The organism is Hyphomicrobium sp. CS1BSMeth3, assembly GCF_900117415.1.
Lineage (GTDB): Bacteria > Pseudomonadota > Alphaproteobacteria > Rhizobiales > Hyphomicrobiaceae.
In genome coordinates, this window is record NZ_FPEI01000006.1 from 1 (window position 1) to 56,787 (window position 56,787).

Annotated in this window: 49 protein-coding genes and 1 tRNA gene (1 of these 50 only partly in view); 30 read left to right on the forward strand and 20 right to left on the reverse strand. The window is 63.3% G+C overall.

Annotated features, from left to right (window positions below):
• Window positions 1–319 precede the first annotated feature (319 nt).
• Together acnA and rnd are read right to left on the reverse strand one after the other, a co-directional pair.
• Window positions 320–3,010, reverse strand: a complete 2,691-nt coding sequence (gene acnA, locus CS1BSM3_RS15165; protein ID WP_072388288.1) for an aconitate hydratase AcnA — start codon at window positions 3,008–3,010, stop codon at window positions 320–322.
• A gap of 232 nt (window positions 3,011–3,242) precedes the next feature.
• Complete coding sequence (gene rnd / locus CS1BSM3_RS15170; protein ID WP_348532902.1) at window positions 3,243–4,448, reverse strand: ribonuclease D; 1,206 nt, start codon at window positions 4,446–4,448, stop codon at window positions 3,243–3,245.
• Window positions 4,449–4,603: 155 nt separating this feature from the next.
• On the opposite strand from rnd, the gene CS1BSM3_RS15175 reads away from it, so the two are divergent.
• Entirely contained in the window at window positions 4,604–5,053 is a 450-nt protein-coding gene (locus tag CS1BSM3_RS15175; protein WP_072388292.1) for an antitoxin Xre/MbcA/ParS toxin-binding domain-containing protein, read from the forward strand.
• Window positions 5,040–5,525, forward strand: a complete 486-nt coding sequence (locus tag CS1BSM3_RS15180; protein ID WP_244540523.1) for an RES family NAD+ phosphorylase — start codon at window positions 5,040–5,042, stop codon at window positions 5,523–5,525. The genes CS1BSM3_RS15175 and CS1BSM3_RS15180 overlap by 14 nt, the downstream gene beginning before the upstream one ends.
• Window position 5,526: 1 nt before the next feature.
• On the opposite strand, the gene CS1BSM3_RS15185 is transcribed toward CS1BSM3_RS15180, so the two are convergent.
• Window positions 5,527–6,717, reverse strand: a complete 1,191-nt coding sequence (locus CS1BSM3_RS15185) for a DUF2066 domain-containing protein (RefSeq protein ID WP_083528628.1) — start codon at window positions 6,715–6,717, stop codon at window positions 5,527–5,529.
• Window positions 6,718–6,973: 256 nt separating this feature from the next.
• On the opposite strand from CS1BSM3_RS15185, the gene purM reads away from it, so the two are divergent.
• The 3 genes from purM (at window position 6,974) to CS1BSM3_RS15200 (ending at window position 10,431) form a co-directional block, all read left to right on the forward strand.
• Window positions 6,974–8,122, forward strand: coding sequence for a phosphoribosylformylglycinamidine cyclo-ligase (gene purM, locus CS1BSM3_RS15190; protein WP_072393774.1), 1,149 nt, complete (start codon window positions 6,974–6,976; stop codon window positions 8,120–8,122).
• Window positions 8,119–8,772 (forward strand): phosphoribosylglycinamide formyltransferase, encoded by a 654-nt coding sequence (gene purN / locus CS1BSM3_RS15195; protein WP_210188787.1) that lies wholly within the window; start codon window positions 8,119–8,121, stop codon window positions 8,770–8,772. Before purM ends, purN begins: the two co-directional genes overlap by 4 nt.
• A 228-nt stretch (window positions 8,773–9,000) precedes the next feature.
• The gene (locus CS1BSM3_RS15200) at window positions 9,001–10,431 is read left to right on the forward strand and encodes a cytochrome P450 (protein WP_244540524.1); all 1,431 of its coding nucleotides are present in this window, start codon (window positions 9,001–9,003) and stop codon (window positions 10,429–10,431) included.
• Window positions 10,432–10,627: 196 nt separating this feature from the next.
• Here CS1BSM3_RS15200 and CS1BSM3_RS15205 read toward each other — a convergent pair whose 3' ends face one another.
• Genes CS1BSM3_RS15205 through CS1BSM3_RS15215 form a run of 3 tightly spaced genes read right to left on the reverse strand, consistent with a single transcriptional unit; the run spans window position 10,628 to window position 12,623 of the window.
• Entirely contained in the window at window positions 10,628–11,269 is a 642-nt protein-coding gene (locus CS1BSM3_RS15205; protein ID WP_072388296.1) for a uracil-DNA glycosylase family protein, read from the reverse strand.
• A complete protein-coding gene (locus CS1BSM3_RS15210; protein ID WP_072388298.1) occupies window positions 11,266–12,015 on the reverse strand; it encodes an MBL fold metallo-hydrolase in 750 nt (249 codons plus the stop codon). Before CS1BSM3_RS15210 ends, CS1BSM3_RS15205 begins: the two co-directional genes overlap by 4 nt.
• Window positions 12,012–12,623: a glutathione S-transferase family protein gene (locus CS1BSM3_RS15215; protein WP_072388300.1), complete on the reverse strand. Its 612-nt coding sequence runs from the start codon at window positions 12,621–12,623 to the stop codon at window positions 12,012–12,014. The genes CS1BSM3_RS15210 and CS1BSM3_RS15215 overlap by 4 nt, the downstream gene beginning before the upstream one ends.
• Before the next feature lie 325 nt (window positions 12,624–12,948).
• On the opposite strand from CS1BSM3_RS15215, the gene CS1BSM3_RS28810 reads away from it, so the two are divergent.
• The 5 genes from CS1BSM3_RS28810 (at window position 12,949) to CS1BSM3_RS15240 (ending at window position 16,946) form a co-directional block, all read left to right on the forward strand.
• Window positions 12,949–14,541, forward strand: coding sequence for a sensor histidine kinase (locus CS1BSM3_RS28810; protein ID WP_280174753.1), 1,593 nt, complete (start codon window positions 12,949–12,951; stop codon window positions 14,539–14,541).
• Between the two features lie 167 nt (window positions 14,542–14,708).
• On the forward strand, window positions 14,709–14,900 hold the full coding sequence (locus tag CS1BSM3_RS15225) for a DUF1289 domain-containing protein (protein WP_072388302.1): 192 nt from the start codon (window positions 14,709–14,711) through the stop codon (window positions 14,898–14,900).
• Window positions 14,901–14,904: 4 nt separating this feature from the next.
• Window positions 14,905–15,606 (forward strand): retropepsin-like aspartic protease family protein, encoded by a 702-nt coding sequence (locus CS1BSM3_RS15230; RefSeq protein WP_072388304.1) that lies wholly within the window; start codon window positions 14,905–14,907, stop codon window positions 15,604–15,606.
• A 58-nt stretch (window positions 15,607–15,664) separates the two neighbouring features.
• A complete protein-coding gene (locus tag CS1BSM3_RS15235; protein WP_072388305.1) occupies window positions 15,665–16,264 on the forward strand; it encodes a retropepsin-like aspartic protease family protein in 600 nt (199 codons plus the stop codon).
• Between the two features lie 103 nt (window positions 16,265–16,367).
• Window positions 16,368–16,946, forward strand: coding sequence for a tyrosine phosphatase family protein (locus tag CS1BSM3_RS15240; RefSeq protein ID WP_072388307.1), 579 nt, complete (start codon window positions 16,368–16,370; stop codon window positions 16,944–16,946).
• A 31-nt stretch (window positions 16,947–16,977) separates the two neighbouring features.
• On the opposite strand, the gene CS1BSM3_RS15245 is transcribed toward CS1BSM3_RS15240, so the two are convergent.
• The gene (locus tag CS1BSM3_RS15245) at window positions 16,978–18,129 is read right to left on the reverse strand and encodes a DJ-1/PfpI family protein (RefSeq protein WP_072388309.1); all 1,152 of its coding nucleotides are present in this window, start codon (window positions 18,127–18,129) and stop codon (window positions 16,978–16,980) included.
• Window positions 18,130–18,506: 377 nt separating this feature from the next.
• Here CS1BSM3_RS15245 and CS1BSM3_RS15250 point away from each other — a divergent pair, with 377 nt between their 5' ends.
• Window positions 18,507–20,375 (forward strand): dihydroxy-acid dehydratase domain-containing protein, encoded by a 1,869-nt coding sequence (locus tag CS1BSM3_RS15250; protein WP_072388311.1) that lies wholly within the window; start codon window positions 18,507–18,509, stop codon window positions 20,373–20,375.
• A gap of 92 nt (window positions 20,376–20,467) precedes the next feature.
• Here the strand turns inward: CS1BSM3_RS15250 and CS1BSM3_RS15255 are convergent, their stop codons facing one another.
• Together CS1BSM3_RS15255 and CS1BSM3_RS15260 are read right to left on the reverse strand one after the other, a co-directional pair.
• Entirely contained in the window at window positions 20,468–21,553 is a 1,086-nt protein-coding gene (locus tag CS1BSM3_RS15255) for a hypothetical protein (protein WP_143149230.1), read from the reverse strand.
• Window positions 21,554–21,728: 175 nt separating this feature from the next.
• The gene (locus tag CS1BSM3_RS15260; protein WP_072388315.1) at window positions 21,729–22,118 is read right to left on the reverse strand and encodes a DUF488 domain-containing protein; all 390 of its coding nucleotides are present in this window, start codon (window positions 22,116–22,118) and stop codon (window positions 21,729–21,731) included.
• Between the two features lie 209 nt (window positions 22,119–22,327).
• On the opposite strand from CS1BSM3_RS15260, the gene CS1BSM3_RS15265 reads away from it, so the two are divergent.
• Window positions 22,328–23,341, forward strand: a complete 1,014-nt coding sequence (locus CS1BSM3_RS15265; protein WP_072388317.1) for a TRAP transporter substrate-binding protein — start codon at window positions 22,328–22,330, stop codon at window positions 23,339–23,341.
• A 66-nt stretch (window positions 23,342–23,407) separates the two neighbouring features.
• Window positions 23,408–25,276, forward strand: a complete 1,869-nt coding sequence (locus CS1BSM3_RS15270) for a TRAP transporter large permease (RefSeq protein WP_072388319.1) — start codon at window positions 23,408–23,410, stop codon at window positions 25,274–25,276.
• A 9-nt stretch (window positions 25,277–25,285) separates the two neighbouring features.
• Here the strand turns inward: CS1BSM3_RS15270 and CS1BSM3_RS15275 are convergent, their stop codons facing one another.
• The gene (locus CS1BSM3_RS15275) at window positions 25,286–25,852 is read right to left on the reverse strand and encodes a DUF4865 family protein (RefSeq protein WP_072388321.1); all 567 of its coding nucleotides are present in this window, start codon (window positions 25,850–25,852) and stop codon (window positions 25,286–25,288) included.
• A gap of 93 nt (window positions 25,853–25,945) precedes the next feature.
• Here CS1BSM3_RS15275 and CS1BSM3_RS15280 point away from each other — a divergent pair, with 93 nt between their 5' ends.
• On the forward strand, window positions 25,946–26,803 hold the full coding sequence (locus CS1BSM3_RS15280; protein WP_072388323.1) for a LysR family transcriptional regulator: 858 nt from the start codon (window positions 25,946–25,948) through the stop codon (window positions 26,801–26,803).
• Between the two features lie 294 nt (window positions 26,804–27,097).
• Window positions 27,098–27,174 (forward strand) — tRNA-Asp (locus CS1BSM3_RS15285).
• 281 nt (window positions 27,175–27,455) lie between these two features.
• On the opposite strand, the gene CS1BSM3_RS15290 is transcribed toward CS1BSM3_RS15285, so the two are convergent.
• Together CS1BSM3_RS15290 and CS1BSM3_RS15295 are read right to left on the reverse strand one after the other, a co-directional pair.
• The gene (locus tag CS1BSM3_RS15290) at window positions 27,456–28,304 is read right to left on the reverse strand and encodes a hypothetical protein (protein ID WP_143149231.1); all 849 of its coding nucleotides are present in this window, start codon (window positions 28,302–28,304) and stop codon (window positions 27,456–27,458) included.
• 129 nt (window positions 28,305–28,433) lie between these two features.
• Window positions 28,434–30,524 (reverse strand): putative bifunctional diguanylate cyclase/phosphodiesterase, encoded by a 2,091-nt coding sequence (locus CS1BSM3_RS15295; RefSeq protein WP_072388327.1) that lies wholly within the window; start codon window positions 30,522–30,524, stop codon window positions 28,434–28,436.
• Window positions 30,525–31,028: 504 nt separating this feature from the next.
• Here CS1BSM3_RS15295 and CS1BSM3_RS15300 point away from each other — a divergent pair.
• The 7 genes from CS1BSM3_RS15300 to CS1BSM3_RS15330 all read left to right on the forward strand — a co-directional run bounded on the left by CS1BSM3_RS15300 (window position 31,029) and on the right by CS1BSM3_RS15330 (window position 40,582).
• Entirely contained in the window at window positions 31,029–33,347 is a 2,319-nt protein-coding gene (locus CS1BSM3_RS15300) for a putative bifunctional diguanylate cyclase/phosphodiesterase (RefSeq protein ID WP_072388328.1), read from the forward strand.
• Between the two features lie 343 nt (window positions 33,348–33,690).
• Complete coding sequence (locus tag CS1BSM3_RS15305; protein ID WP_210188788.1) at window positions 33,691–34,698, forward strand: putative 2-aminoethylphosphonate ABC transporter substrate-binding protein; 1,008 nt, start codon at window positions 33,691–33,693, stop codon at window positions 34,696–34,698.
• Window positions 34,699–34,815: 117 nt separating this feature from the next.
• Window positions 34,816–35,916 carry a putative 2-aminoethylphosphonate ABC transporter ATP-binding protein gene (locus CS1BSM3_RS15310; protein ID WP_072388332.1) on the forward strand — a complete coding sequence of 367 codons (1,101 nt, stop codon included), beginning with the start codon at window positions 34,816–34,818 and terminating at the stop codon, window positions 35,914–35,916.
• A 59-nt stretch (window positions 35,917–35,975) separates the two neighbouring features.
• Window positions 35,976–37,706 carry a putative 2-aminoethylphosphonate ABC transporter permease subunit gene (locus CS1BSM3_RS15315; protein WP_072388334.1) on the forward strand — a complete coding sequence of 577 codons (1,731 nt, stop codon included), beginning with the start codon at window positions 35,976–35,978 and terminating at the stop codon, window positions 37,704–37,706.
• A 20-nt stretch (window positions 37,707–37,726) separates the two neighbouring features.
• The gene (locus CS1BSM3_RS15320) at window positions 37,727–38,881 is read left to right on the forward strand and encodes a TIGR03364 family FAD-dependent oxidoreductase (protein ID WP_072388336.1); all 1,155 of its coding nucleotides are present in this window, start codon (window positions 37,727–37,729) and stop codon (window positions 38,879–38,881) included.
• Window positions 38,878–39,678, forward strand: a complete 801-nt coding sequence (gene phnX, locus CS1BSM3_RS15325) for a phosphonoacetaldehyde hydrolase (protein ID WP_072388338.1) — start codon at window positions 38,878–38,880, stop codon at window positions 39,676–39,678. Before CS1BSM3_RS15320 ends, phnX begins: the two co-directional genes overlap by 4 nt.
• A 16-nt stretch (window positions 39,679–39,694) precedes the next feature.
• Entirely contained in the window at window positions 39,695–40,582 is an 888-nt protein-coding gene (locus CS1BSM3_RS15330) for a LysR substrate-binding domain-containing protein (protein WP_072388340.1), read from the forward strand.
• Between the two features lie 137 nt (window positions 40,583–40,719).
• Here CS1BSM3_RS15330 and CS1BSM3_RS15335 read toward each other — a convergent pair whose 3' ends face one another.
• The 4 genes from CS1BSM3_RS15335 to CS1BSM3_RS28630 form a co-directional block, all read right to left on the reverse strand.
• Window positions 40,720–42,213, reverse strand: coding sequence for a hypothetical protein (locus tag CS1BSM3_RS15335; protein ID WP_072388341.1), 1,494 nt, complete (start codon window positions 42,211–42,213; stop codon window positions 40,720–40,722).
• Window positions 42,210–42,590 (reverse strand): hypothetical protein, encoded by a 381-nt coding sequence (locus tag CS1BSM3_RS15340; protein ID WP_072388343.1) that lies wholly within the window; start codon window positions 42,588–42,590, stop codon window positions 42,210–42,212. The genes CS1BSM3_RS15335 and CS1BSM3_RS15340 overlap by 4 nt, the downstream gene beginning before the upstream one ends.
• Window positions 42,591–42,665: 75 nt before the next feature.
• Entirely contained in the window at window positions 42,666–43,700 is a 1,035-nt protein-coding gene (locus CS1BSM3_RS15345; protein WP_143149233.1) for a hypothetical protein, read from the reverse strand.
• Window positions 43,701–44,210: 510 nt separating this feature from the next.
• The gene (locus CS1BSM3_RS28630) at window positions 44,211–44,462 is read right to left on the reverse strand and encodes a hypothetical protein (protein ID WP_244540525.1); all 252 of its coding nucleotides are present in this window, start codon (window positions 44,460–44,462) and stop codon (window positions 44,211–44,213) included.
• Here CS1BSM3_RS28630 and CS1BSM3_RS15350 point away from each other — a divergent pair.
• Entirely contained in the window at window positions 44,418–45,005 is a 588-nt protein-coding gene (locus CS1BSM3_RS15350; RefSeq protein ID WP_280174778.1) for a DeoR/GlpR family DNA-binding transcription regulator, read from the forward strand. The two genes, CS1BSM3_RS28630 and CS1BSM3_RS15350, sit on opposite strands and share 45 nt — an antisense overlap.
• 34 nt (window positions 45,006–45,039) lie before the next feature.
• On the opposite strand, the gene CS1BSM3_RS15355 is transcribed toward CS1BSM3_RS15350, so the two are convergent.
• The 4 genes from CS1BSM3_RS15355 to CS1BSM3_RS15370 all read right to left on the reverse strand — a co-directional run bounded on the left by CS1BSM3_RS15355 (window position 45,040) and on the right by CS1BSM3_RS15370 (window position 49,788).
• Window positions 45,040–46,122, reverse strand: a complete 1,083-nt coding sequence (locus CS1BSM3_RS15355) for a LacI family DNA-binding transcriptional regulator (protein ID WP_244540527.1) — start codon at window positions 46,120–46,122, stop codon at window positions 45,040–45,042.
• A gap of 47 nt (window positions 46,123–46,169) precedes the next feature.
• Window positions 46,170–47,606: a sulfatase family protein gene (locus CS1BSM3_RS15360; RefSeq protein ID WP_072388351.1), complete on the reverse strand. Its 1,437-nt coding sequence runs from the start codon at window positions 47,604–47,606 to the stop codon at window positions 46,170–46,172.
• Between the two features lie 70 nt (window positions 47,607–47,676).
• On the reverse strand, window positions 47,677–48,408 hold the full coding sequence (locus tag CS1BSM3_RS15365; RefSeq protein ID WP_244540528.1) for an SDR family NAD(P)-dependent oxidoreductase: 732 nt from the start codon (window positions 48,406–48,408) through the stop codon (window positions 47,677–47,679).
• Between the two features lie 81 nt (window positions 48,409–48,489).
• Entirely contained in the window at window positions 48,490–49,788 is a 1,299-nt protein-coding gene (locus tag CS1BSM3_RS15370) for an ABC transporter substrate-binding protein (RefSeq protein WP_072393787.1), read from the reverse strand.
• Between the two features lie 479 nt (window positions 49,789–50,267).
• Between CS1BSM3_RS15370 and CS1BSM3_RS15375 the strand changes: the two genes are divergently transcribed.
• The 7 genes from CS1BSM3_RS15375 to CS1BSM3_RS15405 form a co-directional block, all read left to right on the forward strand.
• Window positions 50,268–51,185, forward strand: coding sequence for a carbohydrate ABC transporter permease (locus CS1BSM3_RS15375; protein WP_083528630.1), 918 nt, complete (start codon window positions 50,268–50,270; stop codon window positions 51,183–51,185).
• Between the two features lie 11 nt (window positions 51,186–51,196).
• Complete coding sequence (locus CS1BSM3_RS15380; RefSeq protein WP_072388356.1) at window positions 51,197–52,021, forward strand: carbohydrate ABC transporter permease; 825 nt, start codon at window positions 51,197–51,199, stop codon at window positions 52,019–52,021.
• 13 nt (window positions 52,022–52,034) lie between these two features.
• On the forward strand, window positions 52,035–53,039 hold the full coding sequence (locus CS1BSM3_RS15385) for an alcohol dehydrogenase catalytic domain-containing protein (protein WP_072388358.1): 1,005 nt from the start codon (window positions 52,035–52,037) through the stop codon (window positions 53,037–53,039).
• A gap of 4 nt (window positions 53,040–53,043) precedes the next feature.
• Window positions 53,044–54,117, forward strand: a complete 1,074-nt coding sequence (ugpC, locus tag CS1BSM3_RS15390; protein WP_072388360.1) for an ABC transporter ATP-binding protein — start codon at window positions 53,044–53,046, stop codon at window positions 54,115–54,117.
• Complete coding sequence (locus CS1BSM3_RS15395; protein WP_244540529.1) at window positions 54,114–55,070, forward strand: sugar kinase; 957 nt, start codon at window positions 54,114–54,116, stop codon at window positions 55,068–55,070. Before ugpC ends, CS1BSM3_RS15395 begins: the two co-directional genes overlap by 4 nt.
• 4 nt (window positions 55,071–55,074) lie before the next feature.
• A complete protein-coding gene (locus CS1BSM3_RS15400; protein WP_072388362.1) occupies window positions 55,075–56,163 on the forward strand; it encodes a tagatose 1,6-diphosphate aldolase in 1,089 nt (362 codons plus the stop codon).
• 344 nt (window positions 56,164–56,507) lie between these two features.
• On the forward strand, window positions 56,508–56,787 hold the 5' end (the start) of the coding sequence (locus CS1BSM3_RS15405; RefSeq protein WP_280174779.1) for an NAD(P)/FAD-dependent oxidoreductase. The gene runs 533 nt beyond the window's last position; only the first 280 of its 813 coding nucleotides appear in the window; its start codon is at window positions 56,508–56,510; the stop codon falls past the right edge of the window.

Below are 56,787 nucleotides of genomic sequence, written 5' to 3' on the forward strand. Positions count from 1 at the left end.
CTGGCTGGCCTACAAGAACTACTCGCTCGACTCAGCGCAGTTCAACGCGACGGTCGGCGGTGCGGAAGACCTCCACATGTTCACGGCTGGTACCCGCATCCGCTTCTGATCCGAAGCAGATCGAGACAAGAACTTAAGGAAAGGGCCGCCCTTGGGCGGCCCTTTCTGCTTTCAGAAGCCATAGTCGGAGTTGGGACGCTCTTCTTTGCGCCACCCGGTTGGGTGGTACGCCGATCATTCTCCACATGGCCAAAGAAAAAGCTCCTGTCCGATTGGACAGGAGCTTTTTAACCATGCACCTCAACTTCTGCGTCGGCGCTCAGGCCGCGGCGAGGTTCCTCAGAACGTACTGCAGGATGCCACCGTGGCGGTAGTAGCTCATCTCGTCCTCGGTATCGATACGGCAGAGCGTCGGCACTTCCTTCGTCACGCCGTCCTCGAAGGTCACCTTGATGATTACCTTCTGGCGCGGCTTCAGGCCTGTGAGGCCGGGGATGGTCACCTGCTCCTTGCCGGTGAGACCGATGTCTTGCCACGAGAGGCCGTCCTCGAAGACGAGCGGCAGTACACCCATGCCAACGAGGTTCGAGCGGTGAATGCGCTCGAAGGACTGCACGATCACGGCGCGGATGCCGAGCAGTGCCGTGCCCTTGGCTGCCCAGTCGCGCGATGAACCTGTGCCGTACTCCTTGCCGCCGAATACGACGAGCGGAACGCCCTCGGCTTTGTACTGCATGGCGACGTCGTAGATCGATCCTTCCTTGCCATCGGGATAGTGGATCGCGTTGCCGCCTTCCTTGCCGCCGAGCATGAGGTTCTTGATGCGGATGTTGGCGAACGTGCCGCGCATCATGATCTCGTGGTTGCCGCGACGCGCGCCGTAGGAGTTGAAGTCGTGCGGGCGGACCTGGCGCTCGATGAGATAGTTGCCGGCGGGGCCATCACGCTTGATCGAGCCGGCAGGCGAGATGTGGTCGGTTGTAATCGAGTCGCCAAAAAGACCGAGGATGCGCGCGTTCACGACATCGCTGATGGGCTTCGGCTCCATCGTGATGCCCTCGAAGTACGGCGGGTTCTGGACGTAGGTCGAGACCGTGTTCCAGCCGTACGTGAGGCTCGCGCGTGCCTTGCCGAGCGACTGCCATTTCGGATCGCCCTTGAAGACATCGGCGTAGCGCGCAGCGAACGTGTCGGGCGTCACCGTCGAGCGCACGATCGAGGCGATCTCGGCGGACGTCGGCCAGATGTCGCGGAGGAACACGTCCTTGCCGTCCTGGTCCTTGCCGATGGGCTCGGTGGTGAGGTCCTTGTTCATCGTTCCGGCGAGCGCATAGGCGACGACGAGCGGCGGCGAGGCGAGATAGTTCGCCTTGACCTCGGCGTGCACGCGGCCCTCGAAGTTGCGGTTGCCTGAAAGCACCGCGGCGGCGACGAGATTGCCGTCGGCGATGGCCTTCGAGACCGGCTCGGGCAGCGGACCGCTATTGCCGATGCAGACCGTGCAGCCATAGCCCGTGAGATTGTATCCAAGCGCGTCGAGCTCGGACTGCAGGCCGGCCTTGGTCAGATAGTCGGTGACGACCTGCGAGCCGGGGGCGAACGACGTCTTCACCCAGGGCTGCACCTTGAGGCCCTTGGCGCGCGCATTGCGGGCGACGAGGCCGGCCGCCACCAGTACCGAGGGATTGGAAGTGTTCGTGCACGAGGTGATGGCGGCAATCACGACATCGCCGCTGCCGATGCTGTAGCCGGTATCGCCGACCGCCGTCTTGGCGTCGATCGTCGCTCCCTTCACGATCTCGGGAAGCGACTTTGCGAAACCTGTCTTGGCATCCTTCAACAGGACGCGATCCTGCGGCCGCTTCGGCCCCGCCACCGAGGGCTCGACAGTCGAGAGATCGAGCTCGAGCACGTCGGTGAACACGGGCTCGTGGCCCGGCATGCGCCACAAGCCTTGGGCCTTGCAGTAGGCCTCGACGAGAGCAACGCGCTCTTTCGCGCGGCCCGTTGCGGTGAGGTACTTGATGGTATCGGCATCCGTCGGGAAGAAGCCGCACGTCGCGCCGTACTCCGGGGCCATGTTGGCGATCGTTGCGCGATCCTCGAGCGAGAGATGGTCGAGGCCGTCGCCGAAGAACTCAACGAACTTCTCGACGACGCCGCGCTTTCTCAGCATCTGCGTGCAGGTCAGCACGAGATCCGTCGCAGTGATGCCCTCCTTGAGCTTGCCCTTGAGGCGGAAGCCGATGACTTCGGGAATGACCATCGCGACCGGCTGGCCGAGCATGGCCGCCTCGGCCTCGATGCCGCCGACGCCCCAGCCGAGCACGGAGAGGCCGTTGATCATCGTCGTGTGGCTGTCCGTGCCGATGCACGTATCGGGGAAAGCCTGCGTGATGCCGCCGACGTCCTTCGTCCAGACCGTCTGACCGAGATATTCGAGGTTCACCTGGTGGCAGATGCCCGTGCCCGGCGGGACGACACGGAAGTTGTTGAAGGCCGAGCCGCCCCAGCGGAGGAACTCGTAGCGCTCCTTGTTGCGCTCGTACTCGACGTCGACGTTCTTCTGGAAGGCATCGGCCGTGCCGAAGTAGTCGACCATGACCGAGTGGTCGATGACGAGGTCGACGGGCACCAGCGGATTGATCTTCGAGGGGTCGCCGCCCATGGTCTGCATGGCGTCACGCATGGCAGCAAGATCGACGACGCATGGCACGCCGGTGAAGTCCTGCAGCAGCACGCGAGCGGGGCGATAGGCGATCTCGGCTTTCGAGGTCTTAGCCGTGAGCCATGCGGCCATGGCCTTGATGTCCGCCGCCTTGACCGAGCGGCCATCCTCGTAGCGGAGCAGGTTCTCGAGCAGGACTTTCAGCGAGAACGGGAGCTTCGAGATCCCCGGAAGGCCGTTCTTCTCGGCATCCGGCAGCGAGAAGATCTCGTAGGATTTATTGCCGACTTTGAGGGTCTTGCGGCACTTGAAACTGTCGAGTGAGGTGGGTGTGAGGGTCATGACGGGCACGTCTCCTGCAGCCAATACGGCAGTCGATCGAGGTTGTCGGGACCCGGGCACGTGAGTGCACGGCAAGCAACCGTCATGCGCGCGGGAAACGCTGACGGCGACCGGGCGATTGGAAGCCTTATAATCCGCTCCTGCGATCGCCGCTAGACCGTCCGCCGGGCGATGTGACGTGCTTTTTTGGGCAGCGTCGGCGGCCTCGGCTGGCGCGCGGCCCGAGCCCGGCCTAGGCCTTCGCCGCCGGAATGGCGATCACCTCGCCGTTGCGGACGGTGAGTGCAAGCTCGCCGCGTTTGAGGCGAAGCGCATCCTCGCCGAAGAGCTCGCGGCGCCAACCTTTGAGCGCCGGAACGTCCGGATTGCGCTGGCTCGCGATGGCCTCGATGTCCTCGGCATCGGCAATGAGGCGCGGTGCCACTTTGTGGCGCTGGGCGGCAGCCTTGAGCAGCACACGCAGCATGTCGCACATCGCATTGACATCGCCCGACGAGGGCGAGTTGGCGGTAACGGACGGCAGCGAGGCCGGGTCCCGCTCGAGGCCGCGCTTGACGGCGTCGACGATCTCTTTGGCGCGCTGCGAGCGCGAGAAGCCATCGCTCAGCGTACGCAGCTCGGCGAGCTGCTTGGTCTCCGTCGGCATCTGGTTGGCGATGTCGTAGAGCGCCTCGTCGCGGATGATGCGGCTCCTGGGCACGTCCTGTCCCTGGGCCGCGCGCTCGCGCCAGGCGGCAAGCTCGATGAGCACGGCAAGCGACTTGCGGCCGCGGACCTTGAGCTTGAGGCGACGCCAGGCATCCTCGGGCAATGTCTCGTAGGTGCCGGGATCGAGCAGCGTCGCCATTTCCTCGTCGAGCCAGTGCGCGCGCCCCGAGTCCTCGAGCATTTTCTTCAAGCTCGTGTAGACCTTACGGAGGTGCGTCACATCTCCGAGTGCGTAGTGAAGCTGCTTCTGGCTGAGCGGCCGGCGGCTCCAGTCCGTGAAACGCGAGGTTTTGTCGAGATCCTCGCCGCTGATGCGCTTGACGAGATTGACGTAGCTGATGCTGTCGCCGAAGCCGCACACCATGGCGGCCACCTGCGTGTCGAACACCGGCGCGGGCAACGCGCGGGTCTTCACGTGCACGATTTCGAGATCCTGACGCGCGGCGTGGAAGACTTTCACCACCTCGCGGTCGGTCATGAGCTGCCAGAAGGGGGCGAGATCCAGGCCCTCGGCGAGGGGATCGATGATCGCCTCTGCATCGGGACCGGCAAGCTGGATGAGGCACAGCTTGGGCCAGAAGGTCTGCTCGCGCATGAACTCGGTGTCGACGGCGACATAGGAGCTCCTCGCGAGCTCGCGGCAAAGGGCGGCAAGCCCGTCGGTCGAAGTGACGACATTCATCGCGGCAAAACGGAACCCGGACTGAACTGTAGGGGGTGGCGAGGGCATAGCAGGTTCACGGCCAAGCGCAACAGGCAGATTGGCGCGGCGCACGCGTTCCAATGCCCTTGCCTCCACAGGCTGCTCGTCAAAGGCGCGCGGGCCTTGATTGACTTCCCAATTGAGACTATATTATTCCCAAATGAAACGCAAAGGAGCGTGCCATGCAGGCAACCGAGACCGGTGCCGTTTCCGAGGCCCGCCGGATCGCCAAGTTCATGGGCCTGTCCGACTGGGCCAAAGTTGATGATCTGGCACTCGTGGAGCGGGTCGCCAAAGGCTTTCCCGTCAAGACCGCCACGGTCGTCATCGAACGGATCGATCCGCAGGGGAAGTTCGTCCGCGCGACAGACATCATTCCGAAGTCGACGCTCCATCGGCGCAAGCACGCTCTTACGAAGGACGAGAGCGAGAAGGTGTGGGCGCTTTCGAAGGTCTTCTATGAGGTTCTGAAGATCTATCACGACGACGCCGGGCGAGCCGCGCGCTTCATGATCCAGGAGCACCCCATGCTCGGCGGTCGGACGCCGATTGATCTCGCCAAGGAGTCTATTGCCGGCGCCGATCTGGTCCTGAAGCTTCTCGCGAAGGCCGATGCCGGTGTCGCGGCCTAGTGTCCGGGTGCTTGGCGAAGCCCTGCGGGTCTATCGCATTGGCGATCCCCAGGGCGCCTACCCGATCTACAGCGGAGAAGGCGCCGCCCGCATCGAAGGCCGCTGGCACGAGAAGGGCCAGGAGGTCATCTATGCATCGCGCCACTACAGCACGGCGCTGCTCGAGAAGCTCGCGCACTTCAATGGCGTTCTGCCGTCCAACCAGCACTACATCGAGATCGAGATCCCGAAGGGCGTGTCCTACGAGATCTTTACCAAAGACTCGGTGCCGGGATGGCTGGAAATGGCCAAGGCGCGGGCGGCCGGCTCCAAGTGGTTCAAGGAAAAGAGGTCGGCCATTCTGATCGTGCCGTCGGTCGTGGCGCGCATCGAGGAGAACGTCATCATCAATTGCACGCACCCGGATGCGCAGCGCATCAGGCCCGGCCTCGAGCATCCTGTCGCCTGGGACATGCGGCTGTTTCAGCCCTAGCTCAGCGCCCGCTCAGGATCAGCCCGTCCGGCCCGCTGCGCAGGCTGAGGCCCTGCGAGGAAAGTGCCCGCGCGAGATCGTCCGGGCTCCCGGGGAAGCTCAGTGCAATGCGGGCACCACGCGCGGAAAGCCCTTCCACTTCCAGATTATCGACGCCTGGAGTTGCCGCGAGGCGCTGGCTGATCTGCTGCCACTCGCCCATGCCCTGGAAGGAGACCGAAAGGCGGATCATGCCGCCGCTCGGCGCGCTGCCGCGCGCGCCATAGCTCGGCGGGCCCTCACCATAGGCCGCGCCCTGCGGCGGTGCGAATCCGCCCGGTGCCGATGCCGGCGCACTTGCCGTGCTCAAATGCGAGTTCGCCGCTTTCCAGCGCCCTTCGAGCACGCCGAGCGCAACGACCGCGGCGAGCTCCGAGGTGTAGGCAAGGTCGCCATCCAGCCGGTAGCCGCGCACGAGCGACAGCGGACCAACTGCATCCTGGCCGCCGAGCGTGACCGTGGCCTTCTTGCCGTCGGCGCTCGGCTCGAGAACGGCGAGCACGACGAGCGAGGTCTGGTATTCGCCGGCAATGGCGCGCTGGGCGCCGCCGTCACCGGCGAGGGCGGCGTTGATCGTGTCAGGACTGAGCGTCTTCTTCGCCTGGCCGAGCGTCACAGGAGTGAGGGTGTTGCCGAGATCCAGGCTGCGCCAGGCGTAGCTCCACGTGTCGGTGGCCTCGGCGATCACGTTCGCCGGCTGGCGCTCGGCGCGATAGATCGGCACGACCACGATCCGCGGGGCCTGCTTGTCGACGTAGGGAATGCCCTGGGTCTCGAGCAGGCGCTGGATGGCGGCCGGCTGGAAGGAGAAGTCGTAGCTCGCAATGTACTCGGTCGAGGAATTGCGCTCGGAGCGCACCGAGAAACCCTCGATCATTGGCGCGGCCGGCGTCGTCTTGACGCCCTTGAGGCGGGCATAGGCCGTCACCGGCACGATGCGCCTCAGGAGCGAGCGGAAAGCCGCCTGCTGGCCATCGGCGATCGCCTGCTCCTTGGCCGCGACCGCGTCTGCAGCGCGCGCCTCGACCGGGTAGTTCCCGATGATGAAGACCTTCGAGTCCTCGGCCGCCGCGGCGCCGCTCGTCAAACCCACCAGCAGGAGCCCGACGGCTGCCCGACGTACCATGTCGCTGTTGCCCAAAAGACCTCTCATGGTGCCCAACGGTCCATGTCCCGCCAAATAGTCGTCAATAGGGGGACAAACTGACCTATCCGTGAGTTGCCGAACACCCCACGGATTGCTATTGCCCCGCACAATCACCCATCAGTTGGGTCATGACCAATGGGGCGAAAGTAGGGTTGGCCGTGGGCACTGCGATCCCGAGCCCCCGATTGTCCCAAGTTCCTGTCCCGTCGTGGCGCCCGCGCCGCAATTCCGGGGCCCTGCCGGCGACCTCTTCGAGGGTATGATGACGTCAATCGGTCACAACGGTGCAGCCACGGACCCGAACGCCCCGGTCACCTACCGTGATTCCGGTGTCGATATCGATGCCGGCAATGCGCTCGTGGCCGCGATCAAGCCTCTCGTCCGCGCGACCCGCCGGCCCGGCGCCGATGCCGACCTCGGTGGTTTCGGCGGTCTCTTCGACCTGAAGGCCGCCGGCTACAAGGATCCGATCCTCGTCGCCGCCAACGACGGCGTCGGCACCAAGCTCAAGATCGCCATCGAGACCGGCCAGCACGCGACCATCGGCGTCGATCTGGTCGCCATGTGCGTGAACGACCTGCTCGTGCAGGGCGCCGAGCCGCTGTTCTTTCTCGATTATTTTGCCACCGGCAAGCTGGATGTGGCGGTTGCGCGCGAGGTGATCGCCGGTATCGCGGCCGGTTGTCACGAGGCCGGCTGCGCGCTGATCGGCGGCGAGACGGCCGAGATGCCGGGCATGTACGGCGGCGGGGACTATGACCTCGCGGGCTTTACCGTGGGCGCCGTCGAGCGCGGCGGCGTGCTGCCGCGTGCTGACGTCGCGGTCGGTGACCTGCTCATCGGCTTGCCCTCGTCGGGCGTGCATTCCAATGGCTATTCGCTCGTGCGCCGGCTCGTGGCGGGCGCGAGCCTCGAATGGGATGCGCCGGCACCCTTCGCCCCTGAGATGTCCCTCGCGGCAAGCCTGCTCACGCCGACGCGCATCTATGTGAAGCCGGTCCTCGCGGCCATCCGCGCCACGGGCGGCAGCGGCCCCGAGGGCGCCATCAAGGCGCTGTCGCACATCACGGGCGGTGGGCTCTCCGAGAATGTGCCGCGCGTGCTTTCGGATCAGATCGGCGCCGAGATCGACCTCAATGCCTGGATCCCGCCGCCTGTCTTTGGCTGGCTCAAGACGGCCGGCAATCTCGATGACACCGAGATGCTCCGCACGTTCAACTGCGGCATCGGCCTCGTCATCGTCGTCTCTCGGGAGCAGGGGGGCGCGGTTCTGAAGGAGCTGCGCGAGGCCGGCGAGGCGCCCATGATCATCGGGCGGATCGCCCCCGCGCGGGGTGTGCTGAGCGAGGCCAAGGGCAAGGGGCAGGCCGAGGCCGTCCACTACACCGGCCAACTGAGGTATTCGTCGTGAGGAAGCGGCGCGTCGGCGTCCTGATTTCGGGCCGTGGCTCGAACATGATGGCGCTCGTGGAGGCGGCTCGCGCGCCGGACTACCCTGCCGAGATTGTCTGCGTCGTGTCGAACCGGCCTGGGGCGGCCGGCCTTGCCTGGGCCCGCGAGCAGGGCCTCGCCGCTCATGCCGTCGACCACAAAGCGTATGCAACTCGCGAGGCCTTCGAGGACGCCCTCCACGCCGTCCTGATGGCCGAGGGCGTCGAGCTGATCGCCTGTGCTGGCTTCATGCGCCTCATGACGGCGGGCTTCGTCGCGCGCTGGGCCGGGCGTATGATCAACATTCACCCCTCGCTGCTGCCGCTCTACCCGGGCCTCAACACCCATGCCCGGGCGCTTGCCGATGGTGTGCGGATCGTCGGATGCACCGTCCACCACGTGGTCGCTGAGATGGACGCTGGCCCGATCATCGCCCAGGGGGCCGTGCCGGTCATCGACGGAGATACCCCCGCCGCCCTCGCCGACCGCATATTGTCAGTGGAGCACGTAATTTATCCTCAGGCCCTCGCCCTGGTCGCCTCGGGAAAGGCGCGCCTGGAGGATGGTCACGTACGAATTCTGAGCACTGTTAACCAAACTGCCCGGCTGATCTCGCCCGACGTGGGCTGATCGAGCTAGGAATTGGCAAAAGGTTCGCGTTTCGGACACATGCCGCGCCAAAATGCAGCGGTAAAGTGACCGTGCGTGGACAGTCCGCCCGGGCCGATGTTACGAGACCCTTTGGCAGCCAACGGCACGTCAGATGCCTATGTGCGCCTGGGGCGGGGAAACGCCGGTCGGATGGAGACAACCACGAATGTCCGTGCGCGTTGTGCGCGGGCGCTAGGAATGCACGCTATGACCGCGATCCATACACCGGCCGAGGATACCATGGTGCCCCAGGGGGGCGCTGCCGCACCCGGTCAGCACACACAGGGCCTTGGCGAGCAGGAGAGCATCTGGTTCAAGCTCACTGCCCTCCAGAAAGGCAATGCTGCCAATCCGATGACGGTGCTTCAGCAGCTCACGCAGCGCTATGGCGGCGTCATCGCAGTGACCATGGCCAACGAGCGCGTGGTGTTCCTCTCGGAGCCCGACCACTTCAAGCGCGTCCTCGTCACCAAGGCCGACGACTACATCAAGTATTTCGACGGTCTGCGCCCGGTCTTCGGCAAGTCGATGATCACGCACGACGGTGCGCTTTGGCAGAAGATCCGCATGCCGCAGCAGCCGGCATTCCATCCCGACATGTTCGCCGAGTACATCCCGTACTTCCTGACCGCGATCCGCCAGAAGATGGACAACTGGGCCGAGCTCGCGCGCACTGGCGACAGCGTCGAGATGGTCGAGCAGACGTGGACACTCGCCGCGGACATGATCTGCAAGGCGCTCTTCGATCGCGACATGCCGTTCAATCCGCACTTCATCTTCAAGTGCGTGAAGACCTACACCGACGTGCCGAGCCACAAAGATCTTCGCATGAAGAAGATGGCGGACGCGGACTTCGAGATCTCCGAGGACAGCATCGCCAAGGCCATGGAGGCTTGGGCCGGCGTTCCGCCCTCCATCTTCGCGGCGAACCCGCGGGAGGAGCGCGAGCGCACGCTGCTCAAAATGATCCAGGCCGTCACCGCCGATCCGAACGTGCCGGAGTTCGACGAGCAGCAGGCCATCGACGAGCTGAAGCAGTACCTCTGGGCCGGTACCGAGACGACGGCGCTGACGCTCGCCTGGGCGCTCTACGAGGCGTCCCGCAGCCCCGAGATCGTCGAGCGCATCCGCCGCGAGGGCGAGGAAGTCTACGGCTCGCGCGAGCCGGTCGCGGCCGACTACTCGGCGCTCGTCTACACCCGCGCGGTCATCCAGGAGACCATGCGCTTTTATCCGCCGATCTGGGGCCTGATCCGCGTTGCCACCAAGGACGACGAGATCGGTGGCAAGCAGATCAAGGCGGGCGATCGCGTCGTGCTCTTCGCCTATGGTGCGCATCACGATGCGCGCTACTGGGATGAGCCCGAGACCTTCCGCCCCGAGCGTTTCATGGGCGAAGCCGCCAAGAAGCGCCGGCCTTACACGTATATCCCGTTCGGTGGTGGCAAGCGCTCGTGTATCGGCGGCGCCATGAGCCAGGTCGAGAACACGCTCGCGCTCTCCATGCTTCTGCGCCGCTTCCGGCCCGAGTACGTCGGCAGCAAGTATGCGCCGGCGGACGAGCATCCCGGCATCAACGCGACCGTGACGCTGACGCCGCGTGGCGGATTGAACTTCCGCATTCACGAGCTGAGCTGATCACTCGCGCCGCGGGCGCGACGGGGCTTTCGCCCCGCGCCCCAACCGGGGAGACCCCGGACCCCCTTCTTTTTGTGACTTGGAGCGCGCCGCGAGCGCCACCTTGTCCCTTCTCCCCGTTCTTACGGGGAGAAGGTTAGGATGAGGGGCGGTGGCACTTACCAACATCAGCGTATGCCGCCGCCGCGGGCGCAAACTAGAGGTGCGCCCGTACGGTCTCCCGCAGCCACGGAATGAGCTCCGCGTCGAACCATGGGTTCCGCTTGATCCAGGCGTTGTTGCGCCACGACGGATGCGGCAGCGGCACCATCACCGGACCATCAGGCCGGGCCACGAACTCCCGCCAGCGCTGCACCGTGCCCGTCAGATCGCGCGCGCAATCATCACCGAGGTGCCAGCGCTGGGCGTACTGTCCGACGAGCAGTACGAGATGGAGCTTCGGCAGCGTCGCCATCAGCCGCGCACGCCACAGCGGCGCGCACTCTCGGCGTGGCGGCAGGTCTCCGCCCTTGGCATCGAGCCCCGGAAAGCAGAAGCCCATGGGGATGATCGCGATGCGGGTTGCGTCGTAGAACTCCTCATCGGTCACGCCCATCCACTGGCGCAGCCGTACGCCGGACGGATCCGTGAACGGCATACCGGACGCGTGGACGCGTGTTCCGGGTGCCTGGCCGAAGACGCCGATGCGCGCGGTCGTGCTCACGCGAAGAACGGGGCGCGGCTCATGGGGCAGCGGCACGCCTTGCGGCGCATCGCGACAGAGCCGGCAGGCGCGGATTTCTTCGACCAGCGCGTCGAGCGCGCGGTGTCGAGGGCGGGCTGCTCGCGTGCGTGTCATATCTCGACGACGAGGCCGTCCTCGGCGAGCAGGATGTTCGGGCCACCGATCTCGTCAAGGCGCGCCAGCATCGAGCTGTTCATGTGCGTGATCAGAATGCGCTTTGCGGTGATCCGCGGCAGGTTCGGCTGGAGGATCTGCCAGCTCGTATGGTAGCGCACGGGGCCGTCGAAGGCATAGCACTCCGTGATGAAGAGATCGGCCCCGGCACTGACGGGGATGAGGGCCTCGACCCATTCCGTATCGCCGGAAAATGCGAGCACCTTGCCGCCCATCTCGAAGCGCAGCGCATGCGACGGCGCACCGGAGGGATGTGAGACCTCCCATGCCGTCACCGTTACCGGCCCTTCGGTGAGCGGCTCGCCTGCTCGGCATTCCTTGAAGATGAGCGGATAGCGCCGCTCGATTTTCGTCGAGCCCGGAAACATCAGCTCGGCCGTTTGCAGCACGCGCGCCTCGACACCCGGTGGCCCGATGACAGTCAGCGGCACCGTGCGCTTGGCGACATACACCGCGTGCATCATCCACCACACGAGACCGCTGTAGTGGTCGCCGTGCAGGTGCGAGATGAAGATCGTCGAGATGGCGTTCGGGTCGAGCCTGAGCTTGTCGAGACCGATCAGGCTCGTCGCGCCGCAATCGATGAGAAATCGATGGTGGCCGAGATCGACGTGATAGCCGGTCTGTAGGCGGCCGCCGGAGCCGAAGGCATCACCGCACCCGACGATCGTCAGCTTGAATGTCACGCCTTGGCACTCGGACGCGTTGAGACTTCCCCATACCAGCGCTCGAGATTGGCAAGCCCCTCGGGCCGCTGCACGCGCGCCACCCTCATGAAGTCCATGGCGACGAGCGCGGTGATGTCGGCGACCGAATAGGTATCGCCTGTGATGTAGCGATTGCCGGCGAGCTGCTCATCGAGGAGCTTCAGCATCTCCTGGGCCTTGGGTTTGTTCGCCTCGCCCCAGGCTGCGACCTGCGGCACCTCGAGGGGGGCCATGGCCGGGTGCAGGTGGCGGAAAGCACTCGCGACCGACGCGAGGAGCCCGAGCTCGATGCGGCGCTGCCACATCTCCACCTGGGCCTTGCCGAGCGCGCCCTTGCCGAAGAGCGCGGGTTCTGGATGCAACTCTTCGAAGTAGCGGCAGATCGCGATCGATTCGCAGAGCGCCGTGCCGTCATCGAGCACGAGGACGGGCACTCTCTGAAGCTTGTTCAATTTCGTGAAGTTGTCGCTCTTGAGCTCCCCCTTCATGAGGTCGAGCTCCTCGGTCGGCACCTGGATGCCCTTTTCGGCCAGAAAGATGCGCACGCGGCGCGGATTGGGTGCCATCCGGGTCTCGAGGAGCTTCATGGGGTGCTCTCCAGCAGGGGCCAAGGTTCGTCTACAAGAGTTCGCCTTAGTCGTAGTCGAGGCGGCCCCGGGGTGCAACGAGGCCCGGTTCCGGGCTCCGAAGTGTTGCGAAGGGCTAATAATCCGAAACGCAAAATTCATGTTACGTGCAATGTAATTATAACCTTCAGGTCAGAGTAAACGCGAAGTTAGGATTTACAGATCATTCTCATACTGAGGACAAAGGTAGACGCGTGGGCGATTTGGCTGGTTGCGCAGAGGAGCTCTGCAGCAAGGTCGGTTCCGCGCCGCGGCCTACCCCCGCGCGTTATTTCGGGGTCACCACGTGTCATCCATTGCCGCCACCATTGTAGATCCCGCCGCAAGTCCGCGCCGGCCACGCATCGTGCGCCCGCACCGGGGCTTCGAGGTGCGTGAGGCGCGCCGGCGGCTGGCGCTCGACGGTGAGGGCAAGCCCCAGTTCGAGTACGAGATGACGCTGATGTTCGTGCGCAACGAGCTCAGCGCCGTCGCGACCATTCAGCTTCTGGCGGTGATCTTCTCGCTCGCCTCGATGTTCTGGGCGACCAAGACGGAGGCCATTCTCTGGCTGGTCCTGGTGATCGGCGCCAAGGTGGCGCTGCTCGAGCTGTGCCGCCGCTTCGTCGCGTTGCCGCGCAGCGAAATCAACATCAAGGTCTGGCGCCGCCGCCTCATCCTCGCCGAGACCGTCAACGGCGTCGTATGGGCCGGTTTTGCGCTCGTCGGCATGGGCGCGACCGACTCCGCTTCGCACGTCTTCCTGTTCGCGTCGCTGATCGTCGTGCTGGCGATCCGCATGACGTTCGCGTCGACGGCGCTCCCGATCCTCTACGTCGGCACCATCCCCATGACGATGGCCGTCGTCGTCCGTCTCCTCATGCTCGGCCATCCCTTCTACTGGGCCATGGCCTCGATGGCGCTCGGCGTGCACGTCTACTTCATCTTCCTCGCCAAGGGGCTCAACTCGACGGCGCTTGCCATGCTCGAGTACCGCGCCGAGAAGGACGCGCTTATCGCCGAGCTCGAGCAGGAAAAGGCCACGTCCGACGAGGCGCGCCGGCGCGCGGAGGGTGCGAACATCGCCAAATCGCGTTTCCTCGCCACCATGAGCCATGAGCTGAGGACACCGCTCAACGCCATTCTCGGCTTCTCCGAGGTCATGAAGGCCGAGCTTCTCGGGCCGCTCAAGAATGCGACCTACAAGGAGTACGCCGCCAACGTGCACTACAGCGGCAGCCATCTCCTCCATCTCATCAACGAGATTCTCGACATCTCGCGCATCGAGGCCGGCAAATACGATCTCAACGAGGAATCGATCCGCCTCGTCGACGTCGCCGAGGACTGCCACCGCCTGCTGAAGTTGCGGGCCGAAAGCAAGAACCTCACCATCGAGCTCGACCTGGACCACACACTTCCGATGGTCTGGGCGGACGAGCGCGCCATGCGCCAGGTCTGCCTGAACCTGCTCTCCAACGCCCTCAAGTTCACGCCCAAAGGGGGAAGGATCACGGTCAGTGTTTATCGCGATCCATCGGGCGGTCAGACGATCAGCATCCGCGATACGGGGCCGGGCATTCCGCGCGAGGAGATTCCGCGCATCATGCAGGCCTTTGGCCAGGGCTCGCTCGCGCACGAGAATGCCGAGGGCGGCACCGGCCTCGGCCTGCCGATCGTCAAGAGCCTCGTCGAGCTTCACGAGGGGGTCTTCGAGCTCCGCTCGGAGGTACGCAAGGGCACGGAGGTTCTGGTTACCATTCCGCGCCAGAGGGTCATGGAGGCATTGCCGCCCCTCCAACCTCTCGGACAAGAGCGTCACCGCTCGAATACCGGCTACGGGGAGTGGGACAGGCCTGCCCGCCTTGGAGGCCGCGCACCTCATGCCTCCATGATGGGATGAACGGCCGATGAATGGCGGATTGTCGGTTTAATCCAGTGCACACACTGGACATTGCCTCGCGTCTGCCGCGATCCTATCTAAGCCTGAACCGGCGGCATCGATCACGGGCCACGCCCTGAGGCGCGGCTCTCGTGATCGGCAGAACGCCGTGCGCTGGCGGGAGCTGAATGGATAGTCCGTGCATCCAGGTGTGTGTGATCGATACGCGGTCGGGCTTGTGCGGCGGCTGCGGGCGCACGCTTGCGGAAATCGCCGCCTGGAGCACGCTGGCGCCTGGGGAGCGCCATAGAATCATGTCTCTCTTGCCTGAGCGGCGGCGCGCGGCTGAGGCTGCGGCTCCGGCCGCTGCCGGAGATTGACGCAATGGGCTGGCTCATCCTGCTGATGGTCCTGATCGGGGCGCTTGGCCTGCTCATTGCCGGCGATGCGACGCTGTTCGGCCTCGACTGGCCGGACCTCGCCGCCGCCGGCTTCCTGACCGCATTCCTGATCGTGATCACGTTGTCGCTCGCCGGCTCTTATCGTGGCCGCACGCTGCAGGCGGCGCGCGATTTCCTCACCTGGGCGGCCATCGCGTTCGTCCTGGTCGCCGGCTACAGCTATCGCGACGAGATCACGCAAATCGCCTATCGCGTGAAGGGCGAGCTGAGCCCGCCGGGCAGCGCCGTCTCGCTCGAGACGAGCACACCCGGCTCGCAGGCCGTTCGCATCAGAAAGCGGCGCGACGGGCACTTCGTGGTCAATGCCAAGCTCAATGGCCAGAGCATGGCCATGCTCGTCGATACCGGCGCCTCGACCGTGGTCATCCGCGAGGCCGATGCCGCACGGCTCGGCGTCGATACGAGCCGTCTGCGCTACACGGTGCCCGTCCAGACGGCGAACGGGATCACGTACGCAGCCCACGTCCGCCTCGCCAGCATTGCCATTGGATCTATACAAGTCGAGGGGGTGGACGCGCTCGTCTCTAAGCCCGGGGCACTCCGCGAGAATCTTCTCGGTATGAGTTTTTTAAGCCGGTTGCGCTCATATGAGTTCTCCGGGGAATTTCTGACGCTGAGGAGCTGATACATCCAAGGCTCCGCGGCAGCGCCCCGCTCGTATGCTCAGGCGGGAGCTGTTGGTCATGTTGTCGCCTTCCGCATTGAATGCGCTCAAGCTGGCGGCGGTCTGGATCGGGATCGCCGGTGCCGGCGTGCTCGGATTCGTGAACGCCGATCTCGTCCGCGACATGCTTGGCCTCCGGCTTGAGTTCAGCGACGACGATGCGCCGTCCCGGCCTGCTTCCGACGCGCCGGCGGCTGCCGACGACGACAAGCCCACCGAAGAGACGCCCACATCCCGCGCCTCCCTAGGCCGCACGGTCCAGCTCAAAGCCGGCGCGCACGGGCATTTCCATTCGCGCATTCACGTCAATGGCCGGGCCGTGCAGGCCATGGTCGACACGGGTGCCTCGATCGTGGCGCTGACCTTCGAGGACGCGCGTAATGCCGGCATCCATGTTCGCGACGGCGACTATACGCACCGCGTGAGCACGGCCAATGGCGTCGCCCGCGTCGCCCTCGTCACGCTCGATAGCGTTGCCATCGAGGACATCGTGGTCCGCGACGTGCGCGCTGCGGTTGCCGAGCCCGGTAAGCTGACCACGACGCTTCTCGGCATGAGCTTTCTCGGCCAGCTCCGCCGCACGCAGATGAGCCGGGGCGTGCTCGTGCTCGAGGAGTAGGGCCGAGCTCGTCCGACGGGGCGCCGCCGGCCTGCAGTTGCGAACCCCGCCACGCGCGTACTATTAGGGGCCGAAACCTCCATGGCCACCTGGAGCGCCCCCAATGAAGCCTGTCGGCATCTCTCTGCTCACGATCTGCGGGATCGATGAGTTACCCGAGCACGGCCCCCGTGCCGTTACGCACGTATTGTCATTGCTCGATCCCAATTGGCCGGAGCTGACGGGCTTTCAAGGCTACGGAGCCCACAGCCGGACGACGCTTCATTTTCACGACATCATCGATCCGGCGGCGGGGTTGATCCTGCCCACGCGGCAGCACGTCGGCGAGATCCTGGGTTTTGGCGGCCAACTCGCGGCAGAGGTCCGCGGCGACGCGGAGCGCCATCTGCTCGTCCACTGCCATATGGGCATTTCCCGATCGACGGCGGCGATGATCTCACTGCTCGCGCAGATGCACCCTGACGAGCCCGAAGACCGCTTCTTCGAGCGGGTCCGCCAGATACGCCCGCAGGCATGGCCGAACTCGCTCATGATCGGCTATGCGGACGATCTCCTCGGCCGCGAGGGGCGGCTCGTCGCGGCGCTGCGCCGGCACTACGGCGTACAGCTTCGCCAACGGCCCGACTTCACAGTCTGGATGCGGCGCCTCGCCCGAGACCGCGAGCTCGACATGGCCGAGTGAGCTTCGGCGGAGGCGCGCCTCTGCTCTCAGCTCAGGGCGTAGCTTTCTGCCGTGGATATTCGAGCTGCATGGCCACGATCGAGGCTGTGCTCCGACCGTAGCGCGCAGCGATGGCACTGAGTGTCTGGTCGAGGACTTCGGCCGGCGGCCGGTCGCCGAGCGCAGGAAGGCTTTGCGCAGCCGGCCATGACGGCGCAACCTCGTCGGGCAGAATGCGAATGCCGTTGCGGCTTTCGCGCGCCGCCGCGCTATCGGCGAAGGTGTGCGCGCGCGAACGATAGGTTCGCGACCAGGCATCTGCCGCGAGCGCCAGCGACACTTCATCCACGCCCTGCGGCAGCTCGATGCCGAGTTTCTCCCACCTCCAGAAGCCGAAGAGATTGCGCAGCACGGTCGCGGCGAAGGGGCGCGTCAGCTCGAATGCACTGCTGTCGTGACGTGCATCCCACGCGGCAATGCCGAGATCCTTGGCGACGGCTTCGGCCTTGCCGCGTCCGCCAATGGCCTCGACCAGTGTGAGCATCATCGGCATGGACGCCGTGATGCCTGTCGTCGTCGCGCGATCTCCGTCGACGACGAGGCGGCGATCCTCGACGTACTGGATGGAAGGATGCTTCTTGCGCAGCTCGTTTAGATAGTACCAGTGCGTCGTGGCGCGTTTGCCGTCGAGCAGCCCGGTGGCCGCCAGGACCTTCGCGCCGGCACACACGCTGATGATGGTGGCACCCTTCGCGGCCTGCGCCTTGAGCCACTCCATCACCGCCGGATCATCGTCGCGGCTCATGGCCGGCACGATGACATAGTCCGCGCCTTGAGGATGGTCGGCATCGAAGGCGGCGATCGTGGTGTGCGGCTCGACCTTGAGCGCGGGGAAGAGGGTCACGGGGCCGGGCCCGGTCGCGAGCGTCAGGACATCGGCGACGTCGGCGCGCCGGAGAATGCCGTACGGCAAGAGGTAGTCGGTCGTCTCGGTGGCGTCATTGATGCCGATGATGGCGATCAGGGGCCGCGGCCGCTTGGGTGGCTTGAGGGCCGCCAGCATGGTGTCCGTCTCTTGCTGCGCGATCGGTGGCTGGGACGTAGGGCCCCGCGCGCCCGGCAGCGTGTAGACCCATGTCGTCCCCGCGAGCGCGAGGATCGCCACGAGAGCGAGCGCCCCCCACAGAAATGTCCGGTATGTCATCGTTTCCTGGCTCCGCCTTTGCCAGCCCCCTCGCGGTTAATGCCCGAGGGGTGCAACTTGTTGCGGCGCGCCGTTGCGGGTCTGATGCGCGTCTAGTGCGATGATCGAGAAATTCGCCAGCTCGCGCGGCACGGTATCGAGCGAATTTCTCGATCTGAATCGCACTAGCAAGATTATGATTCTAGTGTCCCTTTTGATGCCAAAGCTCGCTCGGGACGCCGGCATCGAGGTTAGGCGAGCTTCGGAATCGGGACACCAGGCCCGGCCCCCTTGCCTCTGACCGGCATTGGCATTCATAAAGCCCCTTCCGATTGCCTTGTCCGCCGGCTCGCTGCCGGCGCGGACAATGCCTGCCGTGCCGTGGGAAGGAGCCTTCCGTGACCAATTCGAAAATCGTGCTCATCGACCGCCATCCAGGCCGCTCGACCCAGACCATGGGCATCGCGCGCGCCCTCGGGACCGATCCCGACCTCATTCACGAGCCCTCGGTCGGCGTGGTGGGCACGAAGGGCGACAGCCAGTGCTATCTGGGTGTCCTCGACAAGGTCGAGGCCGTCCACGCCCGCCTCAAGGACCGCATCGGCATGGGCCCTGGTAAGCTCAAGCTGCGCCTCGTCCAGCCCGAGTACACGATCGCGACGTCCGACGGCATTCGCAATGGCACGCGCGAGATGCGCTATTCGCTCATCGGCCGCGAGGTGACCAACGACACGCTCTGTGAGCACCTCGAGGCCACGGGCCTCGCCGGCACGATTGCCATCGTCGCCTGCGACAAGCCGCCGGTCGGCACGCTCGCGGCACTGCTCGAGCACAATCAGCCCGCCATCATCATGTCCGACGGCTCGATCCATCCGGGCCACGATCCGAAGACAGGCGAGACCATCGACCTCGTCACGGCCTATCAGGTCGCAGGGCATCCTGATGCCGAATACCGCAATCACATTGCCTGCCACGCCTGTCCGGGCATCGGTAGCTGCGGCGGCATGTTCACCTACAACACCATGCAGACGTTCATCGGCGTCGTCGGCATGCAGCCGCTCCACATGGTGGCGCCGCCATCCGACGATCCGCGCCGCACGGGCGCGTTCGCCGACGAGCTGGTTGGCTACCTGACCAATCTCATGGAGAAGGACATCAAGCCGCGCGACATCGTCGTGCGCGACTCGCTGCGCAATGCCGTCATCGTCGCCATGGCCGTCGGCGGCTCGACGAACGTGACGCTGCACGCACCCGAGATCGCCCGCGCCGCCGGCTATGCCGACTTCTGGAAAGACGTCATGACGCCTGAGGAGTTCAACTACCTCTCGCAGCATGTCGTGCCCGTGCTCACGGACGCGCGGCCCTATGGCAAGTATTCCATGGTGGACATCGACAGCGCCGGCGGCGTGCAGGTCATCGTGCGCGAGCTGCTCGAGGCGGGCCTGCTCAACGGCAATGTGCTTACCTGCACGGGCGAGACGCTCGCGCAGCAGGTCGAACGCCTCGGCGCGACGAACGCAGACGGCCTGGTCGTCTATCCTGTCGAGAAGCCGTACAAGCCGACAGGCGGTCTGCGCGTGCTCGGCGGCAACCTCTCGCCGGAGTTCTCCGCAATCCTCAAGCTCGCCGGTGTCGAGGGTGGCCTCGAGGACAACACGTTCCGTGGCAAGGCGCGCGTGTTCGAGGGCGAGGCGGGTCTCTTGAAGGCGCTCGACAGCGCGCCCGAGCAGTTCCAGAACCACGACACCGTCATCGTGCGCTACGAGGGTCCGAGCGGTGCGCCGGGCATGCCCGAGATGCTCGATCCGACCTCCCGCATCACCGCGCTCTGCCGCGAGCGGGGTATTGTCGTCGCCCTCATGACGGATGCGCGCTTCTCCGGCGGCTCGGTCGGCCTCGTCATCGGTCACGTCGGGCCGGAAGCTGCGCTCGGCGGGCCGATCGCCTTCATCCAGGACGGCGACGAGATCGTCATCGATCTCAACAAGAACGAGCTCAACTGCACGGCGCTGAATGATCCCGCGACGGTCGCGAAGCGCAAGGCCGCTTGGGAAAAGGTGGTTGCGGCCAACGGCGGCGTACATCCGAACTGCGGCAAGGCCGACACGCGGCTCCTGCAGCGCGCGCGTCACACGGCCGTGCCCGCGACGCGGGGCGGCGGCCTCCACCCAAACCGCGAGGTCTGGGTGCGCGAGCCGCGCGAGGCTACGCGTTCCGGCCACGTACCGAAGAACAAGTACCGCCCAGACGCGAGCAAGGCCTTCTGAAGCGCCATCGTTTTGGCTGAAGCACTTCCCACGTCGATCGGCGCGGGAAGTGCTTCAGCGGCCGGCGGCGCCCAAGGCGACAAGGCCGCGCACTAAGGCCGGTTGCCGTTCAGGATCAATGTATCGCGGATGGACCGGAGCTGACGGCTGACGGCATCATAGTCATCGCCGCGCGACCCCGCGTCCGTCCTGCGCTGCTCGAGCTGGTAAAGGCGTTCTTGCAGGGCATTGTATTTGATCTGCAGGTCTCGCAGCGCGCGGCACTGCCTGTAGCTTTCTGATGCCTCGTCGCCCTCGCATTTCTCGATTTTGATCGCCGGTGGCGGCGGCGCGCCCCTGAAAGTTATTTTCGGTGCTATTTGCCGGTCAGCCGCCATTTTCTCGCCCGCCGTCGATGCATCCACCGCGTTGTTGCCACTGAAGATGATCTGGATCTGGTGGTAGTAGTCGGCCTGAAGCTGAAGTGTCGGTGTGGCTATCACCGGAATGAGTTTGGCAAGATCGAGAACACCTCCCGATACATCGCCGATGAGCTGGAAGCGCGTCGTCAGCGTCGCGGTTTCCAGTCCAACCGAACAAGGCAAGGACTTCTCCTTTGCCCCTGGCTTAGTGCGAATGTCGCAGTGCGCTCCGGTATGCACGATCCGATCGCCGCGCTCGAATGTCCTCTTCAGCCACGATGCGATCCTGAGGTCGTTGATCAGGACGCGATCTTCGTGGCCCGTCGTATTCTTGAAGATCTCGCCGCGCCCGTACTCGTGGCCGTTCTGGCATTTCTCGCGGAGTTGCTCCTTGTCCTGCGAGATGTTGACGACAAGCTCCGCCTGCACGAGGTTTGACTGCTTGACGCCCAGGCTCGGGAAGGGCTGTGCGGTGCCGCCCACCGCCAGGAACCCCTGGGCGCCGAGCCTGATCGTATCGATCCGCGAGAATTTGACGTCGCCGAAGGCCGTCGTGCTGAGCGTCAATTTGACGGTCGCATAGCTCTTCGGATCCAGCGAGAAATTGCGTTGACCCGGCGGGTTGTCCTTAAGGAACTCGTACAGGTCACAGCGGATTTGGTTCACCACCTCCGATACGGGAAGGTGAGCCGATGGCGTGTGCTCGAAATTCGGAAAGAAAGCACAGCCAGAAACGGACAAAGGAAATAGGACTGCTACCCACAACAGCTTACGCATCTACAGACTCCGACGATCAGCAATAATGCTGTCAATCTATCTGTGGGAGACAGCGAATGCTGTGCCTTGCGAGCAACTCACGCTCGCGCGCTGGCGCGTCGCCCTGAGGGAAGCTGACGGGAGAGCAGATCGTCGGCAGCGAAACCGGTTCACGGTGGCAGTAAGGCCAGCAGCCTCAATCCACGATCTTCGCACCGTGCTCGCGGAGCAATTCCCTGAGCACAGAGCGATGGCACCGCGCCTCGTTCTCGCAATAGCAGCCGACCGAGAAATTGCTGTCCTTCGAGAGCGCGGCGAGCAGGTCGAGCGTCCGGCTGGCGCTGGGGTGCTTCATCTCGCTGCGGTAAGCGCGCATGAAGGCCGCCCAGTCCTTCTCGGTCGTGGCATGGTGCGCCTTGGCCACCAGCTCATCGCTCGGAGAAAGCTCCGGCAGCCAGACGTCGTACCAGTTGTCGGCGGCATAGCGGTCCTTGCGCACCCCGCGCGGCGGGCGCCGGACGGTCCCGATGCGCGTCCCTTCGCCAGCGTGGCGGGGACTGCCCAGTTGAACGATGCGAATGGCCATGAGAATGCCTCGGATTGGGCCGTCCACTTCAATTCCTGGCAGCCTATCATGGCCAGGATGCCTATGGGCGGGCGAAACTAGGCTCGAATCGCCCATCTGGTGCCTGATCTGCGCTCGGATGGCTTGATCCGCTGTAGCCGGACGGCTATGTCCTGCGCCGATAATACGGCCGTTGCACAGGTCTCGGCCGGCTACCAGGAGGAAACGGAATGATTTCTCGTCGTCGTGTACTCGTCGGCTCGTCAGCTCTCGCTGGCGGCATCATCGGCGCCCCGTTCATTGCCCGCGCCCAGTCGGCTGAGTTCAGCTACAAGTACGCCAATAACCTGCCCCTCACGCATCCGATGAACGTCCGCGCCCGCGAGATGGCCGAAGCCGTCAAGAAGGAGACGAACGGGCGCGTCGAGATCAACATCTTCCCGAACAACCAGCTCGGTTCCGACACCGACATGCTGAGCCAGGTGCGCTCCGGCGGCATCGAGTTCTTCACGCTCTCGGGTCTCATCCTTTCCACGCTGGTGCCGGCCGCCTCGATCAACGGCATCGGCTTTGCCTTCCCGGACTACAACACCGTCTGGAAGGCCATGGACGGCGACCTCGGCGCGCACGTGCGCGGCCACATTGCCAAGGCCAACCTCGTCGCCATGGAGAAGATCTGGGACAACGGCTTCCGCCAGACGACGACCTCCACGAAGCCGATCAATGCCGTCGAGGACTTCAAGGGCATGAAGATCCGCGTGCCGGTCTCGCCGCTCTGGACCTCGATGTTCAAGGCGCTCGAGTCGGCACCTGCGTCGATCAACTTCAACGAGGTCTACACCGCCCTGCAGACCAAGGTCGTCGACGCCCAGGAGAACCCGCTCGCCATCATCTCCACGGCGAAGCTTTTCGAGGTGCAGAAGTACTGCTCGCTGACGAACCACATGTGGGATGGCTTCTGGTTCCTCGCCAACCGCCGTGCGTGGACGGCGCTGCCCGAGGATCTGCAGAAGATCGTCGCCAAGAACATCAACGACGCCGGCATCAAGGAGCGCGCGGACGTCGCCGCCCTCAATGCGGGCCTCCAGAAGGAGCTCGCCGACAAAGGCATGACCTTCAACCAGCCCAAGGCCGACAGCTTCCGCGACAAGCTGCGCGCGGGCGGCTTCTACGCCGAGTGGAAGGGCAAGTACGGCGACGAAGCCTGGGGCATCCTCGAGAAGGCGGTAGGCAAGCTCGCCTGATCGCTCTGAAATCCCTACCCGCCGCGTGAGCCCCACGCGGCGGTTTGCTCTTTGGGGGCGGGCGGCATGGCTTCGACTGACCACGCGATCGATATCACGGACCTCAGCGAGAGCCGCGAGCCGCCGCGCGCCGGTTCGCTCTGGATGAAGCCGATCGAAGGTATCGCTTCGCTCCTGCTCGTGGCGATCGTGCTGCTGCTCCTCGCGGGCGTCACATCGCGCTACGTCTTCTCGCTGCCCGTGGTGTGGATCGACGAGGTCGCGTCGATCTGCTTTCTCTGGCTCGCCATGCTCGGCGCGGCCATCGCGCTCGATCGCAACGAGCATCTGCGCCTGACCATCGTCCTGCGGCTCTTCCCCGAGCCGACGCAGCGCTTTCTCGAGACCCTCGGCTGTCTTATCGTCGCGACCTTTCTCGTCGCGCTCATGAAGCCCGCCGTCGAGTACGCGATGGAGGAGTGGGCGATCATTACGCCTGCGCTCAACATCCCGAACAGTTTCCGCGTCTCGGCCATTCCCTTCGGCTTCACCGCGATGCTGACGATCGTGCTGGTCTATGCGATCCGCACGTCGCGCGTGCGCGATCTCGTGCTCTCCGCGGCGCTCATCGGCGCGATCGCGCTCGTGCTCTGGTATTTCATGCCGACGCTGATCCGCGCCGGAAACACTAAGATCATCCTCTTTCTCGTGGTGTTCGTTGCGATCGCACTCGCCATGGGCGTGCCGATCGCCTTCTGCTTCGGCATTGGCACGCTAAGCTATCTCGCCTTTGCGACGCGCGTCTCGACCTTCGTCATGATCGGGCGCATGGACGAAGGCATGTCGCACCTCATTCTGATCTCGGTGCCGATCTTCGTGCTGCTCGGCTGCATTCTCGATCAGACGGGCATGGGCAAGGCCATCGTCGACTTCCTCGCTTCGCTGCTCGGCCACGTGAAGGCCGGCATGTCCTACGTGCTGCTCTGCTCGCTCTTTGTCGTGTCGGGCATCTCGGGCTCGAAGGTCTCGGACATGGCGACGGTCGCGCCGGCGCTCTTTCCCGAGATGAAGCGACGCGGGCACAGACCGCGAGAAATGATCGCCCTGTTGGCTACAGGCGCGGCCATGGCCGACACCGTGCCACCGAGTATCGTGCTGATCGTGCTCGGCTCAGTGGCGGGGGTCTCGATTGCCGGCCTCTTCACGGCGGGCATCGTCGTGGCGATTGTGCTGCTCGGCGCGCTCGTCGGGCTCGCCCGCTGGAAGAGCCGCCATGAAAACATGGAGGGCGTGCGTCGCGCTCCGATGAAAGTCGTCGGCTGGACGCTCCTGATCGCCGGCCCCGCGCTCGTCCTGCCCTTCCTGATCCGCAGTGCCGTCACTGGCGGCGTCGCCACCGCGACCGAGGTCTCCACCATCGCCGTGCTCTACGCGCTCATTGCCGGCATCCTGCTCTATGGCGGCATAAGCTGGCGGACGTTCTACGGCATGCTCGTCGAGACGGCCTCGTTGACCGGCTCCATCCTCATCATTCTCGGCACGGCGCTCGCCATGGCCTGGGCCATTACGCAAGCCGGCATTGCCCAGCAGCTCGCCACGCTCATGACGGGCCTGCCGGGCGGCTGGATCTCGTTCATGGGCGTGACGATTGCCGTGTTCCTCGTGCTCGGCTGCATTCTCGAGGGCCTGCCGGCCATCGTGCTCATGGCGCCACTCATGTTCCCGATCGCCAAGCAGCTCGGCATCAACGACATTCACTATTCGATGGTGGTGGTGACGGCCATGAACATCGGGCTCATGGCGCCGCCGATCGGGATCGGCTTCTACCTCGCCTGCAAGATCGGAAATGTGCCGCCCGACGAGGCCATCGGAGCTATCTGGCCCTATCTCGGAGCGCTCATCGTCGGGCTTCTCGTGATCGCCGCCGTGCCCTGGATCTCGACCGGCTTTTTGTGAGCATTCGTCTCAGCCAATTGCTGCGAGGCCTGGCTTTGCCAAGTGCGCAATTTCGAATGACCGTCGTGTCTCGTCGGCCCGCGGTCCTTCCTCAGCCAGCGTGAAGCGTGCAAGCCTCCAGGTCGTCGGATCGATCGCGACAACACTGGCAAAGATCCCTGCGCGCCCGGCAGCCTCGGCATTTCGTTCGCGCTCCTGCCGATACAAGGCGGCAAGGTCAGCCGTCACAGGAATATCCAGATCCTCCCGGAATGCGAAGAGAGGGCGCGCCGCGCGTCCTCTGCGCGCGTCGAGTGCGAGCCATGTCTCGATCCGCGGACGGCCGAATGTCTCGATGACGCTGCGAAAGCGCTGATCGACGATAAACTCCAGCGCAGCTTCCGTCTGCAGCCACAGGTACAAGGAGGAGTACGCGTTCTGTTGCGCGCCGTGGCGGCCGCGCTCTTGGATCAGAAACGCCTTGAAGCCAAGGCCCGGTGTCTCGTCCCAGAGTGGAGCCCGCTCGGAAACCCGCCTGCGGATCTGCTCCATGGAGTAATTGGCGGGAAGGCGATGAAGATATTGCTTGGCCAGCATGGCTTGGACCTCCTCGTGTGCTGGCGAAAAAGTTGCGCTCCACGGCCTATTCGATCAATATATGGCTGGAGATATCAATCATAAGAATCCGATATGGCTATGCAGAAGGCGCTCGATCTCGACGCCGTTCGCGCGTTCATCCTCATCGCGGACCTCGGCAGCTTCACGCGTGCGGCGGAGGTTCTTGAGGTCGCGCAGGCGGCCGTCAGCCTCAAGCTCAAGCGTCTAGAAAGGCAACTCGGCTGTCGGCTGCTGGACCGCACACCGCGCCATGTGCGCCTCTCCGGGCAAGGGAGAGAGTTCATCGAGCCTGCTCGCGAGTTGCTTGCAGCGCATGAGCGTGCCGTTGCCGGCACGTCGGCCGCCCGCCCGCAACGCCTGACTATAGGCATTAGCGACCATGTGGCTGGGCCCGAGCTGCCAATGATCCTCGCTCGGCTCAATGCCTATGATCCCTCTCGCATCATCGAGATGCGCATTGCTGCGTCACGAGAGCTCGCTGCTGCCTTTGATCAACGAGAGCTCGACGCCGCGATTGTCCGTCGTGAGGACGACCGTCGGCGAGGCAAGCCGCTGTTCGAGGATCGCATGGGATGGTTTGCCGCGCCGACGTGGAAGCCACGCGCCGGCGTGCCGCTACCGCTTGCGAATATGGCGGCGCCGTGCGGCGTACGCGCTATCGCGACGCGAGCCCTGGACAGCGTCGGCGTTCCCTGGACCGAGGTTTTCGTTGGCGGGGGAGTGATGGCCGTCGGTGCGGCGGTCAGCGCCGGGGTCGCCGTGGCAGCACTGGCGGCGCGTGTCGCGCCGCCGGGCTCGGTCGACGTAGGCCCGCAACTTGGTCTCCCGGCGTTGCCAGCTTCCGAAGTGGTCGTCCACTCTCGTCTGCGCGAGCACCGTGCCCAGGAGCTCCTGCGGGTTCTTGGGGCTGCATTCCGAGCTGGTACCTAAAGCCTCGGACCTCGAATGGCCCCTAGGGGGTTGGGTCGCGCTCGAAGTCGCATTTGAGGTTCAGAGACGCTCTGGACACGACGGTTCTAAAAGCAGCTTTGGGCTTGAAATTCGCTCCCTGGCGGCCATCGGGGGAAGGCGGATTTCAGGTCCGTTGCTTTAGCGCGGAACGGGCTCCGATCCGGTCCCTCATCATTATCGATAGAGCGTGCGCACTGCCCTTGACTTGGCCCCCTCCCTCGCGTATCCACCACGCACCCTGACGCGCCCATCTCGGCGCGCGTTTTTATCTTTGCGGGCGTAGCTCAGTTGGTTAGAGCGCCGGCCTGTCACGCCGGAGGCCGCGGGTTCAAGTCCCGTCGCTCGCGCCATTGTTTTCAATGGCTTAGCAAAGATCTGATCGCCGTTCTGGAACTTGCCGGCCGGCCAATGCCTGTGCGCGCTTTGCTGCATGACGGCGGGCTATGCACTCCCTGTGGCATACTCTGATCTGCCCTATTTGGATTGGCTGACCAAGATCTGACAGCTCGTTATGACGAGCACCGCTCCCCGCCTTAGCCTGGATGCCATGTTGGACTTCATTCCGAGGTCCCGGCGGCCGCTCGCGCCTTTATTCGAAGCCGTAAGCAACTCCCTCGAGGCCATCGCCAACTCAGCGCGGAGAATTCGCCGCCTGGAGTTTTCTCAGAGCTTCATGTGCGTCGCGCGACTCCGAGAGGCCGCCGTCTCGCGCGCGTATATCGAGATCTACGCAAGAGAGGAACCAGCCATCGACAACCCTGAGAACCGAGTGCTCGTCGGTCAGGGCTTCCTGCCGCAAGAAGAGCTTGGTTCGGTCAGAGTATTTTGTGGAATCTGCCTCGTGTCTTTCCGAGCCATTCAGGTCCCAGCGCAATTCCAGTGTCAGTCCCTCATCGGCACGTGCGCGCTGCTCTTGGGCTACGGAGCTGGATAGGGCTTCGTCTTCCTCGCTGTCGCGTGTCAACCACATGTGCAGAAGCTGATCGAGTAATTCGATGCGCTTGTCGAGCTTGCGGACCTTGATGCCACCCAAATCCACCGTGACAGTTACGGGCCACTCGTGCGCGCCCCCTGTACGGAACCACCGCACGCGCTCAATGACAGCGCGGACGACGGCCTCGATGCCCTGCTCATTGGCCATTCTCTCCTCAGTGGCCCGCTGAGCCCGGCGCTTACGGAACTCATGCAATTGCGCGAGCACGTCTGGGGTCCGCTCGACGTTTCCCTCTCTATTCTCCCAGGTCACGTGCAGTTCGCCCGGGCTGGAGGCATCAAGGCCAGTCCACTGCCAACGTCCCCGACCCTGCTGGGGCACCTCCATCGATCCAGTCAATCGGGAGGCGTCCTCAGCCCAATCCGGCTGAATAGCCCAACTTCGCGCCAGCATGTAGAGCGCAGCGACCCCGAAGTTGGGAAACGCTTCCGCGTGAAATGGGCTGTTGGTCGGAGGTCCGCACGTTGGTTCGACATTGAGCTTCATGACTGTGCACTTGTTGATCAGTTGTGATGCTGGGAGAAAGTCTTGGCCAAACCTCGATACCTCGGCGGCGTGAGCAAGCCCCGCCGCAGGAACGAGGAAGACGCGGTGTGCAGTTCAGCGCCGCGGCTGTTAGGCGCGCCCGATGCCCGCGCGCTGCCGCTTCATGGGGGGTGGCGCAAGGCGTCCCGAATATGGGGGATGAGCGTCCTGGCTGTCCTCGGCGAAGATCTGCGCGATGGGCTTTGGTCTGCCGAGCAGATAGCCCTGCGCCTCGTCGCAGCCTTCGGCACGTAGGATATCCAACTGGTGGGAGGTTTCGACACCCTCGGCAAGCACCTTGACCTCCAGCGTCTTGCCGAGCGTGAGAACCGCCCGCACCATGGCTTTGGCCTGCTGGTTGTGATCGACTTCCCGCATGAACGAGCGGTCCAGTTTGATTTTGTCGAACGGGAAGGACCTCAGTGTCGCAATCGAGGAATAGCCGGTTCCGAAATCATCGATGGCAACGGTGACACCGAGCGCCTTTAGCTGGCGGAGCGTATGGAGTGCGCGCACCTTGTCGACGATGATCGTCGACTCCGTCACCTCGAGCTCAAGGCGGCTCGGCGACAGATCCGTCTGGAGGAGCACTTCGTGCACGAGGCGCGCGAGATCTGCATTCGTGAACTGTACGGGCGAGAGGTTGATGGCTACCTTGTGCGGCTGTGTCCAGCTTGCCGCTTCCCGGCACGCCGTTCGCAGAACCCATTCCCCAATGGCGAGGATGGAACCCGTCTCCTCGGCAATAGGAATGAACTCGGAGGGCGGGACAAGGCCGCGCACAGGGTGTCTCCAACGCAAGAGCGCCTCATAGCCCCGCACTTCGCCCGTGGTGACCGACGTCTGCACTTGGTAGTGAAGCTCGAGCTGGTCGAGATCAATCGCGCGGCGCAGTTCCTGCGCGAGGGCCTGGCGCTCGCGGGCGGCCTCGTCCATGTGCGGCTCGTAGTAACATGTGATGCGGGTGACATCGGCTTTCGCGCGATACATGGCAAGATCGGCATTGTTGACAAGCCGCTCCTGGCTTTCGCCATCCTGCGGGAAGACCGACACACCAAGGCTCGCGCCCGTGACCGCCTCGAAGTCATCGATCCGGATCGGCTTGAACAGGGCACTTTCCAGGCGGGAGATGAAATCCGCGAGTTCGTCCTGTGTGGCGAAGCGCTTCACTGCTACGAACTCATCACCTCCGATCCGCGCAACAAACTCGCCATCCTTGATGAGGTCGCCCAGTCTTGAGCCGATGGTTTTCAGAGCTGCGTCGCCAGCCTCGTGGCCGCGCAGATCATTGATTTCCTTGAAGCGGTCGAGATCAATGCCGATGACGGCGACATGACCACCGTCCGTTTTGGCCCGCGCAAGCTCGCGGCTCAGATGGTCTGCAAAGCGGGCACGGTTCGGCAGACCGGTCAGAGCATCGCTGAGCGCCATCTGCCGCAGTTGCTCAACCATATCCTGCGTCGTCTTGGCATCAATAAGATAGCTGGCAACACCCGTGCCGACGATGATGAGACCGACGCCCGCGACCGCAAGGGCCATTGTGGCCGACACGTTGGCGTCGGCCAGCGGGGCGCCGGTTGTAAGCGGCGTGACGGACAGCGACGCCATGCCCGTGAAGTGGAGCCCCGCTACTGCAAGAACGAAGAGGGCGAGCGCGACATGATGCGAGAACGCCCAAGGCCGGCGAACGGCCTGATGGAGTGCGAGCGCACCAAAGATAGTCGCCATCAGGACCGACGCGGCGATATAGGCGCCATTCCACTCGATGAGACCGTCCACGTGATAGGCCAGCATGCCGGTGTAGTGCATGGCCGTGATGGCGAGGCCCACGAGGGCACCGCCAATCTCGGCCAGGCGCGCGCGCTCGTGTTGAAGCGCGATGACGAAGCCCAATCCGCAACCGGCCATCACCACTACAAGGGAGACTGCAGTAAGAAACGGATCGAATGTCAGCGGTGCGCGGACCTCAAACGCAAGCATGGCAATGAAATGCGTGCACCAGACGGATGCGCCGGCAGCGACGGCTGCGAGAAAAGTCCAGCCATGGCGCTGCGTCCCGAGGCTCTCACCTGCACGGCGGAAAAGCCCGAAAGTGACCCAGCCTCCGCTCAGGCAAACAAACACAGCCAGCAGCACCAAGCGCAGGTCGTGCTCGGTGAAAATGCAGGAAACAACGCGCATATTAACGCCCCCCAACTCATGCAATTGCGGGCCCACCCCAAAGGCCCGCAACCCTCTTTTCGGTAGGGAGATTATCCGGTGGCGTCATAATAAGATGTGAACGTGTGCGCTGCTTCGCCAAGTGAGCCGCGTCATATCATTTTATCGCAGAATCAATGGAATACGATCTTCTTCTTGCAGCCTCGTCATCCGCTCGATCTCGAGAATCGAGGGCTTAGTCGCGTTTTGGAAAAACAGAATTCCAGGGCTCATCGCAATATCGGGTTGGGCTATTAGCTCGAGCTCCCACGCCTTCCTATTTCTTCAGATTTGGTTCGGCAAAATTTTAACTAATGCTGCCCAAATTCAATGCACCGCACGCGCAATATCTGCCTGCGTCACTCTAAGCAGTCTGGCCCGGGCCGGCGGGGATCTGGGTCTCTCGTAGTGAAATTTCCCCGAAGCAGGAAGCAGCGCTGCTGGTGCTGACTTCATCAGTGGGCCGTCGTCGCGATGGGAATTCTTATGAACATAAGACTGCAGATGGCCCGGCTCGCTCGCCTCGTCGCCCTACCTGCCGACAATCCCGAGCTGGTCAAAGCACAGTTCGCTGCGCTCTCGCGGCTCATCCCGCTCATGTACTTCATCCTGATCGCCAATAGCTGGGTGCTGACAGCGACGTTCTTCGGCAAGGCCCCGGCGTGGCTGACCATCCATGTTTCACTCGCACTGAGCGTCATATGTGCAGTCCGACTCATCATCTGGTGGCGAAAGAAGCATATCGTTCTGACGGCCGAGAGGGCCGTCAGCGAGCTCCGGCGCACCAATCGCATCGCTGCGGCACTCTGCATTGCCTTTCCGGCCTGGGCTTTCGCCTTATATCCCTACGCCAATGAGCTCGCCCAAGGACATATCGCGTTCTTCCTGACCCTCTCGCTGATCGGCACCATGCTCTGCCTGCTCCACACCCCGGCGACGGCGCTCATTGTTGCCATGACGGTTGGCACCACATTTGTGGCCTTCATTGTCTCGACGGGGGAGCCGACCTTCATAGGCATGGCAGTCAATGCGCTATTGGTCACGTGTGCCTTGCTCGTCGTGGTTCTGATTCAGAGCCGCGACTTTGCCCGCATGGTCAATGCGCAGACATACGCCCGTCGACGGGAGCAGGAACAGAGCCGCCTGCTGCGTATGATCGACGATATGCCTGTCGCCGTGATGACCGTCGAGCCCGACACGTTGATCATCAACTATGCCAATGAGACGTCGAAGCAACTCATCGGCAGCATTGAGCACCTGCTGCCGATCAAGGCCGACACGCTGGTCGGCACGTGCATCGACGTCTTCCATCGTCATCCCGAGCACCAGCGAAAGCTTCTGGCCGATCCCGGAAACCTGCCGCACAAGGCCCGTATCAAACTCGGCCCCGAAGTGCTCGATCTGCAAGTGTCGGCGGTGAACGATGATGATGGCAGCTATATCGGACCGATGCTCTCCTGGGCCATTGTCACCAAGGAGGTCGAAGCCGAGAACCGTATCCGCCATCTTGCCCACTACGACACGCTGACCGGTCTCCCCAACCGCACGACATTTCATGAGCAGCTGGCGGCAACGTTCGCGACGCGCGACAATCGAAACGCGTTGCTCTTCATCGATCTCGACGGTTTCAAGCTCATCAATGATACGCAAGGCCACCGCGTCGGCGATCTCCTGCTCCAGCAGGTTGCCAACCGGCTGCGCGCGGCCTGCACAGCGCCGGGCGTGCTTATCGGCCGCCTTGGCGGGGATGAGTTTGCCGTGCTCCTCCCCCATGACAACGCGGACGAGACCGCCGTGTTTGCCGATGCGCTCGTCGAGTCTCTCGGGGCTCCCTATCACCTCGATGTTTACAGGCGCCTCCAGATTGGCGCCTCCATCGGTATCGCATTGGCACCAGCCCACGGCGATGACCATGAGACTCTGCTGTCGCGTGCCGACATTGCCCTCTACGCCGCCAAGTCGTCCGGCAAGTGCACCTTCAGGGTATTCACCGCCGATATGGAGACTCGTATCCAGGAGCGTGTTCGCCTCGAAGCAAAACTGCGCTCGGCTCTGGAAACGCAGGAAGGGTTCTTCGTCTTCTATCAGTCCATCATCGACATCGAGAGCGGCAAGGTCACGGCCCGTGAAGCATTGGTGCGCTGGCATCATCCCGAGCGCGGCTGGGTTTCGCCCGTCGACTTCGTTCCCGTCGCAGAGGAAAGCGGCCTGATCGAGCCGTTGGGCCAGTTCGTGCTGAACCGCGCCTGCCGCGATGCGGCAGAGTGGAAGGACGGAGCACGGGTCGCTGTCAACATCTCGGCCGGCCAGCTTGGCAAGGGCACGCTTCCCTCAACCGTTCTCTCGGCGCTCGCTGCTTCCGGCCTGTCGCCCGGGCGTCTCGAGATTGAGGTCACGGAAACCGCGCTGCTGAATGAAGAAGCGGGCGCCATAGGAGATCTCCGCCGGTTGCGCGATATGGGTGTCCGGGTGGCACTCGACGATTTCGGGACCGGTTACTCCTCGCTCTCCCATCTGCGCACCTTCAGCTTCGACAAGATCAAGATCGATTCCTCTTTCGTGCGCGATGCCGTTGCACGGCCCGACTGCGCGGCCGTGATCGGCGCTGTTGCGGCTGTCGCCAAGCGTCTCGGCGTCACCACCGTCGCTGAGGGCGTCGAAACACAAGAGCACCTTGATCGTGTTCGGGCTGAGGGCTGCACGGAGGTACAGGGCTATCTCTACAGCCGGCCTATGCCGAGCGAGCGCGATGTCCCGATCGTCGCGGCGCTCAATCAAGCGCGCCAAGCATCCTCAGCGGCTTAGCTTGCCTCCTGCACGTCGTTCCGCGCGACGCGCGCCTAACGGTCGCGACAAGTTCTGGTGCAGGCCTCGCTCCGGCTTTCTCCAGGGGCCTCTGGGCGCACGCTAGTCCCAGACATCGACGGGATGTGCGTTGGTAATCGACTATAGGGAAATCGAATAACGCGACGCCGTACATCGGGATGTCATATGAGGCGATTAAGCATGATCGCGCAGTCTCGGACGTCCGGATCGTGCAGCGGTCAAAGGAAAGCTCTGCACGCGGCCACACCAATACGCTGAGGATGCGGTGTGCCATCTGGGGGTTCGACATTCTTCTCGGTGTGTTGAATTCATGAGGTGTCGTATGCTGAGACGCGCGCTGTTTGCGGCAGCCCTGGCCGTTGTGGCCGGCACTGCGAATGCTCAGGAGCTGACGGTCTATACCGCTCTCGAAGCCGATCAGATCAAGGCCTATCAGGCCTCGTTCCAGAAGGCGTACCCTTCCATCAAGATCAAGTGGGTCCGCGATTCCACCGGCATTGTGACGGCCAAGCTCCTGGCGGAGAAAGCTGCTCCGAAGGCCGATGTGGTCTTTGGCCTTGCCGCGACCTCGCTGATGTCGCTCGACAAGGAGGGCCTGCTGCAGGCCTACGTTCCGGTCGGGCTCGACAAGATCAAGGCATCGATGCGCGATCCGGCCAACCCGCCCAAGTGGGTCGGCATGGACATCTGGGCTTCTGCCATCTGCTTCAACACTGTCGAAGCGGAGAAGAAGAAGATCCCTGCACCGGCTTCCTGGGCCGATCTCGCCAAGCCTGCGTACAAGGGGCAGATCGCCATGCCCAATCCAGCCTCTTCGGGCACCGGTTACCTGATGGTCGCCGGCTGGCTCCAGATGCTGGGTGAGGAGGCGGGCTGGAAATACATGGATGCCCTCCACGAGAACATCGCCTCCTACACGCATTCCGGCTCGAAGCCCTGCCGTCAAGCTGCCGCCGGCGAGTACGCCGTCGGTCTCTCATTCGAGTACCGGGCCAACCGCACCAAGAAGGACGGCGCGCCGATCGAAGCCATCCTGCCGAAGGAGGGCCTCGGCTGGGATATGGAGGCGTCGGCCATCATGGCCGCCACCAAGCAGCTCGACGCGGCCAAGAAGCTTCTCGACTGGTCGGTGACCGAGGAAGCCAACAAGCTCTACGCCCAGAACTTCGCCGTCGTCGCCTATCCCGGCGTCCAGGCGAAGCTCGAGCACGTCAAAGGCGATGTCGAGGCGCAGCTCGCCAAGAACGACTTCGCGTGGTCGGCGACCCATCGTGAGCGCATCCTCGCGGAGTGGACGAAGCGCTACGACGGCAAGAGCGAGAAGAAGTGATCGTTCCGTAACGCGCGCGCACGGCAGAGGCATGCGTAAGCTGCCGCGCGCCTTCGCAAGGACCTTGTGCTTCTCATTGAGCCTCTACCGCTCGTCTCGGCAACCGCGGGAAGTGTCATGAATGCACCGGTGACCATTACACAGGCCGAAAAGCCGTATCTCGTCATTCGCAGCGTCACGAAGCGCTTCGGCTCGTTCACGGCGCTACAAGACATCGATCTCGACATCCACAAGGGCGAGTTCATCTCCTTTCTCGGCCCTTCGGGATGCGGAAAGACGACCCTGCTCCGGGCGATCTCCGGCCTCGACGTGCAAACGACCGGGAGCATCCATCAGGATGGGCGCGACATTTCCAATCTCCCGGTCAACGAGCGCGATTTCGGCATTGTCTTCCAGAGCTACGCGCTGTTTCCGAATCTCAAGATCAAGGACAATGTGGGTTATGGCCTCGTCTCCGCGGGCAAGAGCCGCAAGGAGATCGCCGAGCGCGTCAGCGAGCTGCTCGGCATGGTCGGCCTCGCCGATCAAGCCGATAAGTATCCCGCCCAGCTCTCGGGCGGCCAGCAGCAGCGCATCTCGCTCGCCAGGGCGCTCGCCTTGTCTCCGGGCCTGCTGCTCCTCGACGAGCCGCTGTCGGCGCTCGACGCGCGCGTGCGGGCGCGGTTGCGGGGCGAGATTCGCGATCTTCAGCGGCGCCTCGGCATCACCACCGTCATGGTGACGCACGATCAGGAGGAGGCGCTCACCATGTCCGACCGTATCGTCGTCATGAGCAAGGGACGCATCGAGCAGATCGGCACGCCCGACGAAGTTTACGGGAAGCCGGCCTCACCCTTCGTCGCTGACTTTGTCGGTCGCATGAATTTCATCGAGGGCAAGCTCGTTGATGCCGCTTCGGCGGACTGCCGCGGCGCTGTTCTCAAGCTCGACAGCGCGCTCACCTACGCGCCCGGGACTCCGGTCACCATCTGCCTCAGGCCGGAGGACGTCGTCGTCCGCGATACCTCCGGCGCCGCGAACGCGTTCGATGTCGACGTCGGCGTCATGGAGTTCATGGGCAATCACTTCTCGACAACGCTGCATGTCCTCGGCTCCAACCTCAACATCTCGGCAGATCTGTCGATGAATGACGTGCGCGATCTCGGCATCAAGCCGGGCGTGCGCGCAAAAGCGGTGTTGCCCGCCGAGCGCCTGCGCGTTTTCGCGACCGCCGCCTGACGGGTGACAAGAAAGCCTTAGGCCTGTCCCTGCGCAGTCGAGGGGTGCGAGGTGAGATCATGACGAGCGTCACGAGCAATCAGCTTGATGCAGCCGCGGCCGAAGCGGCGCGCGGACGGCCCGTACGCCAGCGAATGAGCCGCGATGACCTCCTGATGCGGATCATGCTGGTGCTGCTGACGCTCTGGCTTGTCGGCACCGTCCTGCTCCCGCTCGGCGCGCTGCTGCGCAAGAGCGTCGAGGGGCCGGCCGGGGAGTTCGTCGGCCTCGCCAACTTCGTCCAGTACTTCTCCAATCCGGCACTGACGGCGTCGATCGCCAACAGCATCTGGATTGCCTCGATCAGCACGGTGATCTGTGTGCTGCTGTCGTTCGCATTTGCCTATGGGCTCACACGCACGTGCATGCCGGGACGCAGCGTGTTCAAGCTCGTTTCACAGATCCCCCTGCTTGCACCGTCGCTGCTGCCGGCGATCAGCCTCGTCTATCTCTTCGGCAATCAGGGTATCGCCAAGGATGTGCTGCTCGGGGCGTCGATCTACGGCCCGATCGGCATCGTGATCGGCGAAGTGTTCTGGACCTTTCCGCACGCCCTGATCATCATGACGACGGCGCTCGCGACCGCCGACGCCCGCCTCTATGAGGCGGCCGCGGCGCTGAAGGCCAGCAACTGGCGGACGTTCTGGACGGTCACCGTGCCGGGGGCGAGGTATGGCCTCATCAGTGCGACCTTCGTCGTCTTCACGCTCGTCATCACTGATTTCGGCGTGCCGAAGGTGATTGGCGGCCAGTACAATGTCCTGGCGACCGATATTTATAAGCAGGTCATCGGCCAGCAGAACTTTCGCATGGGGGCCGTGGTCGGACTGCTGCTGCTGCTGCCCGCCGTGCTGTCGTTTGCCGTCGACCAGTACGTGCAGCGCCGCCAGTCCGCCGCCCTTTCGGCGCGCGCCGTTCCTTACGAGCCGAAGCCCGACAGAGCGATCGACACTTTTGCCTTCATCGCGTGCGGGCTGATCGCCGCCGCCGTCCTCATCGTCATCGGCATGGCGTTTTTTGCCTCCCTTGCCACGCTCTGGCCCTACAATCTCACGCCCTCGCTCAAGAACTACGACTTCGACAACATGGACGGCGGCGGCTGGCAGAGCTTCTACAATTCGCTGAAGATGGCTGGCATGACGGCGGTGGTCGGCACGGCCCTCGTCTTCATGGGCGCCTATCTCGTCGAGAAGACCAAAGGCTTCCATACGGGCCGGTTCATCTTCCAGCTTCTCGCCCTCCTGCCGCTCGCGGTGCCCGGCATCGTGCTCGGGCTCGGCTACATCTTCTTCTTCAACGCGCCGTCGAACCCCGCGAGCTTCATCTACGGCACGATGGCCATTCTTGTCCTGTGCACGGTGGCGCACTTCTATTCGGTCGCGCATCTCACCGCCGTCACGGCGCTCAAGCAGCTCGACCAGGAGATCGAGACGGTCTCGGCGTCGCTCAGGGTGCCGTTTTTCCGCACGTTCCTGCTGGTGACGCTGCCGGTCTGCTTGCCGGCCGTACTCGACATTGCGATGTACTTGTTCGTCAACGCGCTCACGACCGTGTCGGCCGTCGTGTTCCTCTATGCGCCGGAGACGACGCTCGCCTCGATTGCGGTGCTGAATATGGACGATGCCGGCGACGTGGCGCCGGCCGCGGCCATGGCCATGACGATCTTCTTCGCCGCGACGCTTGTCCGCGTGCTCTATATCTTGCTGACCAGAAGTGTGCTGGGCAGAACTCAGGCTTGGCGCAGGCGCTGACAAAAGGCGGGAGTATCCACATGAGCACCCGCGTTTTTGACCTCGCAGTCATCGGCGCCGGCATTGTAGGGCTGGCGCACGCGCTCGCCGCCGCGCGCCGCGGCTTGCGCGTTGTCGTGATCGATCGCGATGCGGCAGCCAACGGCGCCTCGATCCGCAATTTCGGTTTTGTCACGGTCACCGGACAGCAGGCCGGCGCGTGCTGGAGCCGCGCCATGCGCTCGCGTGACGTATGGGCCGAGGTGGCGCCCGAGGCCGGAATTCGCGTAGAGCACGCCGGCTTGTGCGCCGTGGCGCGGCGGCCTGAAGCCCGCCGCGTGCTCGAGGCCTTTCTGTCAACCGAGATGGGCCGCGCGTGCCGTTTGCTGGAGCCGCGCGAGGCGGCGGAGAAGGTTCCTTTGCTGAAGCGCGACGCGATCGCCGCGGCGCTCTGGTCGCCGCACGAGCTGCGTGTCGAAAGCCGCGAGGCGGTGCCGCGCCTGGCAGCTTGGCTCGAGGCAGCCCGCGGCGTGACCTTCCTGCGTTCCGCGCTCGTCAAGGACGTGGCGGTGCCGGTCATCACGACGACGCGGGGGCCTGTTCACGCCGGTTGCGTCGTCGTTTGTCCAGGGCACGACTTTCTGTCCCTGTTCCCGGAGCGCATCGCCGCCTACGGCCTGACGACGTGCAAGCTGCAGATGCTGCGCGTGATGCCGGCCAACCCATCGGCGCGGCTCGGCACGGCTGTCATGTCGGACCTCGGCTTCGTTCGCTATCTCGGCTACGCCGAGCTTCCCGAGGCCGAGGCATTGAAACAGCGACTGCGCGCCGAGCAGGCGGCTCACCTCGCGCACGGCGTGCATCTCATCGCCGTGCAGTCGGCCGACGGGTCGCTCGTCGTCGGCGACAGTCATCACTACGGAGAGACGCTCGATCCGTTCGCCGCGACCAGCATCGATGATCTCATTCTGGATGAGCTGGACGCCGTACTGGATCTGCCCGGCCGCACCGTGAGCGCGCGCTGGACGGGCGTCTATGCCTCGGCCGGCGACCGCCTGATGCTCGTGGACAGCCCTTCCGACGGCGTCCGCATCGTGATCGTCACCAGTGGCACCGGCGCGTCGACGGCCTTTGCCATCGGCGAGGAAGTCATCTCAGAACTATTCGGCAGCACGACGGGAGGTGTGAGCGCATGAATGTGAAAGCGGTCGTCTTTGATTGGGCAGGCACCATTGTCGACCATGGCTCGCGGGCGCCCATGGGCGCGTTCGTCAAAGTGCTGTCGGAATTTCAGGTGGCGATCACGGTCGCCGAGGCGCGCCGGCCCATGGGTCTGCCGAAGTGGGATCACATCAAGGCGCTTCTCACAAACCCCGACATCAGCGCGCGCTGGCAGGCGGCCCATGGCGCGGCGCCGACAGATCGCGACGTCGATCGGGTCTACGAGGTCTTCGTGCCGCTGAATGCGGCGGTCGTCACCGATTTTGCCGATCTGATCCCCGGTGCACTCGATGTCATCGGCGCCTTGCGCGCGCGCAATATCAAGATCGGATCGACCACCGGCTATACGCGGGAGATCATGGAACGCCTGCTGCCTGTAGTGGCGAAGGCCGGCCTGGTGACGGACAACCTCGTATGTGCCGGCGATCTGAAGTCCGGGCGGCCCGGGCCGCTCATGATGTACAAGTGCTTTCTCGATCTCGATGTCGGGCCGGCGGCCACCGTCGTCAAGGTCGACGACACCGAGGTCGGGATCGCCGAGGGGCTCGCGGCCGGATGCTGGACGGTCGGCGTTGCCCTTTCCGGCAATGCGGCCGGACTGTCGCGGGAGGAGCTGGCGGCGCTGACGCCGGACGAGGTTGCAGAGCATCGCAGCCGCGCCGCCCGGCAGCTCACGCGATGCGGCGCGCACTACGTCATCGACAGTGTCGCGTCGCTCGAGGCCGTGATCGACAATATCGAGGGTCGTCTGGCACGAGGCGAACGCCCATAGCGGCCATGAAGGTGACATGAGTCAGATTACCGTTCCCCAGATCCGCGCGGTCGAAGCAGTCGCGCGTCTCGGGAGTTTCACGCGCGCCGCCGAGGAGCTCGGTATCAGCCAGCCCACGGTATCGACCCAGGTGCGCAGCGTCGAGGAGCTGTGCGGCCATCGCCTTTTCGTGCGCTCGGGGGGCGCGGTCTCGGTGATTCCGGGCGCGGGGCCGGTTCTCGCCCGCATCCGCATTGCGCTCGAGCGCGTCGACGAGCTGGAGCGCCATCTCGCGGGCACGGCCGCACTCAGGAACGGCGCGCTCTCGCTCGGCTTCAGCGCCCACAGGATCATCATGCCGATCATGCGGCTGTTCGTCGAGCGGCACCCCACGATCGCGCTGCGTGCCCGAAGCGCATCGTCGGCCGAGCTCATATCGGCCATAGAGGCGGGCGCACTCGACGTCGCGGCCGTTACCTCGCAGCAGGCCGACTCGCGCTTCGCCAGCCACCTGATCACGCGCCGCGGCTTCGTCATCTACGGCAAGAAGGGACACCCTCTGTGCCAGGGCTCGGGGCTTGAACTGAAGAAGCTGAAGGGCGTGCCCCTCGTCCTGTGGAATCGCGGATCTCATACCCGGCAAATCCTCGAGGCCGAAACCAACCGCATCGGTCTTTCGATCACCTGCACCCTGGAGGTCGGATCGTGGGACGTCGCGTTCGCTGCGACCGCGGCGGGCATCGGGCTCGGTGTGGCTCTCGAGGGCGAAGTCGAGCGCGACGATCAGGTCGACGTCTGTCCTCTCATCGGCAAGAACCTGCTGGCTGGCCAGTACCTCATCTGCTTGCCGGAGCTGCGCAACCTGGCCGCGGTGAGCGAGCTGTACGCCATCGCCGAGAGCCTTCACACCGACGCCACGCGCTAGGCGGTTGTGGGATTGAGCTTTGATGTCATGATCGGTGTCCTTCTGTGGGTTCCGCCATCATGACGAGACGGCATCTCCCGATGCGACATGCAGGTAGAGCTTTTTCTGCATGTCGCCATGTCAGAGCACTACGCGTTCTAGGAGTAACCGGGATCGGGTACGCTATAGCGTACGATGGGCTCAGCAAGGATCGACAAGCTCGCTCCGGTATAGAGCAACATCAACACGGTCATCGGAATAAGGCTCAGGATGGCCAGCTTGCGTGTTGTCGCCGTCCTCAAGGCCACGATGTGAGCAAGGTAGACTGCGATTATGTGCCCAACCACAATGGCTCCGATCGCAACGTACCAGATCTGGCGCGCATCGACCGCTTCGAGATTGGGCTCCCAGCGAGCGGTGCCGAACAAGTTCCAGCCGAAACCGAACGGATCGGACATCAGTGCGATGAACGTTTGTGACTGAAGCACAATATACGAATAGTTGTGTGCGATATTGTAGCCGACGGCTATCGGAACCAGGGTGAGAAGATACCGACTTGCGACACCGAGCGTCGTGGAGGAGCCACCGAGTATCCGGCTCATAGCTGCGGCTGTCAGAAGATACGCAGCGAGAAAGACGCCCCAGGTCCCGATCAATCCACAAGTGCTGGCGATGAGGCCGGCTCGATCTGAGGGCAGCAATGGCTCAATTGAGCGCCATAGGCCTGTTCCCAGAAGTCCGTCGAACAGGACGGACGATAGGAGCAACAGCACCAGAGAGACCATGGCCAGCGAATGGTGCTGGAAGCCGTCCAGCAATGTGGCGGACCACGAACGCCAGACCAGTCTTCCAGGTTCGGACGCTGTCGCGTCCCCGCTTGTGTCACTTGGCTTCATCTTGGAAACGCCGAGTGGCGCAAAGCTCGCAAGCACGCCAAAAACGAGAGAGAAGACTTCGCCGCGCCGAAGCCAAGTCTGGGCTCCGTAAAGGTGCATTCCTGCGAACGTGATCGCCGAATAGACGATTGCAAGCAGAGCGAGTGCCATCGGTGATGAGCTAAAAGGCGAGATCAACTCGATCCAGACGAAGATCAGCAACAGAACGACGGCAGGCCACTCCGCTGCGCATCCCGGATAGGCGCGAACGCCACGCGTATCGTTTGTAGAACCTACGCCCCTTGCGACAGCCAAGTATAGTGTTCGCCACGGGTTCATTGCGGGCCAGACGTTGCCGACGCAGGCTACGAAGATACTGAGCGCGCACCACCAGACAATCCACACGAGCGTCGGAGCGAGGTTGCGCGCTGGATACTGATTGCCAAACAGGCCCGTCAAGACAACGGCCACGAGCGCCAGAGCCCCCACGAGCTGGAGCGCGGTGCTCGAGCCACCAATGAGAGCGCGGTTGAGTGTCGCCCAGTTGGCCGGCAGCACAGGACGCGCGAGACCCTGATGGGGCCCCGCATATAAGAAGACCGCAGTGACGAGAAATGTTACCGCGACGACAGCGACTGCGCCGAAGACGTAGAATCCCAGCGGCACCGGTAGATCATAACGCTCGGCAATGGCGTGCGCGGCTGCAGGCGTCGCCAGTGCAAAAGACAACAAGCCCAGCAGTGCGGTCTGTCGTATCAGCTCACGCGAGGCACTCATTTCGGCATGATTTCCACGAACGCCAATGGGGCGCCATGATGATCAGCCTTGGCTGCGGCACCTCGCTCATGCAGCTCGACGCGGAACCGTCCGGTCGCGCGTGTCGGTATGCGCACCCGCGTCGGTACCCCAGGCCTCACCTCAAGCTCAATCTTCAGGCCATGAACGTGCAGCACAACCGGACGGTCCGCTTGCGCCTCGATACTGGCAGCATCGCCCCTTGTCACACGGATCGTGCGCTGATGGCTGGGCACGCCGTTGCCCTTGATGATGAGCTGGAAGATTTGCTCGTCTTTCGCCTCGACGGGTCCTGACGCGATGAGCTGCGCCGCTGCTGCTCCGCAGACGGCAAGGATTCGAATTCTCGACCAACCCATAGCGCAATCCTGTTTTCCGCCTACTTTGAGAAGATCGCTGCCGCTCAATGCAAGCGGCAGCGATCAATGCCGACTTCAGTTCTTCACTTCATACTTTGAAGAGTCCTGGATGACTTCCAGGATGAACTTCTTGGCAGCCGCCATATCGAAGCCTGCCTTCTGATAGACTTCGTAGATGCGGAAGTCGGAAACCCGCGACAGGACGAAACCCGACAGCTTGCTGGCATCCAGCGAGCCGGCCTTGAGGCCGAGCTCCACGGCGACTTCCTCGATGGCTTTCAGTGCTGTCAGGCCGGCAATGTAGTGAGAGAACGACCACGCACCGTCGGTGTAGGTCACCAGCCACCATTCCGCCATCTGCTTGCCCGGCTGCACAACGATCGGCGGCATGTTGACGATCTTGGCAGCTTCTGCGAGCGCGGCGTTCAGGCCCTCACCATCCTTTTCGAGATCCCAGTGCGGATCGAAGTGCGAGGCCGCGGTTGCAATGATCAGGGATTCCGGCGCGCCACGCTTCATCAGCTCGGCGTAGACGACCGCGCCGTGTTCACCCATCCATTTCCATTTGGCCTTGCCGCGCTCGCCACCCCAGGCCTGAGGGTACCATTGCGGCTTGGTGACGAGCCCCGTCTCGGCATTCCACTCGTACCAGACCTTGGCCCAGTCGTGCAGAACGAGCGCTGCGATGACGAGATCGCGGTCGACCTTCTCGACGCGGTAGACCTTTTCGTAGGTGTCGGCCCAGGCCATCGCAACATCGAGCCACTCCGCGACGTGCACCGGAAGACCGCCCGGATAGTAGTGATGCCCCTTGCCGCCGGCAGCCGGAGAAGCCAGGAAGGACTGGTTCGCTTTCGCGTTGTAGACCTTGCTTTCGGGCTTCACCACCATATCGAGAACCAGCTCGCGGATCTTCACGTCCTTGATGCTGTTGATATGCGCCATGACGCGTTCATGAGCCGATTTGGTCCACGCGCCAGTCGTTGCCATCTGCTCTGGCGTCATCGACACAATGGACTTCAGCCGCTCTTGCGATACCGGCTGAGCATCGGCCGGCATCGCCAAGCCCGTAGCCGCCAAAATGCACAAAACTCCAAGAATACGTCTCATTGCCAGATCCCCTTCTCCACTCTCAGTTATCGTGAGCCTCCGGACCTATGGCCTTTCCATGAACAGGATGTGACGACTGCAGTTGAGCCGGTTGCTCTGATCAGATAGCGCTGGCGTCTCCGAGAGCGTGTCTCACTCAAGCGCAAGAAGATGAGAAATTCACCAGTTAAATCAGTAAATACAGACGCTTGTGTGATTGCATCACGATCATTCACTGTGATGGCTGACGCTCGTTGATCGCACCCGTTTGAAGGGCGAGCGACAACTTTTCCCATGCCAGGATGCGATAACTCGCTTGATGATCTGGCGCCCACTTCCAGAGGCTGCGCTGCCAAGGCGCTTGCTCGACATTGCAATTCTGCACATGAATCCACATCCATGCTTGGTAGGTCGCTCGAGGCCAAGCGAGCAGGATCACTGTGAAAGCCGATGTACCTGTGGGCTTGTTCCGAAGCCGTTCAGCCAGGTAGATGCTGCAATTTGTGGAGGCCACAGAGAAATCGAATGGGCCTAGTCGCTCCATCCAGATAGGAAAGCACGATGTGGTCGGGTGATCGCGAAAATCACATTCTCCGGCTGTTGTCCTTCGCCGATGGGCGGTTGGAAACAGAGCGGCTTGCCGAGATGCTCAAGGTATCGCGCGAAACCGTGCGCCGGGATCTTTTGAAGCTTGAGGCGGCCGGACGGATCCGGCGCGTTCACGGCGGCGCTCTCGCCGTGCAGATCGCGGGAGAGGCCCCCTTTAATGAGCGCCGTCGCCACAATGCGGAAGCGAAGCAGCGTATCGCGCGCGCTGCAGCGCGTCTCATGGCGCCCGGCGCATCCTGTTTCATCGATGCTGGGACGACGACAATGGCCTTCGCCGCTGCCTTTTCGAACGTCCCGCACGTGAACGTCATCACCAACTCAATGGACGTTGTAAGGATTGTTCGCGAAGCGCAGCCCACCGCGGAGGTCATCTTGCTCGGTGGAAGAGTAGGCGGCGACTTCCCCGGCATTCATGGCGAACTTACTATCAGCCAGATCAATCGCTTTCGCCCCGATATGGCATTCGTATCGCCGGTGGGGCTTCACCCCAAGCACGGCGCGACGAGCTATCACCTCCAGGAGGCAGAAGTCGCGCGCGCAATGATCGAGAACGCAAACCGCGTCATCTTGCTGGCCGATCGCAGCAAGCTCGGCCAAATCAGCCGTGTCGAAGTCTGCTCTTGTCGGGAGATTGACGTCCTCATTTGCGAGCGTGGCGGCCATCCTTCGCTCACACAGATCAAGAAGTCCGGCGTCAAAGAAACGATCGAGGCTTGAACAGTGGAATACTGCTGCCGTGGCCATGGAGCCGTCAGGCTGAATCTGCAGCCCTTAACTGGGGAGCTGCTGTCGACTCTCGGACCACCAGCGAGCAGTCTAACTCCTGATGCAGCAGAACTGCTTCACCTGCCAGGTGACGGACAAGGTACTCACCGGCACGCTGCCACGTGATGTCGGTCGGGGCCTGGATCGTGGTCAAGCTCGGGCGAAGGTGTCTACTCCACTCGAGATCGTCGAAGCCGATCACCGATACGTCCCTCGGAACGCGAAAGCCATTGCGTTCCGCCTCCAGCAGCACACCATACGCAATAACGTCGTTGCCACAGGCTACCGCAGTTGGCCGGCTCTTCATTAGAAGAAGCTGCCGCGCAGCTTCCCGCGCCTGATCGAGATTGTAGTACACCTCGGCGATCCAATTCTCCCGAGGTTGGATCCCGTGTTCGGTGAGCGCTCTGTGGAACCCCCTAACGCGCGCGCTGGCACGATCATTGTTGCGCTGTAAGGCAGAGACAATGCCGATATCCCGGTGTCCGAGTTCTATGAGGTATGACATCGCGCGATGCGCGGCGGCCTCGTTGTTGATGCCGATCGTGGGGTAGGGGCGATCTGGAAGATATACGCCTACGTTGACATGAGGGACGGCGTGAGTTTCCAGGAGTTCCCGAACTTCGCGGTGATGCGCGTCGCCTCGAAGGAGCAATCCGTCTACACCTCGACTAATCAGGTTGCGTACTTGCTTCAACTCGATGTCGGGATCATATCCGCTCGTCGTCAGAATGAGCATGTAGTCGGTCGACATGAGGTACTTCTGGAGCGCCTCGATGCCACGGGCGAACATTGCGTTGTCGATGGTGGGGATGATTGCGCCCAGCGTGCGCGTTCGCCGCGTCGAGAGCGCGCGTGCTGACGCCTGGGGAATGTAGCCGATTTCCTTGATCGCGGCCTGTATTCTCTCTCGCACTTCGGCGCTGACGGCATCCGGCTTGTTGAGCGCGCGCGAAACGGTTGCGATCGAGACATTGGCAATGCGCGCGACCGACCTGATGCCTTGCGTCGATCCCTTCTGTCGCATCGTTTCACCATCGACGGAAATTGCACGCGGCAGCGATGCCACCGCGCCGAAGCGCCTCTTTCTGTTGGGAGGCGTCTCCGAGGTGTCAGTTATCTGAAATCAGCCATCCAATCACGGGATCGGATCTGGCTCTCCATGCGCCATCTGAAAATCTCGTCCTGCAAGGATTGCTTCTCCGAAGCGACGGCGGGCTCAAGCCACAAATTCCTTTCCTCGTGCGGGTCGTCACGCAGATCGAAGAGCTGGCCTTCCTCGCTCCCGAGGAAGTGCACGAGCTTCCAATCCCTGGACCGGATCATGGTCATGAACTTGATCTTTTCGAGCACATTGTCAGGCCCCAGCTCGGTGAATACGTAAGGCCGTCCATCCGCTTTCTCGCCGCTAAAGTACTTGTGCAGACTCTCGGCCTCCATATACGCCGGCACCTCTACGCCCGCCCACTCCAATATGGTTGGCCCGATATCCATGTGCTGCACGAGCTGATCGACCCGCGCGGCGGCAGGAATGCGCCCTGGCCCCCATACCACGAGCGGCACGCGAACGACCTGCTCATACATCGTCCACTTCTGACTCTGCCCGTGATCGCCGAGCGTGTCGCCATGGTCGGAAGTGAACATGACGATGCTGTTCTCGAGCAGCCCTTTGGCCTCCAGCGCCGCCAGGATGTCGCCGACCTTCTTGTCGATCATGGTGACATTGGCGAGGTAGTAGGCGCGCTGGCGCTTGCGTGATTCAAGGCTTGGCTCCAGCGAATAGGCGATGGCGTCGGCCTCGAGCTCCACGCTGCGTCGGCGGAGGGCGTCGAAGGCCGCTGGCTGGCTCTCCGTGTCTGCATCGTTCACCGCGCGCACCGGGATGTCGCGACCCTCGTATTGCTCGATTGCGGAGCGGGTCGGATCGTACGGCGGGTGTGGTCCAGGAAAGCCGATCTGCAGGAAGATCGGCTCATCGGTCGGCGCGTACTTCTTGATCCACCACGCGGCCAGATCGCCGGTGAAATTGTCGGAGTGAAGATCGTCCGGCAGTGCCCACTCGAATGCGCCGAGGCGCTCCTTGTAGTCCGGGAGCTTGCGGTAGTCCATTCTCAAAGGGCGCTCGAGGCGATGCGTCGCGAGCGCTTTGTCCCATTCGTCGATGAACTCGCTGCCGGTGAACTTCCTGATGCGCTCCTTGTTCTCGACGATGAGGCGCTGATGGAAGCCGCACTGCGCATCCATCGGCCAAGTGTGCATCTTGCCGACATTCACGCATCGATATCCGCTCGCAGCGAGGCGCTCGACCCAGGAGCGTCGCCAGCCGTCGAGATTGCAGATCACGCCGTTCGTGTGTGGATAAAGCCCGCTAAAGAGGCTCGCGCGTGCCGGCACGCACGACGCAGCCGATATGTAGCAGGAATCGAACGACGTGCCTTCGCGAACCAATCGATCCAGCGTTGGCGTGATGGCATGTGGGAAGCCGAGCGCAGCGATCGTATCGTACCGCTGCTGGTCGGTGATGATCAGGACAATGTTCGGTCGACGGGTCATATGAGGTCAACTTCTATAGCGAGGCGTGGCTGGAGCGCGGGTGGCTAGAGGCACGAGAAGCGTTGCGCGGCTATCCGGCGAGGAAGCCGCCATCGATCGCGACGATTGAGCCCGTGGCATACTGCGAGGCCGGCATGCACAGGAAGGCGGCAGCTCCCGCGACCTCGTCCGGTTTTCCCCAACGCTTGAGCGCGGTTCGGTCGGCAATTCGCAAGCGATGTGCCTCGTCCTTGCGCCCGGCCTCGTTGATGGGCGTCTCGATATAGCCTGGCGCCACTGCGTTGACCCGAATGCCCTCGGGGGCCCAGGCCATTGCTAGAGCCTTCGTCAGCATCACGACGCCGCCTTTGCTGGCGCAGTAGGCCGGAATGCGGGGGAGTGCCAGATAGGCATTCATCGATGCGATGTTCACAACGCAGCCCTTGCTCGCGGCGAGCTGAGTGTGGAAGGCCATGCACGTACGGAAGGTGCCCGTCAGGTTCACGTCGAGGACTTTCTGGAAGGTCGCGATCTCGTACTCCTGGTCCCGAGCGAGTATCCCGGCGCAATTGATCAATGCGTCGGTTCGATCGTGCTGTCGGGCGAACGCCGCGACGCCCTCGTCGCTGCATACGCCGAGCTCCGTCAGGCGCAGCTTCGGATCAGGCTTGAGTGTCGTTTGCTCGAGTGCCCGCGCGTCGGCGCCGGTTGCGGAAACCGTTGCCCCGAGCTCTAGAAACAAGTTGCAGATTGCGGAACCAATTCCTCCCGAGCCGCCGATCACCACGGCGTGGAAGTTGGTCGGAAGCGAGAAGGCCGTCATGGCGTGGGTTTCCATGTTTCTGAAGATGCCGACGGCAGCCGCCCGACGGACGTCGGGGCGGTCGCCGTCGAGCGGGTCGGTTCACTTCTGCGCAATAAGTTCGTCGAGGCCCTTGTCTGCATCCGCGCAGGCCTGCTCCACCGTCTTCTTCTTCAAGAGCAGGTCGATCACGGCCTGGCCGATGAAGTCGCGCGACTGAGGATTGGCAACGATCGGATAGCCGACCTCGGAAGTCCCCTTGTCGGCGAGCACGCGGAGCGCAGCCTGCCACTCTTTGCGCACCTCATGCTCGCTGATCCAGGCCTGATACTCCGTGCTGGTGGCAACCGAAGCGCGAGGCGGTGCGATGCCCTCGAGAGCGAGGGCCTTCTGAGTGGCCGGACTGGTCGCCCATTGAACGAAGAGCCAAGCAGCATCAGCGTTCTTGCTGAAGGGCGATACGGCAATGCCCCAGCCGATCGTCGTCGGAACCGAGCCGGCGGAGCCCGCCGGCAGCGGCATGACGCTCGTATCCTTCAGGCGCGCGGGATCTTCCATGAAGATGGAGAGCTGATTGGACGACTCGAAAGCCATCGCGACGCGGCCTGCGCCATAGAATGACGAAATCTGCTGGAACGAGTAGTTGACGACGCCGGGTGGTCCGAAATCGCGCAGGAGCCTGCTGTAGAGCTCGAGCGCCTGCGAAGCGGCTGGGCTGCACAGGTTGGACTTACCATTTTTGATGTAGGTCCCGCCCATGTTGTGAAGAAAATTGCTGTAGGTGTAGGCCAGAGCCGGTCTGAGCCCGCGCGACACGTACGGGGTGATGCTCTGATCGCACTTGGCGATGGCCTCCGCCGCGGTGGCGAGATCGTCGAGACGCTTCGGCGCCTCGATTTTGCATTTGGCGAAAATGTCCTTGCGCCAGTAGAGCAGCGGGCCCTCGATGTTCATCGGCAGGCTGGTCACCTTGCCATTGAAGGTACCCGCCTCGAGAAGTGCCTTACTCAAGTCGTCAGGCTTGTAGTCGGGCGCAACATCTTCCTTGAGACGCTTCGTGAGATCTGCAACCCAGCCGGCGGTCGCAAATTGCTGACCTTCTCGGGAGGGCAGGGTCATGAACACATCAACCTCATCGCTGCGCGCGTTCATTACGGTGAGGAGGCGCTGGCGGAGCTGAGGCTCCTGATACATATCGGCTTTGAGCGTGATGCCCGTGAGCTTCTCGAACTCGGCCTTCTTCGCGACGAGCGCAACGCCGAGCGAGTTGTTGTTCACAAAGAAACGGACAGTCGTGCCCTGATTGCGCTTCCAATTGTAGTCGGAGGCCTGCGCTGGCATCAGCCCAGCAAGCATGGCGATCGTGGATGCGATGGTCGCTTGGCGTAATGTTCTGGTCATCGTTTCCTCCTCATCGTTTTTCTTCAGACGCGGACGGTGGATGTCGGCGATCTGTGCGACGAGCCTTTCCGGCCCTTGCCGCTCCCGTGACTTTGTCTTTGGCTTCACTCCCTCCTTCTGCCGAGCGGACCGATCCTGCGGCCATGGCCTCGCCGATCTGCGATATTTGTAACGTTTACATGATCTATAGCTCAATTATTCGCTCAAATAGCGCTCATCTATTGACGTATGGCAGAGTAATAAGTAAACCGGTTACATCAAAACCGCACACTGTCAAGTGCGACGTAACCCGCCTAGGGAGGCGCCATATGGATTCCACCTGTCTCGCAGGAATGCGCGTGCATGGTGCGCTGGGATTGCGCCAGCCAGGCTGGCCAGCACCCACTGAGGCCGCCGCCTAAGCACGGCATTTTCACAACGCGCATGCTGGCGTGGCCCCTCGTCTGCTGGCTCAGCGGACGCTTTCCCCTGGAGCATTCATGGCTTCTCTTTCGCGAGCCGCATCCGCGCAAGTGATCGCCGACGACGCGCCTCGCTTAAATCCGCACTCGTTTCAGCTCGCCGCGCTCTCGGCGCCTGCAGTTCTTTTCACCTTTGCGATGATCGCCTTTCCCTTCTGCTACGCGATCTGGCTCGGCTTTCATTCCTTCTCCGCGACCGGCCATAGTCGCTTCGTCGGCCTCGACAACTATCGCAAGCTGATCGGCGATATAGAGTTCTGGAACGGCCTCTACGTGACGTTCGCTCTCTATTTCCTGGGCCTCGCGCTGCAGATCGCGGGTGGTATCTATCTCGCCATCCTCCTGTTCAATGCGAAGCGCTTGTCGGGCTTCATGCGCTCGCTCTTCATTTCGCCGATCCTGCTGCCGTCCGCCGTGGCCGGCATGATGTGGATCATCATTCTCGATCCGAGCATCGGGCTCGCCAACTATCTGTTGTCACTGGTCGGCCTCCCTCCCTCCGAATGGATCGCATCACCGGTTTGGGTCATTCCGACAATCGCACTGATCGACACGTGGCACTGGACGCCGTACGTGGCGCTCATCGTGCTCGGTGGCCTTCAGTCTCTGCCGCAGAACGTTTTCGAAGCGGCGCAGATCGACGGCGCATCGCCGGCGCGGACCTTCTGGCGCATCACGCTGCCGCTTCTGCTGCCCACGATCGTGACGGCCACGGTGCTGCGTAGCGTCGATCTCCTGCGCTTCTTCGACATCATCTACATCATGACGCAGGGCGGCCCGGGCAATGCCTCCAACACGCTCAACGTCTATGGCTTCAAGATCGGATTCGAGTACTTCAACATCGGCTATGCGAGCGCGCTCATGCTGACCCTGTCGACGATCGTTCTCGGCGTCGTCCTGACGCTCAATCGCCTGCGCAAAGCAGTCGCGTGGTGAGGACTGGTGCCATGTCATCAACGCTGAGTGCTGCCTGGGCAAGGCGCCTGAATACGCTGCAGCTGGTGCTCGTGGGTATCTTCCTGCTGGCGCCTGTCGTATGGATGGTGCTGGCCTCGTTCAAGCAGTCGAGCGACGTGATCGCCTATCCTCCGACGCTCCTGTTCACGCCGACTATCGAGAACTACCGCGCGCTCATAGAGACGACGCCGTTCCTCAGCTACGCGATCAACAGCATCATCGTGACTGTCGGATCGACGACGCTCGGCATCGTGTTCGGCGTGCCGGCCGCGTTCGTGATCTCCTGGACCCGGGTATCTTGGCCTGCGGTGCTGACACTGGCGGCGCGCATGGTGCCGGGCGCCCTTTTTCTTCTGCCTTGGTACATCCTTTTCAGGAACCTCGGCATGATTGGCTCCTATTGGCCGCTCATCCTGAGCCATGCCGTCATCACCATGCCGATCGTCATCTGGATCCTCTTGCCGTACTTCGACGGCATTCCACGAAGCATCTACGAGGCCGCGCAGGTGGATGGCTGCAGCGTCACGCGCGTCCTTTGGCGCATCGCATTGCCGCTGGTGGGATCAGGCGTCGCCATCGCGGCCATCCTGGCGTTCGTGTTCTCGTGGAACTTCTTTCTCTTCGTGCTCGTGCTTTCGACGTCGGACACGAAGACGATGATCGCAGCGTCGTTCAACTTCGTAGGTGAAGGCTCCACGCGGTGGGGCGTTCTCATGGCCGTCGCGACGCTGATTGCACTGCCGCCTCTCATGTTGGCGATGGTTGTGCAGCGCTGGCTTGTCGCCGGCCTGACCCTCGGTGCGGTGAAGGGCTAGGGAGAGGACAGCCATGCCTGATGCCAAGCTCCACAATGCGCAGATGCTCGCGGCAGTCTTTCATGGTGCCGAGCGCATCACAATCGAGCGCGCGCCGATACCAGAGGTGGCTCGCGGAGAGGTCCTCCTGCGCATCGTGCGTACGGCGCTCTGCGGCTCGGATTTCAAGCTCTGGCACAAGGGGGCCGAGTTCACGGCGGGCCACGAGATCTTCGGCGTCGTCGAGATGCCGGATCATCCCATGCATGGCCGACGCTGCGTCGTCTACATACCCACGCATTGCGGCCAGTGCTCCGCCTGTCGAGCAGGGGCGACGCAGAGCTGCCTTGAGGTATCGTCGCTGATCGGCTGGAACCGACCCGGCGGCTACGCGGAGTTTGTACCCGTCCCCGAGAACTGCTTGTTGCCGGTGCCGGACGACATCGAGGATAGCCTCGCGCCCCTGTTGCTCGACACGATTGGGACGTCAGCGCACGCCGTGCGTTTCGTTCGGCCTCTCGTTCCACCGCAATCCGGTGCGCCCGTCCTGGTGACCGGGGCCGGACCGGTCGGACTGGGCGTCGTGCTCGCGCTCAGAAGCATGGGCTACGCTGACATCAACGTCTCGGATCCCAATGCCGAGCGGATTGCCATCGCGCGTGCCTTCGGCGCCAAGGCTCATCCCACGGGCGACACGAGCCGGCGCTTCAAACTCGTCGTCGAATGCTCGGGTGCACATGCGGCTCGCAATCTGGGCATCGAGGTGGTGCTGCCGCACGGCGCGTTGGTTCTTGTCGGAGAGAATGCGGCGCCCTGGATGATCGAAGAAGGCAGGGTATTTCGGCGGAAGGACTTCTACATGATCCGAACGTTCTATTTTCCCGTCGGCGACTTCGAGGAGAACGTCGAGCTTCTGCGCCGCCACAAGGACGAGTACCGCCGGCTGGTCGATCTCGAGTTCGATCTCGCAAGCCTGCCCGAGAATTTTGCCCGCTTCGCGTCGGGCAAGCTGATCAAGCCGGTACTGGCATTCGAGTGACAGCATGGCATCCATCAGGCTTCGCAATATCGTCAAGACCTTCGGCGGCCCGAACGTCATCTCCAATCTGAGCCTCGATATCGACGACCGCGAGTTCGTCGTGTTCGTCGGCCCTTCCGGTTGCGGCAAGTCGACACTGCTGCGCATTATCGCCGGTTTGGAGCCCGTCACGGAAGGCGACGTCTTTATCGGCGAGCAGCGCGTCAACACTCTTCCCGCTGCGCGCCGCAACATCGCGATGGTGTTCCAGGACTACGCGCTCTATCCGCACATGACCGTCTACGGCAACATGGCGTTCGCGCTCGAGTTGCGCGGCTTGAGCAAAGCCGAAATCGATACCCGCGTGCGCCGCGCTGCGACCATGCTGGACATCGAGCCTTATCTGGATCGCAGGCCCAAGGCGCTTTCTGGCGGCCAGAGACAGCGCGTCGCGATGGGGCGTGCCATCGTACGCGATCCGCAGGCTTTTCTGTTCGATGAGCCGCTGTCGAACCTTGATGCGAGGCTGCGGGGGCAGGTGCGTGCGGAGATCAAAGCGCTCTCGCAGCAGCTCAAGACCACGATGATCTTCGTGACGCACGATCAGGTCGAGGCCATGACGATGGCGGATCGGATTGTCGTTCTGCACGCCGGCGTGATTCAGCAATACGACACGCCGGAGCAAGTATACGAGAAGCCGGCCAATCAATTCGTTGCTGGCTTCATTGGCTCGCCCACTATGAATTTTCTTCCGGTTAGGCTGCAAGGAGACAGTGTCGTCCTCGCCGGTGATGGGCGTGCTCTGTCGCTGGGCGATGAGCATCGCGGTCGCCTACGGAGTGCGGGCGGCGAAGCAACGCTCGGTGTTCGCCCCGAGCATCTGGTGCTGTGCAATCCCGGTGATGGCATTGCCGCGAGCATTAAGCTCGTCGAACCGCTGGGATCCGACACGATGGTGCATTTCGATCTTGCTGGAACAGCCGCGATCGCGCGCGTCGATCCGGCTACCAAACCCAAGGTCGGCGAGACGATCGCGCTCCGCATGGCGCCGTCGAGAGTTCATATGTTCGACGTCAAGAGCGGGCAGGTGCTCGCGTGAACGAGGAAACGCCGTCGGGCGGCCACGCCGCTTCCATTCGCGACCACATGCTGGCCCGCGTGGAGACAACACGCGTGATCTGCCTTGGCTTGTCCGCGCTCGATCACATTTGGCGGGTCGATGAGCTGTTTGTCGGGGGGAGCGAGAAAATCAAGAGCTCCGAGCACCACAGCATTGGTGGCGGTATGGCGGCCAACGGTGCGGTTGCGGTTGCTCGGCTCGGGGGAATTGCGGAATTCTGGGGGCGCGGCGGGCAGGACGCTGCCGGCGAGGAAATGCGCGGCGCGATGGCGGAGCAGGGTGTCTGCGTTGAGCACTTTCGTCTTTTTCCGGGCGGGCGCTCCTCCATATCGGCCTTGATCGTCGATCGGGCTGGCGAGCGTCAGATCGTGAACTTCCGCGGCTCTTATCCGGAAGACGCGACCTGGCTTCCGCTCGAAGCCGTGGCGACGGCGGCGTGCGTGCTTGCGGACCCGCGCTGGGTTTCAGGAGCGCGTGCGCTGTTCATCGCGGCGCGAAAGCACAATGTACCGACGGTGCTGGATGCCGATATGGCTGAGCCGGACGTCTTCGAGGCGCTCCTGCCGCTCACAGACCACGCGATCTTTTCGGAGCCCGTGCTGGCTCGGTTCACAAAGCGGGATGCGGAGTCCGCGCTCGAGGTTGTGGCCGCCTACGGCTGCCGGGTCGCCGGCGTCACGCGGGGGGCGCGCGGCGTGACGTGGCGCACCGAAGGCGCGACCCACCAACGTTTGGCTGCTCGCATCGAGGCCGTGGATACGTCCGGGGCCGGCGACGTCTTCCACGGAGCCTATGCGCTCGCCGTCGGTGCAGGTCTCGCCGTCCCCGACTGCATGTCCTTTGCCAGCGCAGCCGCTGCGCTGAAGTGCACGCGCCTCGGCGGCCGCGCCGGCATACCAACTCTTCGGGAATGTCTCGATTTCGAAGGATGAGAACATGAGCTCTATTGGAAAAATGCGTGGCCTTGCGCGGCTGGCCGATGCCGATGGTCACTTCCGCATGGTGGCGCTCGATCAGCGCCCGCCGATGTTCGAGGCACTCGCGAAAGCCCGCGGCGTGACGAAGGACGACGTGCGTTTCGAGGAAGTCGTCGCTGCCAAGCGCCTGCTGGTCGAGGCGCTGTCGCCGCACTGCAGCTCGATGCTGCTCGATCCGAACTATGCCGTTCCGGCGGCAATCGACATCCTGCCGCCGAGGTGCGGACTGATCGTGACACTGGAGGATCATCGGACAGAGGAGACCAACGGTGGGCGGCGATCGCGCGTGATCACGAATTGGAGCGTCGATAAAATTCGCGCACTAGGCGCCGATGCCGTGAAGGTTCTGGCCTGGTACCGGCCCGATGCGGACGCGGCGGTCGTAGCGCATCAAAAGCAGTTTGTCCGCGCCATCGGTGACGACTGCCAGCGCAATGACATACCCTACGTGCTCGAGTTGCTCGTTTATCCCTTCGCCGGCACGGCGTCGCACACGGCCGATTATGTCGAGTCGCCGGACAAGTTGCCGAACCTTGTCATTGAAAGCGTGCGTGAGTTCGTCAAGCCCGAGTATGGCGTCGACCTCCTGAAGCTCGAAAGCCCGATTGCGGTCGCTCAGCTTCCAGATCGAGGGACTGGTTGCCGCGAACAGGTGGCTCAGGCCACGTTCTCGATCGTTGGCGATCTGTGCCGGGAGCACGGTATCCCGTGGGTTCTCCTTTCCGGCGGTGCGGCGAAGGACAAGTTTGAGCTCGTCCTCGACTATGCCTATGCGGCTGGTGCCAGCGGTTTCCTCGCTGGGCGCACGATCTGGCTCAATGCCGTGCAGTCGAACTTCCCGGATCTGCAGAAGCTCGAAGCGGCCCTGAGGACGGAAAGCGTCGACGTTCTGTCTCGCCTCAGCGCGCTGACCAAGGAAAAGGCCTGTACGTGGTCGACGCGCTATCCCAAAGGCGACTCCATTGCCGCCGAGGGCGATTTTGCCAAAGCATATGCACCTGCCCGGTTCGAGGTGTCGCGTGGTCAAGCCAATGTGGCATCGATCTGAGACAACGATGTTGATGGGACCTAGAGAAGCCTAGCCTCGGGTAAGTGCATCTTGGGGCAGATAAAATGCTCTCCAGTGGCGCTGAAGTGGAAATTGTTCCAGGCGAGACGGGCGCTCGAAATGGATTGACGTTACGAACGTCCGCCACCTCTTTCGCCGTGTGCCGCGGATGAGCGACTGTGCTTGTCCCGGGTCTAGTCGGCGCGAATCCGCCAACTCGGTCACGAAGTCGGTGATGTCCCGGCGCGTCGCATCGCGCGGCCAGAGTTGCGCGGCCCTCAGCGCCAGCGCAGGGGCGAGGCCGGCGTGCTGATGCTGGTCGTAAGCTCATTGTCAGCAGGGTCATCGAGCTCGGGGCAAAGATCCATCAGCAGTGCGCTGCGCGCGGTATCGAGACTTCAGGAGGCCGCGTATCTGGAGTCGTCACGGAGAAGGGAACCATCCGAACGGACGCCGTGCTCTGTGCTGGTGGCGCTTGGACATCAATGTTCTGCCGGCCTCATGGCATTGATCTACCGCAGGCTGGTGTCTTTGCGACTGCCTGGCGGACTGAGCCAGTTCAGGGGATCACTGACGGCTGTATTGGAACACCCAGCTTTGCATTTCGTCGCCGCGAAGATGGCG

Excerpts from the sequence above, each read along its gene's own strand:
- acnA (WP_072388288.1), bottom strand. The coding sequence starts at position 3,010 with ATGACCCTCACACCCACCTCACTCGACAGTTTCAAGTGCCGCAAGACC.
- rnd (WP_348532902.1), bottom strand. The coding sequence starts at position 4,448 with ATGCCCTCGCCACCCCCTACAGTTCAGTCCGGGTTCCGTTTTGCCGCG.
- CS1BSM3_RS15175 (WP_072388292.1), top strand. The coding sequence starts at position 4,604 with ATGCAGGCAACCGAGACCGGTGCCGTTTCCGAGGCCCGCCGGATCGCC.
- CS1BSM3_RS15185 (WP_083528628.1), bottom strand. The coding sequence starts at position 6,717 with ATGAGAGGTCTTTTGGGCAACAGCGACATGGTACGTCGGGCAGCCGTC.
- purM (WP_072393774.1), top strand. The coding sequence starts at position 6,974 with ATGACGTCAATCGGTCACAACGGTGCAGCCACGGACCCGAACGCCCCG.
- CS1BSM3_RS15200 (WP_244540524.1), top strand. The coding sequence starts at position 9,001 with ATGACCGCGATCCATACACCGGCCGAGGATACCATGGTGCCCCAGGGG.
- CS1BSM3_RS15205 (WP_072388296.1), bottom strand. The coding sequence starts at position 11,269 with ATGACACGCACGCGAGCAGCCCGCCCTCGACACCGCGCGCTCGACGCG.
- CS1BSM3_RS15215 (WP_072388300.1), bottom strand. The coding sequence starts at position 12,623 with ATGAAGCTCCTCGAGACCCGGATGGCACCCAATCCGCGCCGCGTGCGC.
- CS1BSM3_RS15225 (WP_072388302.1), top strand. The coding sequence starts at position 14,709 with ATGGATAGTCCGTGCATCCAGGTGTGTGTGATCGATACGCGGTCGGGC.
- CS1BSM3_RS15230 (WP_072388304.1), top strand. The coding sequence starts at position 14,905 with ATGGGCTGGCTCATCCTGCTGATGGTCCTGATCGGGGCGCTTGGCCTG.
- CS1BSM3_RS15235 (WP_072388305.1), top strand. The coding sequence starts at position 15,665 with ATGTTGTCGCCTTCCGCATTGAATGCGCTCAAGCTGGCGGCGGTCTGG.
- CS1BSM3_RS15240 (WP_072388307.1), top strand. The coding sequence starts at position 16,368 with ATGAAGCCTGTCGGCATCTCTCTGCTCACGATCTGCGGGATCGATGAG.
- CS1BSM3_RS15245 (WP_072388309.1), bottom strand. The coding sequence starts at position 18,129 with ATGACATACCGGACATTTCTGTGGGGGGCGCTCGCTCTCGTGGCGATC.
- CS1BSM3_RS15255 (WP_143149230.1), bottom strand. The coding sequence starts at position 21,553 with ATGCGTAAGCTGTTGTGGGTAGCAGTCCTATTTCCTTTGTCCGTTTCT.
- CS1BSM3_RS15260 (WP_072388315.1), bottom strand. The coding sequence starts at position 22,118 with ATGGCCATTCGCATCGTTCAACTGGGCAGTCCCCGCCACGCTGGCGAA.
- CS1BSM3_RS15265 (WP_072388317.1), top strand. The coding sequence starts at position 22,328 with ATGATTTCTCGTCGTCGTGTACTCGTCGGCTCGTCAGCTCTCGCTGGC.
- CS1BSM3_RS15270 (WP_072388319.1), top strand. The coding sequence starts at position 23,408 with ATGGCTTCGACTGACCACGCGATCGATATCACGGACCTCAGCGAGAGC.
- CS1BSM3_RS15275 (WP_072388321.1), bottom strand. The coding sequence starts at position 25,852 with ATGCTGGCCAAGCAATATCTTCATCGCCTTCCCGCCAATTACTCCATG.
- CS1BSM3_RS15280 (WP_072388323.1), top strand. The coding sequence starts at position 25,946 with ATGGCTATGCAGAAGGCGCTCGATCTCGACGCCGTTCGCGCGTTCATC.
- CS1BSM3_RS15290 (WP_143149231.1), bottom strand. The coding sequence starts at position 28,304 with ATGAAGCTCAATGTCGAACCAACGTGCGGACCTCCGACCAACAGCCCA.
- CS1BSM3_RS15295 (WP_072388327.1), bottom strand. The coding sequence starts at position 30,524 with ATGCGCGTTGTTTCCTGCATTTTCACCGAGCACGACCTGCGCTTGGTG.
- CS1BSM3_RS15300 (WP_072388328.1), top strand. The coding sequence starts at position 31,029 with ATGAACATAAGACTGCAGATGGCCCGGCTCGCTCGCCTCGTCGCCCTA.
- CS1BSM3_RS15305 (WP_210188788.1), top strand. The coding sequence starts at position 33,691 with ATGCTGAGACGCGCGCTGTTTGCGGCAGCCCTGGCCGTTGTGGCCGGC.
- CS1BSM3_RS15310 (WP_072388332.1), top strand. The coding sequence starts at position 34,816 with ATGAATGCACCGGTGACCATTACACAGGCCGAAAAGCCGTATCTCGTC.
- CS1BSM3_RS15315 (WP_072388334.1), top strand. The coding sequence starts at position 35,976 with ATGACGAGCGTCACGAGCAATCAGCTTGATGCAGCCGCGGCCGAAGCG.
- CS1BSM3_RS15320 (WP_072388336.1), top strand. The coding sequence starts at position 37,727 with ATGAGCACCCGCGTTTTTGACCTCGCAGTCATCGGCGCCGGCATTGTA.
- phnX (WP_072388338.1), top strand. The coding sequence starts at position 38,878 with ATGAATGTGAAAGCGGTCGTCTTTGATTGGGCAGGCACCATTGTCGAC.
- CS1BSM3_RS15330 (WP_072388340.1), top strand. The coding sequence starts at position 39,695 with ATGAGTCAGATTACCGTTCCCCAGATCCGCGCGGTCGAAGCAGTCGCG.
- CS1BSM3_RS15335 (WP_072388341.1), bottom strand. The coding sequence starts at position 42,213 with ATGAGTGCCTCGCGTGAGCTGATACGACAGACCGCACTGCTGGGCTTG.
- CS1BSM3_RS15340 (WP_072388343.1), bottom strand. The coding sequence starts at position 42,590 with ATGGGTTGGTCGAGAATTCGAATCCTTGCCGTCTGCGGAGCAGCAGCG.
- CS1BSM3_RS15345 (WP_143149233.1), bottom strand. The coding sequence starts at position 43,700 with ATGAGACGTATTCTTGGAGTTTTGTGCATTTTGGCGGCTACGGGCTTG.
- CS1BSM3_RS15360 (WP_072388351.1), bottom strand. The coding sequence starts at position 47,606 with ATGACCCGTCGACCGAACATTGTCCTGATCATCACCGACCAGCAGCGG.
- CS1BSM3_RS15365 (WP_244540528.1), bottom strand. The coding sequence starts at position 48,408 with ATGACGGCCTTCTCGCTTCCGACCAACTTCCACGCCGTGGTGATCGGC.
- CS1BSM3_RS15370 (WP_072393787.1), bottom strand. The coding sequence starts at position 49,788 with ATGACCAGAACATTACGCCAAGCGACCATCGCATCCACGATCGCCATG.
- CS1BSM3_RS15375 (WP_083528630.1), top strand. The coding sequence starts at position 50,268 with ATGGCTTCTCTTTCGCGAGCCGCATCCGCGCAAGTGATCGCCGACGAC.
- CS1BSM3_RS15380 (WP_072388356.1), top strand. The coding sequence starts at position 51,197 with ATGTCATCAACGCTGAGTGCTGCCTGGGCAAGGCGCCTGAATACGCTG.
- CS1BSM3_RS15385 (WP_072388358.1), top strand. The coding sequence starts at position 52,035 with ATGCCTGATGCCAAGCTCCACAATGCGCAGATGCTCGCGGCAGTCTTT.
- ugpC (WP_072388360.1), top strand. The coding sequence starts at position 53,044 with ATGGCATCCATCAGGCTTCGCAATATCGTCAAGACCTTCGGCGGCCCG.
- CS1BSM3_RS15400 (WP_072388362.1), top strand. The coding sequence starts at position 55,075 with ATGAGCTCTATTGGAAAAATGCGTGGCCTTGCGCGGCTGGCCGATGCC.